Annotated in this window: 48 protein-coding genes (2 of these 48 running past the window's edge); 24 read left to right on the plus strand and 24 right to left on the minus strand. The window is 48.3% G+C overall.

Features of this window, described 5'->3' with window-relative positions; genetic code table 11:
• Positions 1 to 1,131: the 3' portion of a MutS-related protein gene (locus ACLHR0_RS18545; RefSeq protein ID WP_436488558.1), read on the plus strand. Its footprint begins 204 nt before the window's first position; only the last 1,131 of its 1,335 coding nucleotides appear in the window; its start codon lies off the left edge, out of view; its stop codon occupies positions 1,129 to 1,131.
• Positions 1,132 to 1,147: 16 nt separating this feature from the next.
• On the plus strand, positions 1,148 to 2,467 hold the full coding sequence (locus ACLHR0_RS18550) for a MutS-related protein (protein ID WP_436488560.1): 1,320 nt from the start codon (positions 1,148 to 1,150) through the stop codon (positions 2,465 to 2,467).
• Positions 2,468 to 2,482: 15 nt separating this feature from the next.
• Here the strand turns inward: ACLHR0_RS18550 and ACLHR0_RS18555 are convergent, their stop codons facing one another.
• The 4 genes from ACLHR0_RS18555 to ACLHR0_RS18570 form a co-directional block, all read right to left on the minus strand.
• Positions 2,483 to 3,850 (minus strand): hypothetical protein, encoded by a 1,368-nt coding sequence (locus ACLHR0_RS18555; RefSeq protein WP_429060768.1) that lies wholly within the window; start codon positions 3,848 to 3,850, stop codon positions 2,483 to 2,485.
• Positions 3,837 to 4,820: a caspase family protein gene (locus ACLHR0_RS18560; protein ID WP_436488563.1), complete on the minus strand. Its 984-nt coding sequence runs from the start codon at positions 4,818 to 4,820 to the stop codon at positions 3,837 to 3,839. Before ACLHR0_RS18560 ends, ACLHR0_RS18555 begins: the two co-directional genes overlap by 14 nt.
• Before the next feature lie 3 nt (positions 4,821 to 4,823).
• On the minus strand, positions 4,824 to 6,254 hold the full coding sequence (locus ACLHR0_RS18565; RefSeq protein ID WP_436488565.1) for a hypothetical protein: 1,431 nt from the start codon (positions 6,252 to 6,254) through the stop codon (positions 4,824 to 4,826).
• A gap of 211 nt (positions 6,255 to 6,465) precedes the next feature.
• Entirely contained in the window at positions 6,466 to 7,200 is a 735-nt protein-coding gene (locus ACLHR0_RS18570) for an SDR family NAD(P)-dependent oxidoreductase (protein WP_436488567.1), read from the minus strand.
• A 94-nt stretch (positions 7,201 to 7,294) separates the two neighbouring features.
• Between ACLHR0_RS18570 and ACLHR0_RS18575 the strand changes: the two genes are divergently transcribed.
• The 3 genes from ACLHR0_RS18575 (at position 7,295) to ACLHR0_RS18585 (ending at position 10,851) form a co-directional block, all read left to right on the plus strand.
• A complete protein-coding gene (locus tag ACLHR0_RS18575) occupies positions 7,295 to 9,097 on the plus strand; it encodes a serine hydrolase (RefSeq protein ID WP_436488569.1) in 1,803 nt (600 codons plus the stop codon).
• Between the two features lie 87 nt (positions 9,098 to 9,184).
• Positions 9,185 to 9,772, plus strand: a complete 588-nt coding sequence (locus tag ACLHR0_RS18580; RefSeq protein WP_436488571.1) for a hypothetical protein — start codon at positions 9,185 to 9,187, stop codon at positions 9,770 to 9,772.
• A 305-nt stretch (positions 9,773 to 10,077) separates the two neighbouring features.
• Complete coding sequence (locus tag ACLHR0_RS18585; protein ID WP_370911708.1) at positions 10,078 to 10,851, plus strand: LuxR C-terminal-related transcriptional regulator; 774 nt, start codon at positions 10,078 to 10,080, stop codon at positions 10,849 to 10,851.
• Here the strand turns inward: ACLHR0_RS18585 and ACLHR0_RS18590 are convergent.
• On the minus strand, positions 10,817 to 11,902 hold the full coding sequence (locus tag ACLHR0_RS18590) for an ATP-binding protein (protein ID WP_429046359.1): 1,086 nt from the start codon (positions 11,900 to 11,902) through the stop codon (positions 10,817 to 10,819). The genes ACLHR0_RS18585 and ACLHR0_RS18590 overlap by 35 nt on opposite strands.
• Before the next feature lie 156 nt (positions 11,903 to 12,058).
• Between ACLHR0_RS18590 and ACLHR0_RS18595 the strand changes: the two genes are divergently transcribed.
• Both ACLHR0_RS18595 and ACLHR0_RS18600 read left to right on the plus strand, forming a co-directional pair.
• Entirely contained in the window at positions 12,059 to 12,979 is a 921-nt protein-coding gene (locus tag ACLHR0_RS18595) for a glycoside hydrolase family 43 protein (protein WP_436488574.1), read from the plus strand.
• A 75-nt stretch (positions 12,980 to 13,054) separates the two neighbouring features.
• The gene (locus tag ACLHR0_RS18600; RefSeq protein ID WP_436488576.1) at positions 13,055 to 13,894 is read left to right on the plus strand and encodes an NmrA family NAD(P)-binding protein; all 840 of its coding nucleotides are present in this window, start codon (positions 13,055 to 13,057) and stop codon (positions 13,892 to 13,894) included.
• Positions 13,895 to 13,944: 50 nt separating this feature from the next.
• Here ACLHR0_RS18600 and ACLHR0_RS18605 read toward each other — a convergent pair whose 3' ends face one another.
• A complete protein-coding gene (locus ACLHR0_RS18605; RefSeq protein WP_436488578.1) occupies positions 13,945 to 14,379 on the minus strand; it encodes a hypothetical protein in 435 nt (144 codons plus the stop codon).
• 228 nt (positions 14,380 to 14,607) lie between these two features.
• Between ACLHR0_RS18605 and ACLHR0_RS18610 the strand changes: the two genes are divergently transcribed.
• Positions 14,608 to 14,790, plus strand: coding sequence for a DUF3606 domain-containing protein (locus ACLHR0_RS18610; protein ID WP_370911713.1), 183 nt, complete (start codon positions 14,608 to 14,610; stop codon positions 14,788 to 14,790).
• A gap of 11 nt (positions 14,791 to 14,801) precedes the next feature.
• Positions 14,802 to 15,203 carry a hypothetical protein gene (locus tag ACLHR0_RS18615; RefSeq protein ID WP_436488580.1) on the plus strand — a complete coding sequence of 134 codons (402 nt, stop codon included), beginning with the start codon at positions 14,802 to 14,804 and terminating at the stop codon, positions 15,201 to 15,203.
• Between the two features lie 54 nt (positions 15,204 to 15,257).
• Here ACLHR0_RS18615 and ACLHR0_RS18620 read toward each other — a convergent pair whose 3' ends face one another.
• From ACLHR0_RS18620 to ACLHR0_RS18655, 8 genes are read right to left on the minus strand one after another with little or no spacing between them, the layout of a single operon-like run.
• Positions 15,258 to 16,202, minus strand: coding sequence for a glycerophosphodiester phosphodiesterase family protein (locus ACLHR0_RS18620; protein WP_436488582.1), 945 nt, complete (start codon positions 16,200 to 16,202; stop codon positions 15,258 to 15,260).
• 2 nt (positions 16,203 to 16,204) lie between these two features.
• The gene (locus ACLHR0_RS18625; protein WP_436488584.1) at positions 16,205 to 16,801 is read right to left on the minus strand and encodes a histidine phosphatase family protein; all 597 of its coding nucleotides are present in this window, start codon (positions 16,799 to 16,801) and stop codon (positions 16,205 to 16,207) included.
• Positions 16,794 to 18,251, minus strand: coding sequence for an FGGY-family carbohydrate kinase (locus tag ACLHR0_RS18630; RefSeq protein WP_436488586.1), 1,458 nt, complete (start codon positions 18,249 to 18,251; stop codon positions 16,794 to 16,796). Before ACLHR0_RS18630 ends, ACLHR0_RS18625 begins: the two co-directional genes overlap by 8 nt.
• Positions 18,252 to 18,268: 17 nt before the next feature.
• Positions 18,269 to 19,714, minus strand: a complete 1,446-nt coding sequence (locus tag ACLHR0_RS18635; protein WP_436488588.1) for an FGGY-family carbohydrate kinase — start codon at positions 19,712 to 19,714, stop codon at positions 18,269 to 18,271.
• Positions 19,711 to 20,715 carry a 2-hydroxyacid dehydrogenase gene (locus ACLHR0_RS18640; RefSeq protein ID WP_429046372.1) on the minus strand — a complete coding sequence of 335 codons (1,005 nt, stop codon included), beginning with the start codon at positions 20,713 to 20,715 and terminating at the stop codon, positions 19,711 to 19,713. The genes ACLHR0_RS18635 and ACLHR0_RS18640 overlap by 4 nt, the downstream gene beginning before the upstream one ends.
• Before the next feature lie 5 nt (positions 20,716 to 20,720).
• Positions 20,721 to 22,007, minus strand: coding sequence for an MFS transporter (locus ACLHR0_RS18645; RefSeq protein ID WP_436488590.1), 1,287 nt, complete (start codon positions 22,005 to 22,007; stop codon positions 20,721 to 20,723).
• Positions 22,008 to 22,038: 31 nt separating this feature from the next.
• Positions 22,039 to 23,778, minus strand: coding sequence for a RagB/SusD family nutrient uptake outer membrane protein (locus ACLHR0_RS18650; protein WP_436488592.1), 1,740 nt, complete (start codon positions 23,776 to 23,778; stop codon positions 22,039 to 22,041).
• Between the two features lie 7 nt (positions 23,779 to 23,785).
• Complete coding sequence (locus tag ACLHR0_RS18655) at positions 23,786 to 27,016, minus strand: SusC/RagA family TonB-linked outer membrane protein (RefSeq protein ID WP_436488594.1); 3,231 nt, start codon at positions 27,014 to 27,016, stop codon at positions 23,786 to 23,788.
• A gap of 369 nt (positions 27,017 to 27,385) precedes the next feature.
• On the opposite strand from ACLHR0_RS18655, the gene ACLHR0_RS18660 reads away from it, so the two are divergent.
• Both ACLHR0_RS18660 and ACLHR0_RS18665 read left to right on the plus strand, forming a co-directional pair.
• Positions 27,386 to 28,150: a DeoR/GlpR family DNA-binding transcription regulator gene (locus ACLHR0_RS18660; RefSeq protein ID WP_370911723.1), complete on the plus strand. Its 765-nt coding sequence runs from the start codon at positions 27,386 to 27,388 to the stop codon at positions 28,148 to 28,150.
• A 29-nt stretch (positions 28,151 to 28,179) separates the two neighbouring features.
• Positions 28,180 to 28,707: a DinB family protein gene (locus ACLHR0_RS18665; protein ID WP_436488596.1), complete on the plus strand. Its 528-nt coding sequence runs from the start codon at positions 28,180 to 28,182 to the stop codon at positions 28,705 to 28,707.
• 24 nt (positions 28,708 to 28,731) lie between these two features.
• On the opposite strand, the gene ACLHR0_RS18670 is transcribed toward ACLHR0_RS18665, so the two are convergent.
• The 3 genes from ACLHR0_RS18670 to ACLHR0_RS18680 all read right to left on the minus strand — a co-directional run bounded on the left by ACLHR0_RS18670 (position 28,732) and on the right by ACLHR0_RS18680 (position 30,408).
• Complete coding sequence (locus tag ACLHR0_RS18670; RefSeq protein ID WP_436488597.1) at positions 28,732 to 29,100, minus strand: cupin domain-containing protein; 369 nt, start codon at positions 29,098 to 29,100, stop codon at positions 28,732 to 28,734.
• A 10-nt stretch (positions 29,101 to 29,110) separates the two neighbouring features.
• The gene (locus tag ACLHR0_RS18675) at positions 29,111 to 29,530 is read right to left on the minus strand and encodes a DoxX family membrane protein (protein ID WP_436488599.1); all 420 of its coding nucleotides are present in this window, start codon (positions 29,528 to 29,530) and stop codon (positions 29,111 to 29,113) included.
• A gap of 89 nt (positions 29,531 to 29,619) precedes the next feature.
• Positions 29,620 to 30,408 (minus strand): helix-turn-helix domain-containing protein, encoded by a 789-nt coding sequence (locus tag ACLHR0_RS18680; protein ID WP_436488601.1) that lies wholly within the window; start codon positions 30,406 to 30,408, stop codon positions 29,620 to 29,622.
• A gap of 178 nt (positions 30,409 to 30,586) precedes the next feature.
• On the opposite strand from ACLHR0_RS18680, the gene ACLHR0_RS18685 reads away from it, so the two are divergent.
• Together ACLHR0_RS18685 and ACLHR0_RS18690 are read left to right on the plus strand one after the other, a co-directional pair.
• Entirely contained in the window at positions 30,587 to 32,446 is a 1,860-nt protein-coding gene (locus tag ACLHR0_RS18685) for a hypothetical protein (RefSeq protein WP_436488602.1), read from the plus strand.
• Between the two features lie 173 nt (positions 32,447 to 32,619).
• Positions 32,620 to 33,180 (plus strand): hypothetical protein, encoded by a 561-nt coding sequence (locus tag ACLHR0_RS18690; protein ID WP_436488604.1) that lies wholly within the window; start codon positions 32,620 to 32,622, stop codon positions 33,178 to 33,180.
• Positions 33,181 to 33,186: 6 nt separating this feature from the next.
• Here the strand turns inward: ACLHR0_RS18690 and ACLHR0_RS18695 are convergent, their stop codons facing one another.
• From ACLHR0_RS18695 to ACLHR0_RS18725, 7 genes are all read right to left on the minus strand, one after another.
• The gene (locus ACLHR0_RS18695) at positions 33,187 to 33,498 is read right to left on the minus strand and encodes a hypothetical protein (RefSeq protein ID WP_370911729.1); all 312 of its coding nucleotides are present in this window, start codon (positions 33,496 to 33,498) and stop codon (positions 33,187 to 33,189) included.
• 72 nt (positions 33,499 to 33,570) lie between these two features.
• Entirely contained in the window at positions 33,571 to 34,932 is a 1,362-nt protein-coding gene (locus ACLHR0_RS18700; protein WP_436488605.1) for a DUF3526 domain-containing protein, read from the minus strand.
• 8 nt (positions 34,933 to 34,940) lie between these two features.
• The gene (locus ACLHR0_RS18705; RefSeq protein ID WP_436488607.1) at positions 34,941 to 36,383 is read right to left on the minus strand and encodes an ABC transporter permease; all 1,443 of its coding nucleotides are present in this window, start codon (positions 36,381 to 36,383) and stop codon (positions 34,941 to 34,943) included.
• A gap of 4 nt (positions 36,384 to 36,387) precedes the next feature.
• On the minus strand, positions 36,388 to 38,700 hold the full coding sequence (locus tag ACLHR0_RS18710) for a TonB-dependent siderophore receptor (protein ID WP_436488609.1): 2,313 nt from the start codon (positions 38,698 to 38,700) through the stop codon (positions 36,388 to 36,390).
• An 11-nt stretch (positions 38,701 to 38,711) separates the two neighbouring features.
• Positions 38,712 to 39,407 carry an ABC transporter ATP-binding protein gene (locus ACLHR0_RS18715; protein WP_429060742.1) on the minus strand — a complete coding sequence of 232 codons (696 nt, stop codon included), beginning with the start codon at positions 39,405 to 39,407 and terminating at the stop codon, positions 38,712 to 38,714.
• Positions 39,408 to 39,496: 89 nt separating this feature from the next.
• On the minus strand, positions 39,497 to 39,886 hold the full coding sequence (locus ACLHR0_RS18720) for a hypothetical protein (RefSeq protein ID WP_436488611.1): 390 nt from the start codon (positions 39,884 to 39,886) through the stop codon (positions 39,497 to 39,499).
• Between the two features lie 390 nt (positions 39,887 to 40,276).
• Positions 40,277 to 42,109: a glycosyl hydrolase family 18 protein gene (locus ACLHR0_RS18725; protein ID WP_436488613.1), complete on the minus strand. Its 1,833-nt coding sequence runs from the start codon at positions 42,107 to 42,109 to the stop codon at positions 40,277 to 40,279.
• Positions 42,110 to 42,567: 458 nt separating this feature from the next.
• Between ACLHR0_RS18725 and ACLHR0_RS18730 the strand changes: the two genes are divergently transcribed.
• The 11 genes from ACLHR0_RS18730 to ACLHR0_RS18780 form a co-directional block, all read left to right on the plus strand.
• A complete protein-coding gene (locus ACLHR0_RS18730; protein WP_436488615.1) occupies positions 42,568 to 43,632 on the plus strand; it encodes a LacI family DNA-binding transcriptional regulator in 1,065 nt (354 codons plus the stop codon).
• A gap of 365 nt (positions 43,633 to 43,997) precedes the next feature.
• Entirely contained in the window at positions 43,998 to 47,216 is a 3,219-nt protein-coding gene (locus tag ACLHR0_RS18735) for a SusC/RagA family TonB-linked outer membrane protein (RefSeq protein WP_436488617.1), read from the plus strand.
• Between the two features lie 44 nt (positions 47,217 to 47,260).
• The gene (locus ACLHR0_RS18740; RefSeq protein ID WP_436488619.1) at positions 47,261 to 48,835 is read left to right on the plus strand and encodes a SusD/RagB family nutrient-binding outer membrane lipoprotein; all 1,575 of its coding nucleotides are present in this window, start codon (positions 47,261 to 47,263) and stop codon (positions 48,833 to 48,835) included.
• A 32-nt stretch (positions 48,836 to 48,867) separates the two neighbouring features.
• Positions 48,868 to 50,208, plus strand: a complete 1,341-nt coding sequence (locus ACLHR0_RS18745; protein WP_436488621.1) for a glycoside hydrolase family 18 protein — start codon at positions 48,868 to 48,870, stop codon at positions 50,206 to 50,208.
• A 30-nt stretch (positions 50,209 to 50,238) separates the two neighbouring features.
• Positions 50,239 to 51,768 (plus strand): beta-N-acetylhexosaminidase, encoded by a 1,530-nt coding sequence (locus ACLHR0_RS18750; protein WP_436488623.1) that lies wholly within the window; start codon positions 50,239 to 50,241, stop codon positions 51,766 to 51,768.
• 5 nt (positions 51,769 to 51,773) lie between these two features.
• Entirely contained in the window at positions 51,774 to 53,096 is a 1,323-nt protein-coding gene (locus tag ACLHR0_RS18755) for a sugar MFS transporter (RefSeq protein WP_436488625.1), read from the plus strand.
• On the plus strand, positions 53,093 to 54,307 hold the full coding sequence (nagA, locus tag ACLHR0_RS18760; RefSeq protein ID WP_436488627.1) for an N-acetylglucosamine-6-phosphate deacetylase: 1,215 nt from the start codon (positions 53,093 to 53,095) through the stop codon (positions 54,305 to 54,307). The genes ACLHR0_RS18755 and nagA overlap by 4 nt, the downstream gene beginning before the upstream one ends.
• A gap of 6 nt (positions 54,308 to 54,313) precedes the next feature.
• Positions 54,314 to 55,084 carry a glucosamine-6-phosphate deaminase gene (locus tag ACLHR0_RS18765; protein ID WP_436488629.1) on the plus strand — a complete coding sequence of 257 codons (771 nt, stop codon included), beginning with the start codon at positions 54,314 to 54,316 and terminating at the stop codon, positions 55,082 to 55,084.
• A gap of 2 nt (positions 55,085 to 55,086) precedes the next feature.
• Positions 55,087 to 55,728 carry a carbohydrate-binding family 9-like protein gene (locus ACLHR0_RS18770; protein ID WP_429046415.1) on the plus strand — a complete coding sequence of 214 codons (642 nt, stop codon included), beginning with the start codon at positions 55,087 to 55,089 and terminating at the stop codon, positions 55,726 to 55,728.
• 29 nt (positions 55,729 to 55,757) lie between these two features.
• Entirely contained in the window at positions 55,758 to 56,564 is an 807-nt protein-coding gene (locus ACLHR0_RS18775) for a glycoside hydrolase family 16 protein (RefSeq protein WP_436488631.1), read from the plus strand.
• Between the two features lie 6 nt (positions 56,565 to 56,570).
• Positions 56,571 to 57,671, plus strand: the 5' portion of a protein-coding gene (locus ACLHR0_RS18780) for an acyltransferase family protein (protein ID WP_436488633.1). Its footprint extends 24 nt past the window's final position; 1,101 of the gene's 1,125 nt are visible here — the first part of the coding sequence; it begins with the start codon at positions 56,571 to 56,573; the stop codon falls past the right edge of the window.

A 57,671-nucleotide genomic window follows, 5' to 3' on the forward strand; every position in this document is an offset into this window, starting at 1 on the left:
ACCATGTTCCCGTTTGAGAACACCCTCTTTGATGCGGCGGAACCTTATCTCGGTAATACGGATGAACGGACCAGGCTCACTACGGAAGATCATGCGGTTACCAAAAAACTCAGCAGTTTTATTGCACCGGATGCCGACGCTGTTCAGATCCGGAAAGGAGTGGTCGCGCTTACCCGGCTGATAAAAGGACTGAACGATTTTATTTATTCACCGGCAGTAGCCGGAATGCCTTATTATAACACGGAGAAAGCCGCTATAGATGCGCTGCTGACTGATCCTGCACTGAACCCGGTGATCCTGCACGAAGGGAAAGACAAGCTGCCTGCTGCTACAATGGCTGCTTTTGACGGTATTTTCCGTTTCCGCCACCGGGACATTATTTTGAAACTGCTGCGGCATATCTATTATCTCGATGTGTATATAGCGATAGCAAAGGTGGCAAAGGAAAGGGGATTTGTGTTCCCGGCAGCCCTGCCTCCAAGCCGGTTAACGGTGACGCTGGAAGGCGTATATCATCCGCAGGTGCCCAATGCCGTTGCCAATACCATAGGGATAACACCGGAAGGCAATGTTATTTTCCTGACAGGCGCTAACATGGCCGGCAAGTCTACTTTTATGAAATCATTGAGTATTGCGCTGTTCCTGGCGCATATGGGTTTCCCGGTGCCGGCCACCCGGATGGAATTTTCAGTGTTGGATGGCATCTATACTACTATAAACCTTCCGGATAATCTGGGAATGGGCGCCAGTCATTTCTATGCGGAGGTATTGCGTGTGAAAAAGATAGCGCATGAACTTAGTCAGGGTAAAAACCTGCTGATCGTTTTTGATGAAATGTTCCGTGGCACCAACGTAAAAGACGCTTACGAAGCCACTATTGCCATTACCAAAGCCTTTGCTACCAAACGCAACAGCCTGTTCGTGATTTCCACTCATATCATTGAGGCGGGAGAGGTATTAAAGCAAGCCTGCGACAATGTTCATTTTATTTACCTGCCTACACGAATGGATGGGAACAAACCCGTGTATACGTATAAGCTGGAAAATGGTATTACAGACGACCGCCATGGTATGATCATCATAAATAATGAGGGCATCCTCGATATGCTGCGGGCAGGTATCTCAACATGAATTAAAAGACAATAACATGAGCTTCATTGCTGATAAACAAACATTAGATGACCTGAACCTGCTGGGTAAATATAAATCACATTCCGTTTACAGTATTTTTAATAAAGTGCGCACCGCGGGCGGGGAACGGTTACTGGAATCCATGTTCCAGCATCCGCTCACCGCGCCGGAAGAAATCAACCGCCGCAGCAATACATTCCGGTATTTCCAGGAAAAGCAGCTGGAGTTCCCTTTTCAGAACGGCTCCTTCCGGGCAGCGGAAAATTACCTGGGCATGGAAACCGCCGGCAACAGTGTGTCAGCGATTATTATTACTGTGAGAAAGAAGATCTGGCAGTCGTTGTTGCGGGACGACCAGTTTGACATCCTGCACAACGGGCTGCTCGCCTGCATTGCCGCATTAAACGCATTGAAAGAATTGTTGGGCCGTATGAATGATAACCAGCATCCTTTTCATGAACAGGTAAAAATGTTGCTGGGTATTTTTTCCGGCCCCCGGTTAAAGTGGCTTGCAGCAGAAAAAGGCGTAACACAGCTGCCGCTGATGAAAGTGGCCCGGTACGATTTCCTGCTGCGTAACACCCTGCGAAAGGAAATGGACATCATCCTGGAAAATATTTACCTGCTGGACGTTTACATCGCGGTAAGCCAGGTGGCAAGGGAAAAGAATTTCTCCTATGCAACGGCGTTGCCGGCAGCGGATCATTTAATGCAGGTAGAAGGGCTCCGGCATCCGGGGCTGGACCATGGCGTGCCTAATCCTTTGTCCCTTCACCGCCACCGGAACGTGATGTTCCTCACCGGCGCTAATATGGCCGGCAAGTCCACCCTTATGAAATCCTTTGGTATTGCGGTGTACCTGGCGCATATGGGATTCCCGGTTGCCGCCACTGCTATGAGGTTTGCGGTAAGGGATGGATTGTATACCTCTATCAACGTACCGGATAGTTTGAGTTTGGGGTACAGTCATTTTTATGCGGAGGTAATGCGTGTTAAAAATGTGGCAGCAGAAGTGAGTCAGAAAAAGAACCTGGTAGTCATCTTCGACGAATTGTTTAAAGGCACCAATGTAAAAGATGCGTACGATGCCACCCTGGCGGTAACAGAAGCCTTTTCGCAATACAGGAATTCTTTCTTTATTATCTCCACTCATATTATTGAGGTAGGGGAAACCTTAAAACAGCGATGTGATAACCTGCAGTTTGCTTACCTGCCAACCGTGATGGAAGGAACTGTTCCCAGGTATACTTACCAGCTGGAATCCGGCATTACTACTGATCGTCATGGTATGATGATCATAGAAAATGAAGGGATCCTGGAAATTATTATGTCTTAATAAAATAAATATCACTCATTGCGTAGGCTTCATCTTATTATAAATATCGTTGTAAGTATCAAAGTTCCGGAATACCTGGCTGGTAGGTAAATTTAATTGCTGCGCTATCGTGGAAATGCTATCCGCTCTTGTCAGCAGCTTAATGGCTTCCTTTGTCTGGTTGGTGGCAATGAGGCGGGTAACGGCCTGGATCAGCCGTTCCTGGTAGGTATTCCCTTTAACATTAATGATGTAAGGATGGGTAATAAAGCTTCTCGTAAGCTCGTCTAAACGGTTCATGAAGCCGGTGAGGTTGCTGTAAGGTGCATCTATCTGTGAAAAATTATTCCAGTAAAGATCATATTTAACGTAATCGATCACCATATCCACCAGTAGTTCCTGCTCAAAATTAATCCCGCCATTATTTTCATTAACGGCAAACCGGGTCATCACGGCGGAAAGTACCGGCAAAAGATTATTTAATTCAAAGAGTTGTTTGTTGCCCGTCAGCAGCTCAAGATCGGGGAGTGGCAGAAATGCGCAATCTGTAAAGTCCGTACTTTCCCCGGTAGCCAGTATTTGCAGGGCGCGGACCAGTGATACCAGGAAAGGATGCTCCCGGATGAGAAGGTGATCGCTGTCGGTGAGTTGCTGGAAATTTTTATAGTCTTTGAAAGCATACATGATTTTGTCCAGCACCAGGTATTCTTCTGCATCCCTGCTGAATGATTGTTTATTGGAATAGAAGAAGAAGCAATTCTCCATATCCGCTTTATTGTGATAGCGGATAAAGAACTGCGTTTGATAATGATCATATATGTAGAATGGAAAGATCCTGGGATCTTCCGTACCATTGGCTTTCAGGAAGTACAGTCCATTCTCCAGTTTTCCGGAAAAGATGAACCAGCCTTCTTCATTATTGAAGCGGGTGTTATCGGCGTTGAATTCAATCAGTGTATCATTGGTGCTGCTGAGGATGGAGTAGCTGGTAAGCAGGTTAACAGGAACCAGTTCGGGGAAAGTGTTTTTATCGTATTTGGCGCCAAAGAACAGGAAGCTGGGCCGGTGCGGCGTATCCGGGTTGGTGGATTGCAGGCTGGATGCTTCGAGGTTTTTGCATAAGTAATCATGCGTGGCTTTAAAAGATAAGATGGGCGCAACGGAGGGATAGTCAAAGTCGAAGTGAAATGTTTTATCGGCATCTACAATGAGGAGATATTCCTGGTAGTAGTCGATGAGGTTCACTTTCAGGCGGTAGATGCCTTTGTCCACAAACATATCCAGTTCAGCAGTATACCCGGCGTAAATGATCTGCAGATCCCCGTTTACGAGTATGAGGTGCAATCCTTCCACAGGTTGATTGAAAGCTACGGTAATATGGAATTTTACATCAGAATTGTTCATAACCCACAGTGTTTTCAGAAAAGTTGATGATCGTTTTTTGTTCACCACTTACATTGTCCAGTAAAACATAATTTCCTTTTTCCAGTTTGTAGTGCCATTTCTCGCCGGTAACTACATCGGCTGTACGCAGTTTGTCGGCGTTTTTATTATAGAGGGTCACATTGGAATTGCGGTTGAAGGTTATCTCGAAGTTGTAGGCTTCTTCCAGTTTTTTTACTTCGCAGATCACGATGTTATCGCCGCCATTGTCGGTGGAGGCGCTGCCGTTCTGGATTTTGTTATATTTCAGGGCATACGTGGGGAAATTGCTTTCTATATGCTGTTTCAGGTCCAGCGCGGTAATTTTGCCACTGTTGTTGATATCGGCATCGCCTTTCAGGCTTTCAATGAGAAAAGAGGTAAAGGCGCCCCTTTTCTGGTTGGAGTCGATAGACACTTCATAGCTTAGTTTCCCATAGATGGTAGAATTGCAAACCAGTACCCTGGGTACCCGTTCGCCCACTTTATTCTGCCAGTCGCCGATAGGAGGCAAACCTTTTATCATGGTGTCGTTTTCCCGGCAGCAGTCGAGGAACAACAGCACTTCATCAAAGATTCCCTTGTTGATTAGCCCGGTGAGGTAATCCAGGCTGGAGATACAGTGATTAATCATTTTGGGCCAGAACCGCATGCACAGTGCGGTGTTGTTAAAGGTATTGCCGATGCCGTGACCAGAAAAATAGAAATAGATGCGATTGGTTTCGTTCCTGTGTGCTTTCGCATTTTCTGTGATCGCTTCTATGGCACTATCAATTTCATAGCCAATCACAATCTGGTTGCTGGCATCGGATTTCAGTAGTTTGATATTATCGGGGTTAGAAACAAGTTGCATGTCGGTCAGGAATTTTGCAAATGCCTCTGCATCGGCTACCGCCCCGGAGAGTGCCCTTTTATCATAATGGTCAATACCTATTATAATTGCATATTCCATGGTTTATATGCTTTTTAGAATAGCGGTTAAAGTGAGTGTGTCGTTATCAAAATCGCCGTGTTTAAGAGAGCTGCATCGCAGGCTTTCGTCTGCATTTTCGAGATCGGTGGAGAGGATCAGTTTATTATTGCCGATATATTGATTCAGTTTTTTCAGTTCATCGAAGTCTTCATAACGGCCGGTTGCTTTCAGTTGTTCATGCAGCCCCATGATTTTTGCATCCACTTCTTCTTCAAACAGGCCAGACACCATGTATAGCAGGGAGTGGGTGTAAGCGAAAGGAATGCAATGATCCTTTTTCTCGTTGCTTTCATCCATGGTAAACATCTTAAAATGTTTAAACACGCCTTTTTCCTGCGCGGGGCTTCCTTTCTGCAGGAAGAAGTCTGTTCTGCAGGCAGGGGCCAGGAAGAAAACGTTGTTATAGGTTACGGCATTGAAATGATTGGCAGTGGCTTCCAGTAAATTGCATACGGCAATGGCGCCGGCACTGTGGCCTATGAGTTCTATATCCAGCTTTTTTCCGGCGGCCTTTCTTTTTTGCAGGTGCGTATCCAGCAAGGAGAGGAAGTGCGTACCGGCGTGCAGGTTGTTGCCGGTTACCCCGCTGTTGCTGTTGAACATATTGCCGGATTTATCTTTGATTTGTTTCCAGCCCCATCCGCCGATTTTATCGAGGTACAATTTCCTGAAGGCTTCTTCCATGATGGTGGGGTAGAAGTCGTGGTGCGTTTTTTTGAAGTAGCGTTTTAACACGGCAAAGGCTATCTGCGCTACCACTTTGGCCACAAACAGCATTCCGCCCCTGGCCACTTCATCGCCTTCGGCCTGTTCATATTTGAGTTCTTCTGATCCTTCGGCACTGACCAGCCCCTTGGCTTCTGTTTCCAGTTTGGCGTAGTAGGTGCTGTAGTTTTCGTCCTCCTCATCTATTTCAAGCGGGGTGCCGCCGCGGGCGTCCAGGGATCTGTCGAGGTCTTCAAAAGGGGCGATCTTTTGTTTTTCTACGGCAATAGTTTCATCGCTGAGGTAGGTGCCCCCGCCTTTGGCATCATCCAGACCGAGTTTCTTGGCAACCAGTTTGGTGACGAATTTCACGATTTCATCGAACACGCCTTTCCCGGTAAGTTCCTTCAGGTTTTTGAGGTTTTGCATCACTACCTCAGCGGGGCCGGTTTCCCATACAAAGGCCACGGTGTGCCTTTTTGCAGCCGCGTCGGCGAAGTGTTCTTTCATGACAGCAGCAGCTTTCAGCCCGCTTTTTTCGCTGACTAATCCCCCGTGAAAATAGATCAGCAGTTTTTCGATATCTTTTTCTTCGAGGAAGCTAAAGATCTGTTCTACATCAGCCGGGGTAGTGGAGAGGTGACCTGAATCGGCAAAGGTGCCATCAGCGCCTACGTTTACAAAGAAGATTTTTTCAAGTGCTTCCATGATCTTTTTTTGGGGTTGATTTGAATACACGGAGAGCCCCGTCTTTAATTGAGGTTATTGGGGTATTGATTTGGAGTTACTCGTCTTTTGGGGCTTCTTTTCCTGATATCTAATATCGGTCATTTTTACAGAAATTCAAATTTATTGTACCGGGAAATGCCTGTGGCGGTTAATAGCAGTCCCTGGGTGGGCGGCTTCAGGCACCGGTGCATTAAGGCAGCCGGGCTGCCAGTCTTTCCGGCATATACTTCAGCACCTGGTAAATAATTTTCCATTTGGCGCCCGGCACAATGGCAAAACGGTTACCGGCATGCACGATAGTTTTTGCAATAAAAGAAGGCTCCATCAGTAAATATTCGGGAAGGTTAAGTCCTGCTGTCATTTTACTGCGGATGTATCCTGCTATAATTACATTAACAATAATTTTCCTGGAGAACAGGTATTGCCGCAGTCCTGCAAGATATTGTGTGAAGGCAGCCTTGGTGCTGCCGTATACAAAGTTGCTCTTGCGCCCGCGTACGCCCGAAAGCGACGACAGCCCGATAATCCTTTCCAGGTGATCGTTTTCGGGATCCGAAATAATGAGATTAAGAATAGACAGGGCGCCGGCATAATGCACGTTGATCATCCGGTAACTGCCTTCCCAATCCACCAGTGCCTGTTCATTGGTAACCTGGAAGCCTGCGGCATATACCACGATGTTGGGTTTAACCGGCAGACTGGCATAGAACCCGGCGTGATCGTTAAAAGCGGTGGCGTCAAAGTAACAGATGGTCAGTTGCTCAGCGGCTGCCTTCCTGGCTTTCATAAACGATGCGATGTCGGCGGTGCTGCGTGAAGCGGCTATAACATGATAGCCTTTTTCCAGGTATAATAATATCGCTTCTTTGGCCACATCGGAATTCGCGCCAAGAACAAGGACCGTTTTGATAGCAGGAAGAGTCATAGATCATAAAAATAGTCATTGTCGGGAGATTCGTTGCAGGCGTTTGTTAAATCCGGTTATTTACTGTAATCTTATACGGTAATAAAGTAACCCGATGACAGTACCTAGAATTAACAGGTGGATCTCCTGCCTGTGTTGTTTAATTTTTGCAGCAGTGGCCACTGCTCAAACTCCCGCCAAAAATAATAAACTTGAAAAGATAGACGCCGCGCTGACGGATATCCTGCAGGATGCGCAGGGCGCCGGCTTTGCCGTGGCTGTGGTGGAAAAAGATAAGGTGATATTTTCAAAAGGCTTTGGTTACCGGGATATGACCCGAAAATTACCGGTGACAGAACATACCCGTTTTGCCATCGGCTCCTGTACCAAAGCATTTACCAGCACTTTGCTGGGCGATTTGCGGAAAGAGGGAAAGGTTGATTTTGATAAACCGGCTACCACTTACCTGCCTGCACTGGATTTTTCGGATAGCTATCTCAATACCCAGGTTACTTTACGTGATATGATGTGCCACCGTACCGGCTTTTCGCGCTACGACCTTGCATGGTATCTTTTTGAAACGGATTCGCGTGACTCGCTGCTGAAACGCATCCATTATATGAAGCCCAATGCGCCTTTGCGCGCCCGCTGGCAGTACAACAACTTTATGTTTATGGTACAGGGAATGGTGGTAGAGCGGTTAACGGGGCAATCGTGGGAACAAAACATTGCCAGCCGGGTTTTTCAACCGCTGGGCATGAGTGAATCTTCTATCGGCACTATTGCCCTCGCCGCTGCAGAAGAGCGCTCACACGGATATGAGTTCAGCAGGGAGAAAGGCATTAATGAAATGAAGTATCACCCGATAGTAGCAATGGGCCCCGCCGGAGCTATCAACAGCACGGTAACGGATATGTCGAAGTGGCTGATCACCTGGATCCATGGCGGGAAGTATAACGGGAAGGAAATCATCCCGGCAGACTATGTGAAAGAAGCCATTTCTTCCCAGATGGTCATTCCTGGCGGAGAACCGGATACCAAAACACCGTATATCCAGTTTGCCAATTACGGGCTTGGCTGGATGCTGCTTTCTTATCGTGGTCATTACCGCGTGGAACACGGCGGGAATATAGATGGATTCACGGCATTGACTACCTTTTACCCAACAGATAGTATTGGCATCGTGGTGCTGAGCAATCAGAATAATTCCGCTATCCCCACTAAGGTGACCAATCTGATCACCGACCGGCTGCTGGGCATTGCAGCCGCGACCAGTCCTAAAGCTAAACCCGGCAAAAGGGAGGAAGACCCCGCGCCTCACCGGGATTCTGCCTCCAGGCCGCATCCTCCTACACACCCGGCAGCGGCATTCGCGGGAGTGTTTAAGAATGATGCTTATGGTAACTTTGATATTGCTGTAAAGAGAGATTCCCTGTTTGCCACATTCCCCGATGTGACCTGGTACCTCAACCAGGAAGACTATAATATTTTCTCTCCTTACGATGCTGCAGATACGGCGATTGACGTAAAGTACAAGTCGAACATGAGAGTACAATTCCTGATGAATAACAGCGGGGATATCGACCGGCTGAGTTTTGCCTATGACCCGTCCGGCGACCCGGTTATATTTGAGCGCGTACTACAACAGGTGGTATTATCTGCCGCCTCGCTGGCGCCATTTGTGGGCGCTTATAAAATGGCCTCCATGCCGATCCAGATCAAACTGTCGGATAAGCAGGTACTTACCATGGTAGTGCCTGGGCAACCGGTGTATACGCTGGAAGCAATCGACAGCAGTACCTTCCGTATTCAGGGGCTGAAAGAGTACAAGGTGAAGTTTATCAGGGATGATAAAGACAAGGTGGTGGCGTTAACATCCATCCAGCCTAATGGCTCCTTCCGGGCGGAGAAGGAATAATGCGCTTTAAAACTTATGTTTGCTCACGGAGTGTTTATAACACGCCGGATTACCTATATTTTTGATAAAAAACAGATCCCTTACCGTATGAAAAGAATTTTCACCCTGCTGCTGTTAGTGGCAGCTATGACCACAACAACCCAATTAAAAGCACAGGACCTGGTAAAAGGAAAGCTTGATTTCCTGAAGGATGTTACAGAATTGGGCGTATCCTTCGACTACAATAAAGTAACCGTAGGAACAGAAGGAAAAGAGGCGAACTATCTCAAAAGAAAAAAAGCAGAAAAGGAAGCTAAAGAGCCGGGAACCGGCGACAAGTGGGAGGAGAGCTGGTTTGCCGACAGGAAAAAACATTATGAACCCGAGTTCTCAGAGCTTTTTACCAAATATTCCGATATTAAACTTACCGAGGATTCCGCCAGTAAATATTTAATGGTGGTGCGGACAAAATTTATTGAGGTGGGCTATAACGTGGCTGTTTCTTCGCAGAAGGCCGCCGTGAACCTGGAGGTTGAAATATACGACCGGGCCAACCTGAAAAAATCTATCTGTAAAATTATGATGAATGATATGAAAGGTGGAAAGGGGCAGTTCGCTACCGGTATGCGGATTGGTGATGCATATGCCAAAGCGGGGAAAGAACTGGGACGGATGGTGAGTAAAAAAGTAAAATAACAATTGATATCTCAAAATAGAAAAAACCGGTGCAGTTCTGTATTACTGCACCGGTCTGGGGAACATTGTATTTATTGAATGGGGCCGGGTTACCAACAATGACGTTAAGACACACTTGTTAAAAACTAATATTGGGGTGTTACCGAGATACCATCATTATACAAACCGTTGCCAGGTCTGCTTTTGATGGGATCTCCGGATAAAAGGCCATCAGCTATTCTTCTTGTTAATCCTTAAAGGATTGTATTACAGGGGCAAAAGTATAGCGCAGCAGCCAGTGAATCAACTGCGAAAATTCGCAGGTTATGCTATTCTTTATTATTTTTACGATCAAAAAGATGCATCCTGATAAGTTGGGGTTTGGAAGTTACTCGAAAGGATTTATAACTGATGTTCCGGCTGATCTGACCAGCCCGGAAGCTTTGCATTTTAAAAATACGATCCGCCGGTTTGCGGATGAAGCCATCTATATTTATTCGTTTAAAGAAAATAAGATGTTGTATGCTGACGGTTGGGAGGAATTGCTCGGCTATGCAGATAACGAGATCAGCATGCTCACCATTGTAAATATTACCGCACCCGAATATGCCCCTTTTTCCAATGAGCTGAACGATAAAGCCCTGATGTTCCTGCACAATAAATCTATTGGCGACGAACAATACAGCTTTACCATCGAATTGAAGAAGATCCACAAAAACGGCACGCCCATACCCCTCATCAGTAAAGTGGGCGTATTTACCACCGAACAGGGAAAGGTGACCAGCATCATTGGCCACTCCCAGAAAAATGAGAGCATTAAATTCGGAAACGTGATGCGCTATGCGGCATACGGGCCTGAAAAATCCGAGTTTGAGGAAGAGTTGAACAAGCAGTTGTTCCGGTATTATGCCATCTCAGAAAAAGAGAAAGACGCCCTTTCCCTGGTGGCGGAAGGTTATTCCTTCAAGGAAATTGCCGCCCGGTTCGGGGTATCGCAGTCAGCTATTGAGAAAAGGATTTTACCGATGTATAAACGTTTCGGGGTAAAAAGCCTGACCCATCTCATCAGCTTTGCATTTGCAAATCATATTCTGCCTTAGCCGCTTTATTTTTCCGTACATACCGCTCCAGGTTGAGGGAAAGCATTTTTTCCCGTTCCACTCCTATGCTGTGCAGCATGTTTTGCCAGGTGGCAGACAGCTTACGGTCCTGGTCGTCGTTGCCCAGCACCCAGATAACATTGGTATCCTTTAACGCGGTTCTGTTAATGTCATTGGTAGAGGAGCCATCCACGAAGCTGAGGAAGCGGTCGGACGTGATCAGGTCTTCTTTCACCGGGTTGCCCGGATTGATATCGTCTATCACCAGGATGGAGGCTTTGCGCCAGGTCCACAGCACATCGGCGGTGGAGTCATCGTCGTGTTCATAAAACATGCAGTAAAGCTTCATGGCGGAAGTATACACCGCCGAATAGTGGCGGATGGATAGTTCCGTGGCGATGGCCACGCTCAAACTCGTTTTGCCGCTGTTCTTCGGCCCAAACAGGAACAGATGCATCCCTTGTGTTTTACTATCCAGGAAACGCCTGATCAGGTCGATATCTTCGGGGGCAATCTGTTCGGTGCTCCATTGGCTCAGCCGGAACTGAAACGGATAGCCCGGCGTTTGCAGGTACATTTTGGTAAGATACCAGTAATAGGTGGGGTAGAGCAGCAACGCCGCAGTTACTATTACGATGGCCCTGGCCACCATGGTATCTTTACATAAAAGGGAGCAGAAAAACGCACCCAGCCAGAAAAACAGCAGATCCGTGATGGTATCAAAAGCCACATTGCCCCAGGCAGGCTGAAATACGTATGACTTTACGCCGCCTTTCTTGCCAAAGGTTAAAGGCCACAGGAAGTTGATGGCCTCAAATACCAGCCAAACGGCGCTGATACTCCAGGCGGCCGTAAGTGCAGCGCGCGTTTCTTCCATACGATGCCTCAGCACCAGGTATAAAATGAATGCAGGAATAAACCCCAGTGAAAAGTGACCAAACTGGTTGGCCAGCCACGTATAGGTAAGCGTAACCCCCCGGTAAGAGTCCTTACCTCCGAGGTCAGCCTTCAGCTGACGGAACATGTTGCTGTGAGTAATCGTTTTCTTCATGAGCAGTTCGGGATAGCAGCGGTTGGATAATTGAGGGTAAATATAATAAGTTGGCAGAAATAATAGACCCGCGGCCTGAAAAAAGCCTTGTTACCAGGGTACCATGACTGCGAAAAACGAATCGTTGCATGTATATTTAAGGTTGATCCGTCATTTATGAAGAAACTATTTATTCTTATTTTTTTAGCAGGACTCCTGCATAACGCCACCGCACAGGATGCGGTATACCTGTTTGCCTATTTTAAAGACAACGGGCAGGATGGACTGCACCTGGCGTATAGCCGGGATGGTTATAAGTGGCTGGCACTGCACAACGACCAGTCTGTGCTCACGCCCACCGCCGGAGTGGATAAGCTGATGCGGGACCCCTGCATTATCCGTGGCGCCGATGGCCGGTTTCATATGGTATGGACCGTGAGCTGGAAGGAAAAAAGCATCGGCTATGCTTCATCGGCCGACCTGGTGCATTGGTCCGGGCAAAGGGATATCCCCGTGATGGCGCATGAACCGGGCGCCTTAAACTGCTGGGCGCCTGAAATTACTTACGATGCCCGGCGTAAAGAATATATGATCTATTGGGCCACCACGATCCCCGGCCGGTTCACCGCCGGCGATTCTACCGGCGACGAAAAATATAACCACCGGCTGTATTATGTTACCACAAAAGATTTCCAGCATTTCAGCCCGGCGAAATTATTATACGACCAGGGCTTTAACGTGATAGATGCGAGCATTGTACCTGACCAGGGCCGGTTTATTATGTTCCTGAAAGATGAAACCAAAACACCGCCACAGAAAAATATCCGCACAGCAGTCAGCAACACTTTAACAGGGGGCTATGAGAAGCCTTCTGCGCCTATTACCGGGCCTTACTGGGCGGAAGGTCCTACGGCACTGCATACCGCCGGTAAGTGGATCGTGTATTTCGATAAGTATACCCAGCACCGTTATGGCGCAGTGGAATCTACTGATCTGAAAACGTGGATGGACGTATCCGACAAATTATCTATGCCGCAAGGCATCCGGCATGGTACGGTGCTGACCATTACCAGTAAGGAGTTTGAATTGCTGAAGTAAGAAGAAAATATCGCGGTGTCGGTTTTGTTCTATTTTCCGGGTAACCGCCATAGTAGCTTTGAGAAAAAATAGATCATGAAAACAGCAAATACTACCAAACAAACAGTACTCGTATTAGGCGGCACCGGTAAAACCGGCAGCAGGGTGGCAGCACAACTCACAGAAAAGGGATGGCCCGTACGTATCGGATCACGTTCTGCCAATCCGGCTTTCGACTGGGAAGATACATCCACCTGGGAACCTGCTTTACAGGGTATTGACGCCGTATATCTCAGCTATCACCCGGATCTGGCGATACCCGGAGCAGTGGATACGGTACGTTCATTTACCGGAACAGCGGTGAAAAACGGTGTTAAGAAAATAGTATTGTTGTCGGGCCGCGGAGAAAAAGAAGCGCAGGCATGCGAGCAGGTCATTATGAACAGCGGGATCAGCTGGACCATTCTCAGATGCGCCTGGTTTAGCCAGAATTTCAGTGAAGGCTATCTTTTAGATCCGCTGCTGGCCGGCCATGTAGCGCTTCCGGCCGGAAACGTTGCAGAGCCGTTTGTGGATGTGGATGATATTGCAGACGTAGCCATTGCGGCGCTTACCACGGAAAACCATAACGGCCAGCTATATGAACTTACCGGTCCCCGCCTGATGACCTTTGAAGAAGCGGTGAGGGAAATAGCCAAAGCCGCCGGCAGGCCAATCCAATACCAGGCAATACCCATGGAAGCATACAAAGCCATGCTCGTTGAATATAACATCCCCGATGATTTCATCTGGCTGGTCACCTATTTGTTTGCTGAAGTACTGGATGGCCGGAATGCCCATCTCACTGATGGAGTGCAACGCGCCCTGGGCCGTGCGCCGCGGGACTTCTCAGACTATGCCCGGAAAACCGCTGCCGAAGGCGTATGGAATGCATAGGAAGATGAGCAACAGCAGGGAAAAGCACGCAATGCTTTTCCCTGCCTGGGTTATAGCGTATAAACAATGAGCACGCCTATACTGAATAATACATGCGACAGGCCAACCGCCATCACATACGACATCACCGGGATGGCAGGCGGCCGCGGGTGGAGACGGATAAAAGTAAACCAGAACCCCATCGCGAAAATACCGTTCAGTAACCCAAATACGATACTCCAGGACAAGGTAGGACGTCCTATGCCGGCCTGCCACAGGTAAAAGTAAATAATGGCGAAAAACACACCTATGAGGTAATGCAGTATGATGCCGGTTAAGAGGTCTGCCGGCTTCCGGGTTAAACCCTTATCCGGTGTTGTATGATTAGTAACCATAGTAGCAAGCACTCCCACCACTTTATAATTTTTACCGGTAATGGCGGTGAGAAGATATAATGCGCCCGTCATTAATAAAGTACCAAATAGGCCCGCAGCGATCGCTTTCATAAAAACCTGGTTTGTATAGCAGCCTTTTATCAAATAATAATCCTATTAATGCGAACACGTTGCAGCCTTCTTTGAAACCGGTTTTACGATGTACGGCCGCTACATTTTGGGGAGCAGTTTCTGCAATTCCGCACCGCTTTTCTGTCCCACACCTGTTATCGGTCAGGGCATATAATTTGCGGCAACTGAAAGGAAAAGTAATTAGTTCTTCACCTAAATTTCATTGTTATGGCAGACGATAAAAAAAACGTTGGCAAGCAGGATGATATCCGGGTAGATAGCCAGGACCCTTCAGAAGTGGAATACCTGCATCAGCAGTTTCCATCTAAAACCCACCAGGAAATTAAAGACGCCATCAAAAAAGCCGGGCCGATGAGAAGCGATGTGATCAAATACCTGAATGGTCATTAATAACCCGTTGCATGGCGGATAAAATTTCCCATAAGAGCTTATTGGAACAGGCGAGGCAACTGGAGGCGGAAGACGACCTGCCAGGCGCTATTGCCTTGTATAACGAAGCGCTTTCCAATGATCCGCTGACCATTGCTGCCTATAACCGGTTAATGATCATTTTCCGGAAGCAGAAAGCGTATAAAAAAGAACTGGAAACAATTAACAAAGGGATCAAATCTTTGGAAGATAATGTGCATCAAACCAGGACTACCTGGATGAAAGCGCACCGGAAGGCGGCGAAGCTAAGCCAGGCACTGGCAAAAAGCCTGGGGCAAATAGATGCCAAAGGGAAATTAACAAATGAAGACCCGGTGATTACTGGGTGGAAGCGAAGAAAGGCAATCGTTTTAAAACGGATGAAGACCCCATAAGTTTGCCGTATAAAACAAGCGTCTTACAGTTATATTGTAAGACGCTTTCGTATTTTAAATACTTTTTTTACCGAAGAATTTCTTTTTGGCGCTATGCACCGGAACTAATGGCAGGATGGCCGCTGCGGCTTCTATGGAGCGGTCGGCTTCAATAAGACTGGCGCCATCGCGGATAATCGCCTGGTAAGCGGCACTGCGATCGGCGGAAGAAGGAAGCTTATCGTAGGTGGGCGCCGTGGATATCATACACATCACACCACGCTTGTTTAATTGCTGGTAAAGTTCCTTCAGAGCCGGTTTGTTATCCGGACCTACATACGCCATGATATGCGACCACGGAATTTTAGCGGCCTCGTATTCTTCCAACGCCTGCTGTGTTTTTACAAATGCTTCGAATACAATATCCTTATTGCGGCTGTGGTACCAGCGGGCTTCTTCCGCGGTATGTACCGTTACCATTACGTTTCCTTCGGCATGATTGTCTTTAATGATCTTTGCGGTCATCTCAAAAGGCACATCTTTTTTATCCAGGATGAGCACTGTTTTCCCCTTGCTCCACACAATTGCCTCCTGCAGGGTGGGAATGCGGAAATTGGTGATATTTCCTTCCACATCTTTTAGCTGCAACTGTTTAAGTTCCGCCAGTGTATAATCGGAAATTTTTCCTTTGCCGGTGGTGGTGCGGTCCAGTGTTGCATCGTGCATGAGCACAATGGCGCTGTCTTTTGTAAGCCGGGGATCAATTTCAAAAGTGGCGGGCGTATGCCGAAGGGTATTTTCAAAGGCTTCGATACTGTTTTCCGGGAAGCCTTTGTTTACACCGCCACGATGCCCGCTGATAAAGGGAATATCTTTCCCGGTATACTTAAAGAATGCCTGCAGATCCTGGCTGTTGCGGATGTTCAGCACATTCAGTTCAGGTGATTGAGCCTGTGTGTTAAGCTGGCAGGTAAGATACGCGCCTGTCAGCAGTAAGGTTCTGGCAATAACTTTTATCATGATCAGAATTTTGCATTGAGGTGTTGTAATGTAAAAGGTTCGTGAGCCGACAGGTTAAATACTGTAACAGAGGCATTGTCCTGCACCAGCATCCGGTAATTTTTCAGCGGCATGCCCAGCTTATACGCCAGGTACAGGCGGTTTACACCATTATGCGCTGCTACAAGAATGTTTCCATGGTCATGTTGCTGTAGCAGGTCATGGAAAAATTCATCCACACGGGCAACGATTTCGCTGCCGGTTTCGCCGGTGCCACCGGCGCGGTGCTGACCTGGGTCGTCCATCCAGTTATGCCACAGCTGCGGATCTTCGGCAATAAATTCTTCCTTTGTTTTCTTTTCCCAGTTACCAAAATCAGCTTCAATAAGACGGTTATCTTTAATAACATCCATTCCGCCGGCGATGCGCGCGGTCTGATATGCCCGCTCTAACGGGGAAGAATATACGCCGGCAAAGTTAATTCCTTTCAGTTGTTCCCGCACGGCTTCTGCCTGGCCGATGCCTTTTGCCGTAAGGGCAATGTCGGACCTGCCGCAGTAGCGGTTATTATCGGCGTTCCAGGCGGTTTGTCCGTGTCTTAACAGGTAAATATTAAGCATGTTCATAAGTTGAAATGTATCCTTTTTCTTTCAGCAGTTGTATAAATTTCAGGTAGCTGGCATCGTAGGTTTTTACGGGAGATGGCGAAGGCAGTATCTCTTCCGCTACCTGGGTCATTGCAGCTGTTGCCTCCATAACGGTGTGGTACCATGTTTTGGACGCCGCCAGGATAGCCGCACCGGCAGCGCCGCTTACGTGTTTCATTTTAATGATGGGCAGGTTGAGCACATTGCTGCGGATGGTGAGCCATGCGCGGCTGTTGCTGGCGCCGCCTGCGGTATAAATCTTTTCCACCGCTTCGCCGCTTAACTGCCGGATCATCTGGTAGGCATAGCGCTCTATATAAGCCACACCTTCCATGCCGGCGGCATAGCTTTCAACGGCAGAAAGTCCCGCGGCTTCAAACCCGCATGCCTGCGGCGCCACGAACGGAAACCTTTCTCCGTGTTGCAGCAGCGGCCAGGAGAGGTGGCCGGTGGGTATGATCCGCAACGCCTGCTCATTCAGCACCGTAAGATCACCAGGGAATTTTTGAGATACCCAGTCCGCCCCGGTATTGCTGGCGCCCCCCGGCATCCAGTATCCCTCCGGGTGCCGGTGACAATACAATGCACCGGAAGGATCATCGATATACCGGGTAGTTACTCCTTTCACCACCAGGGTGGTACCAATGGTGGTGTTCCAGTCGCCGGGGCAAACGGCGCCCGCCGCAATCTGCGAGGCACAGCCATCTGTCATACCAGCTACAATGGTCACGTCTTTCGGCAGGTGGAGGAGGGCTGCCACACCGGGTTGTATCTTTCCCAACGGAGTACCCGCAGGCACTACTTCTGGCAGCCACGATTGTTGCAGGGGCAGGTGCTCCCAGAGATAGGAAGGCCACTCCTGCGCCTGCACATCATATCCCGATTTCAGTGCGTTGGTGGCGTCGGTTATATCAAAGCGGCCGCTGAGCTGCCCGGTGATATAGTCGGCCGCATGAATGAACTTATAAAGTTGTTGGGCTGCTTCCGGATATTGTTGTACAAACCAGCACATTTTCGATAGTCCACTGGAAGTATTAAACGACGTATAGCCATGCGGGTGATACCGGAGAGCGGTCTCCCGGCAAAGCTTCCCGGTCTCCACCTGCCTGCCGTCGCTGTACATCAGGGCGTTATGCAGTGGCCGGTGCCGGCGGTCAACGGGTACGATGGTACCGGACGTAGAAGTAACGGCTATGGCCCTGATAAGTGGCCGGTGCGGCTGCACGGAGGCGTCCTGCAGGAGCTGATGCAAACACGCAAGGCAGGCATCCCACCAGCCGGTGGGCGACTGCTCCTCCCGCATCTTTTCATGCAACGGGAAATGTTCCTCCCGGCTGCCCAGCAGGTTGCCGGTGGCATCCATTAATACCACCCTGGCGCCTTGTGTACCTACGTCGATGCCTATGAAACAAGCTGTTGCCATAATCGAATTTTAAGTAGTTAGTTCATGCCCCGGAAATAATGCCGGGTTTTTTCCCATTCAGCATACAATGTGCTGTAATAGGCAGTATCAACAGGATGGATTACTTCGGTAGCATCCTCCATTACTGCATTTACCTGCAGCGCCTCATTGCAGATCAACGCGCCGCCAACGGCAGATGATTGCTGGTATTCTTTCCTGATCTGTACCTTTTTCCCCGTGAGATTGGCGATGAGTTGCCGCAGCACCCGGCTTTGCAGTCCGCCGCCACAGGCCCAGATATAATCTGGATCATGACCGGCAGTAGCAGCCAGTATCCGGTAGTTTTTAACGATGGAGCAGGCAATGTCCAGGATGGTGGCCCATACAAAAGAGCCGCGGGTGAGCAGGTGCGATACCGGCGCGGGAAAAATAAAGCCACCGCGGGTAAGGGACACTTCTTCATCAGCCAGCAACGATCCCAGGGAGGCCATGCAAAACGTATGGGTGTTTTCTTCCAGCTCTTTTTCAATCACTTCATAATCTTCATTAGGATAAAAAATTTCTTTCAGCCGCTGATAGTTTAGCCCGGTTACACCGGCATTGGCTTCAAATACAAAGCGTCCCGGTTCTATATCACGGCTTGTCCAGGTCCTTTCTTCCGCATCCAGTGTATACGTGCCCGTTATCTTCACAATAGGAGTGGTAGTGCCTGAAACAATCACCACGTCGTCTACCGCCGGCCGCGTGCTTTTGATGGCAAGTTGCGTATCGCCGCCACCGGCTACTATTTTCACGGTGGCAGGCAGCCCCAGTTCCTGTGCTACTCCAGGAAGGATATTTCCCAGTATAGTGGCGGAGTCTGCGAGCGGCGGCAGCAATGCGGCATCCAGTGCAAAAACTTCGCATAACTCAGCCGACCATTGTTTTTGCGCTACATCATACAACAATGTTTCCGATGCCTGTGAATGCTCATACCGCGCTACACCGCTGAGCATAAATTCTATCCAGTTGCTGATGCTGAGGAACGTGCTGCATTGCTGCCACAGTTCGGGCCTGCGCTCACGGATGCCCACCAGTTTCAGGGCAGAAAACAGGGAGGTAGGATAACGCCCTGTCAGCTGGTACACCCTGCTTTTATCGGCAATGGTGTTTTCCCATTCCCGGCCACGGTGGTCGATATTGGGCAACCCGGTCAGCGATTCGCCGGTGGCGGATAACAGCACAATACCTTCGCGCTGACTGGTAGCCGTAATGGCTTTTACCACCGTGCCGGGAATACCGGAGAGTACCTGCACGGCTAAACGCTTTACCTGAAGCCATAGCTGAGTAGGCTCAAAATACAGGGCATCCGGGTACAACGGATCTTTGATGTAATGTATGTCTTCCCGGGCAACGCTTAATACCTGTCCCTGCGGGGAAGTTGCTGCCACCCTTACGTTTCCGGTGCCTATGTCCACAATGATGTAGGTGTTCTGTGTTGTCATTGGAAATGAACTTTAAGTATGTCTTTGTTGGCTAATTCGGCTATGTGCCTGTTGGCATGTGCATACCACTGCAGCAAGGCCCTGTTCATAATTTCAACGTGGTGATCTTCCACTTCAAAGGTGGCGCCCGCAATGTGCGGGGTGGCAATTACCTGTGGAAGGTCAATGATCCTGTAATCCAGTTCGTCCGGTGGTTCATGATCGAAAACATCTAAGATAGCCCCCCGGATCGATTTTTTTTCCAGTACTTCCAGCAGGTCTTCCCGTTGCACGACCGAAGCCCTGGCGGTATTGATAAATATGGCCTCCTTTTTCATCATTTTCAGGAGCCGGCCGTTGATCATCCCTTTTGTTTCTGCGGTAACCGGCAGGTGGATGGATACGATATCGCTGGTAGCAAATAAATCTTCCAGGCTTGTTTTCCGGTAATCACTGTTGTATTCGGCCACATACGGATCGAAGAACTGGATGGGGCAGGGATATTCTTTTACCAGCTTTGCAATCAGCTGGCCGATAGCGCCAAAGCCAACCATGCCAATAGTTTTGCCTGCCAGCTCATTGCCTTTGAAGTGCAGGTAGGAGTCGTGCGCACCTGCCTGCCAGTTGCGGCCTTTCAGCCAGTTGATGCCGGGGATGGTATTACGCAACAGCATGATTACATTGGAAATAAACAGTTCTGCTACGGCCTGCGCATTACGGGCAGGTGTGAAGAATACCGGAATTCCCATTTCAGTGGCTTTGCTCACTGCCACGTTGGACGGTGTGCCGCGGCATACGCCGATAAACTGCAGCTGGGGATTGGCGGCTATTACTTTTGCAGTAACGTGATCGTGCTCTGTTATCAGCGCTTCGGCCTGCGTGTCTGAAAGCATGGCCAGCAGCTCGTCTTCATTGTATGCCCTTCCATGAGGCTTCCACGACCGGTAAATAATTTCTCCGAACTGCCGCTGCAATGTTTCCAGCCCCTGCTCATGATAAGGGGCAGTGATTAAGATTTTCATGTGTATTATAATTGTATGGTTTCCGTTGTATTGCTGTAATGATGAGATGTTTTTGCATTGTCCGGCAGGGTGATAAACCGGGTGATGACGGCGCTTACCAGGTAAAGGGCCGCCAGGATCCAGATAACGCCTGCATCGCCTGCGCTGCCGATAAATAATCCTACAATTGCAGGGCCCACAAAAACAGGTAAGCCGGCGCCGAGGTTCAGAATAGCCATTGCCGCACCTTTGTCTTTTTTCACCAGGGAAGGTACTAACGCCGACAGGGGTACGTAGCCCGCCAGGCAGGCGCCCCAAAGTATGCCGGCCGTCATGACCATCCAGAAATTGCCTTCCCATATCTGTGGTGCGTAATAAAACAGCAGGGTAGTGGCTGCACATCCTACGCCGCCGAACCACATGATAGTATTACGCCATCCCATGCGATCGCCCACAAAGCCAAAGATGAGGTTGAAGATGATATTGGCGGTGAAGATGGTTCCCCAGATCTGCAGCCATTGCGTGGTTTCGTAGCCATGTTTCGCCATATACATCGGCAGGAATACCGGGAAGGCAAATTGCGCCGTGGTATTAATGATGCGCACAATACCACCCAATAATACTTTGGGTTCTTCTTTCACAATGGTGAGCCCCTTGATCAGTTCTTTTACCTGCGAGCCGCCGGCAGTTTCTTTCTTAATACTTCCTTTATTCAGTACCAGTGCAAACAGTGCGCCCAGCAGCGCCCAGAAAACTGAGGTCCATAAAGTATTGAGGTGCCCGAAGCGGGTAATGGCCCAGCTGGAATAGTACGCGCCGAGTACATTGAGTCCGCCGGTGAATACAAACCAGAACCAGCCTACAGCGCGACCCAGTTGCTGCCGCGGACTGCTGTAGGCGATCCATACCAGGAAGGAGTAGGCGAACAAAGGATAACCAAATCCACGCAATGCGTAAAAGAGCAACATCAGCGGGTAGTTGAGCCCCGGCATGCCGTATCCGACGAACCCGATGGTGCCGAGAATGTAGAGGATCAAACCCGTGAACATGGTGCGCTTTACGCCGTAGCCTTCTGCCAGTACGCCGGAAAACCAGGCGGAGATGGCGATGGTGATGCCATAGGCCGTAAACAGGGTGGCCGACTGCTGCACCGACATGCCATGTGATACCAGGTATGGGCTTAGCCATCCCTGTTCAATACCATCACCCATCATGAATATCATGATGCCGATGTAGCCAAAGAGCAGCTGCCGGGGCAGTCCGGCCTTTTCGAAAAATGTTTTGTTTACTGTGGAATTGTTACCTGATAACATACGGTTGCTTGTTTAAGGTTTTTCGTTTTATTTAATTTGCCCACTCCGGGTCCTGGATTAAGTTGCCGTTTAAGATGATTTCGTTGTATGGAATGGGATAGAAGTATTTGCGGTCTTCGTATTTGCGCACAAGGTTATCAAACAGCTGCAGATTGCCGTTGGTACCGTTGCTGAGCTTGAACTGTACTTTGTCTATCAGGAAATAATATACGCCCGGTACTTTTGTCGCCGGGATTTTCTCTACAAAACAAACATCCATTTTCCCATCTTCATTCAGATCCATCAGTGTGTTGAGGAAGGGTACATACATGCCATCATAGGGCATGGTGAGCAGGTTGCCGAGATGCCAGCGCTTCAGATCATCGTAGCGGAATCCTTCCAATGCCAGCTCAATGCCTCTCTCCCGGCGTATTTCCAGCAGTGCCGGATCATTTATACCAGGAAAATAATGTTGCTGAAGATATGGATCTGCTGTAACCGGCGGCGTGGTAACGGTGATGCCCGCACGCTGCCGCAGCGGAGCAATGGTGAGGTTCCAGTCTTCCGTAGTAAAGTTGCCACGCTCTGCTTTTGCTTCCGCATAGTTCAGCAATACTTCTGCATACCGGATCAGTGGCAGGGAGTTAAAGTTTTCTGCCAGACCATCGGTCGCTTTCGCATCCACCGCCAGTTTGATAGGCATATAACCCGTATAGGTATACGTAAAGTCGGGCGGCGTTACTACACCATCGCGGGAATAGTTACCCATGCGGATGCTTTGTTTCAGGCGGAGGTCGCGGTTCTTTACTTCCTGTGCAAAAGGGATTTTATTAAAATCCGCTTGTGCGGTGAAAGGCGTACCATCCGTATTTAAATAGGTGTTGATAAAAGTTTTGATGAAGCTGTACCGGCCGCCGTAAGTGGCGCTGGTCCAGTACCAGTTGGCATCGTTGAATACACGGAGACTTTTATTATTAACGGCCGCCAGCAGTACTTCTGTGCTGTTGGGTGTTTCATTGATAAACAGGTTGCGGTAATTTTGATCGGTGGAGCCGGTAGTCAGCAGTTTATACTGGTTTCCTTTGATCACCTGGTTGGCGGCGTCAATGGCTTTGTCGAGCCAGTCGTTCGCCGTGCCGGCAAGCTTCAGTTTCGGGTGATATTTGCGGATGGTGCCTTCAAAAAGACATACCCTTGATTTAAAGGCAAGGGCTACCCATCTTGTTACCTGTGATGCGCCGTTATCTTTGGTATTACGGATATGGCTACACGCATAGTCGAGATCGGCCAGTACGTTGTCCATTACAAGCGTGCGCGGATCGCGGCCTTTGTAAAGATCCGGATCGTCCGCAGCGAGGCTTTTATCGTACCAGGGCACATCGCCGAATTGTTTTACTTTATTGAAATAAAACCAGGCGCGGAAAAAGCGGGCGAGACCTATGTAATGTTCTTTGGCTTCGTCTGTAATTTTTGCGTTGCCGGCGTGTTCCAGGAAGTAGTTGATTTTGCGCAGTGCGCTCCAGCTCCAGCCAGTGGCTTCGGTGGGGCCAAAGGCGCCGTAGATGTAGTTGGACAGGGTTCTGCCCACCAGGTAATCGCTCAGGGCATCTCCCCTTACAATATCACTGCCATCGGGCAAATCCAGGTAAAAGGAGTTGGCGTATAACTGCAGGTCCTTTTCGGTATTAAAAGCATTTTCAGGCGACAGCTTATCAAATGGTTTCAGGTTCAGATCACGGTTACATGCACTCATGATCATCAATCCGGCAACCAGGAAGAGAATATTTTTCATGATCATTTTATTTGAATGTTACATTGATCCCTATAGTGTAGGTTTTCAGCATAGGATAACTCATCCCGTTTCCGGAGCCATCGTTCAGCTCAGGATCTGAGCCTTCAATAACTTCCGGGTCCATTGTTTTCACGTACTTGTACATCGGGCTCCAGGTCCACAGGTTCTGGCCGGTTACGTAAATGCGCGCATTGGCCATACCGGCTTTGTTCACCAGTGATGCGGGGAGGTTATATCCCAGTGTAATATTTTTGAGACGCAGGTAAGCTGCGTTCTGTAAGTATTTGGATTGTGTTACCTGTAGTTCGGCGCGGGAGTTTAGCGCGGTGTAGCCACGCATGCGCGGGAAGTAGGCGTCGGGCTTTTCTTCCGACCATACATTGTTCACCACATCCACCGGCTGCCAGCTGTAAGGGCGGTTATAAGCGCCCCAGAACAGGGAGTTGTCGGCTCCCGGCCAGAAGTCTCTTTTACCAATACCTTGCAGGAAAAAGGAGAAGAAGATATTATTCCATTCCATGTTGCCGGTGAAGCCATACATGTAACGCGGGGAGCTGTTGCCGATAACCGTTTTATCGCCCGGATCAGCGAGTGAGCCGGCGCCTTCATTGATCTTTTTATCGTTGTTAAGATCTTTAAATTTGATATCGCCTGGTAATATTTTGTTGGCGGCGGATACGCGGATAAAGCTCTGGTCGATGCCACGGGTATCTATTTCATTTTGATCTTTAAAGTAACCGTCGTTTACAAATCCCCAGATATCGCCGATCTGCATGCCTTCATAGTAGGTGTTGATGAGGCCGAGTGGATTATTGAAGCGGGTGATCACACTTTTATTATCAGACAGTACCAGTCGGGCATCGTAGCTGAATGGTTTGCTGCCATTGGTTTTATTCTTCCACCCGATAGATATTTCCCAGCCTTTTGTTTCCAGGTCGGCATAGTTGCCTTTGGGTTCGGTGGCGCCGAATACACCGGGGAGCGGCAATCCGTCGGTGAACATATCTTTCGTTTTGCGGGTGTACCAGTCGGCCGTGAGCGTGAGCCGGTTGTTGAGCAATGCGAGATCAGTACCAACATTCAGCGTGGTCGCCTTTTCCCAGGTAAGTCCGTTGGGAATTACATTGGGTTGCTGCGTATAGTCGGGCCGGATACCGTTCAGAATACGGGCCATTTGCGTTACGCTCATGGTTTCGAGAAACTTGTAAGGAGCGATATTGCCGTTGCCGAGGGTGCCATATGATGCCCGCAGCTTCATGTCGGATACCACTTTATAAGGGATGTTCCAGAACTTTTCCTTGGAGATCCTCCATCCTGCGGAAGCGGATGGGAAGAAACCCCATTGCTGCGTTTGCGGGAATTTGGAGGTGCCGTCGTACCGGCCGTTTACTTCCAGGAGGTAGCGTTCATCGAAGTTATAGTTGATGCGGAAGAAGCCGCCGAGTGTGCGCCATTCGTTACCGCCGCCTCTCATGGTGAAGTTGAGTCCGTTGGTAAGGGAGAAGTCGGGCAGTTCATTGTTGATGATGCCATCCCGCTGGATGTACCTGCTTTTCAGCAGGGAGTTTTCATAGTTATAGCCGGCCATTACCTTGAAGTAATGTTTACGGTAGGTATGTTCATAATCGGCATAGACGTTGGCGGCGAGATAGTTTGTTTTATCGTCGTTTTCGTTGATCTTACTTTCGCCGCGTTCCAGTGCCACGCCTGGCTTTTTGCTGTAGGGCACGGGCGTGTATATACGCGTTTCCACATCGTTGAGCCGCCAGAAGGTGAGATCGCCGTTTACATGTACTTTATTTTTAAAGAAGGTAGCGGTAAAGCGGGAGGTGTTACGGATCTGCGCGCGACTCAGTTCTGACTGGTTATTACCGGAGATAAAGCTGCCAAAGACGATGGAAGCGTTTTCGGTGAGTGTGCCATCCGGGTTGCGGAGCATGGCGATGGGGAAGGCTTCATCGGAAATTCTTCTCCACACGGGTGTGTTACTGGGATGGTTTAATATGGGGTAGAAATAATTTGTTTGAGTGAAGTTGAGATCATTTTCCACTTTGAGCCACGGTAACGCCTGTACGGAGCCGCGTGCCCGGAGGTTATAGGTTTTGAAGTTGTCCGGGTTGTAACGGAAGATCCCATCCTGTGCCATGTACCGGCCGGAGAGATAGTAGCTCACGTTTTTGCTGCTGCCGGAAAGACTGAGATTATGTTCCATGGATGGATTGTTATCTGCATAGAGTTCTTTCAGCCAGTCGGTGTTGCCGTAGTAAACATATTCGCCGGTAGTGGGATTGATATCTGTTTTAGGCAGGGACGGATCGTCGTTTCTGCGTTTCAGTTCATCGAGGTAATCTAACGAGAACGGGAACACGGAGTTTGCTTTTTGCGGGTGCGAGGCATAGTCGTTCCACGAGGTAAATGCGTCGTCGAAGTTTTTGGCCCATTCGTAACCGTTAGTTACCATTTTGGGTTTGATGGTTCGTTCGTTAATGGAGTAGCTGCCGGCGTAGTTGAGGGTGGTTTTATCTTTCGCCGGGCTTTTGGTGGTGATAAGGATAACGCCGAACGATCCCCGTGACCCGTATATAGCTGCAGCAGCTGCGTCTTTCAGCACGGTGACGCTTTCTATATCGTTGGGGTTGAGGAGCGAAGGTTCTCCTGGTACGCCATCAATGAGTATGAGGGCGCTGCCGCCGGCGCCGATGGAGGTGGTGCCGCGTACATTATAGGTAGCGCTGCGGGTAGGCTTGCCATCGGTCATACGGATATTGAGATTGGGAATTACGCCCTGTAAACCACGGGTAACGCTGGTGAGCGGCCGGTTTTGAAATACCTCGCTGCCTACCTGGTCCACCGCACCGGTGAGGTTTACTTTCTTTTGTGTTCCATAACCTACTACTACCAGGTCCTGCAATTGTTTGGCGGAGGAGGTGAGCTGGAGGTCGATGGTGTTGCGGTTGCCAACGGGGAGTTCCTGCGGGGTGTAACCCACAAAAGAGAACTGGAGAATAGATTCGTTACCGGGTACGGCCAGCTGGTAGCGCCCTTCTGTGTTGGTGGTAACGCCGGTAGTACTGCTTTTCACTCTTACATTCACACCGATCAGTATTTCTCCTTTGTCGTTGGTAACCTGCCCCTGTACTTTCCGGGACGTTTGGCCGGATAATGCACACGGCCATGCAAGCAGCAGGAAACAGAGCATGTACATTTTGTACATAGCTGTGCAGCTTAAGTGATTCATAACTGGATTGTTTTGTTTTGGTTGACCCTTTTTTCTATAACATGAAATTGTTTGTTGATATCCGTTACCCGTTGATTCGTCTGACCTTTTCCGGACTGATGGTGGAATTCATGAACGTTGGAACATACGGTTGCGCAATCGATGTTACCTTTAAATTAAACAAAATTTAATTAAATTAAAGTAAATGTAAGTAAACTATTTAATCTTTTTAAATATTTTTTAAGTGTAGGGAAACGGGATGGTTTCCAGGCTAACAGGGAGTTTTAACTATAATGGTGGCTGTTGTATAGAAAAGGACAGTAGAGTCTTGATTAATAATTTTATATTTGATGAAAGAAATTTAAACATAAAGAAGAAATTCAACTTTCCATGAATATTACAGACAGACATCAGCTTATCCTGCAGAAATTGCAGGAAAACGGGAAAGTGGATATCCAGGAACTGAGTGATGCCTTGCAGGTATCAGGAGTAACCATCCGGAAAGACCTCAAACTACTGGAAGAGAAAAAGTTATTATACCGTACCAAAGGAGGCGGATCAACGCAGAATCCTTATACGGTGGAGCGGCCGATCAACGAGAAAGAGTTTATCAAAACGGAAGAGAAGAAAAAGATAGCCAAAGCAGCGGAAGCGCTTATCGGGATGAATGATTCCATCATTATTGGCTCCGGCACCACCGCCTTTGAGCTGACCCGTTACCTGCATCCGTCGAAACATATCACGGTAATTACCCCTGCGCTGAAAGTGGCGCTGGAACTATGTAACCGCCCCTTTGTAGATGTGTTGCAGATTGGCGGCCTCATTCATCAAACCTCTTCTTCGGCTGCGGGTTCCTTTGCAGAGCGGCTGCTGGATGATATTTCCTGCGGGGTATTATTTATCGGGGTAGATGGGATTGATATGGAATTTGGTCTTTCTATTACAAACCTGGCGGAGGCGAGCCTCAATATGAAAATGATTAACCTGGCGCAAACTGTGGTCATCATGGCCGACAGCTCCAAATTTAACCGCCGTGGCATAGGTCGCATCTGCAGCCTTGAACAGGTGGATTATATTATTACCGATAACCTGGTATCTGCAGACACCGTGAAAACGCTGAAGGAGCACGGCGTGAAAGTAATTATAGCAGAATAACTTGTTAACACCACTACATATCAATCCGTATGGAAACAAATCACACCACTACTTTACTCCGGCATTTCAATGAAACCATTGAAATATGGATTACTTACCTCAACGACTACACGTTAGAGATGCTTTGCCGCAAACCCCGGGAAGACGCCTGGTCGCTGGGACAGGTGTACCTGCACATTATTGCCGATACCACCTTTTTTTATGAGCAGATGAAAGCTGCACTGGTGGACAATGCCAACCATGAAAAAGCAATGCATAAACATGCCAAAGCCATATTTGCAAAGAACGACTTCCCGGATATGTTGGTCGAAAACCCGTCCAACGACCCTTATTCAAGACAACCACAAAATAAAGAGGAGCTGTTGCAGGGCCTGTTGCGCGTAAAACAAGCCGTGAATACCTTATACGCTGCAAATCCCTCACCGGCAGGCGGAAAAACCGAACATCCGGGTTTGCTTTTTTTTAGTTCATTGGAATGGCTTCAGTTTGCAGAGATGCATATGAGACATCATCTCCGGCAAAAAAAGCGGATTGATGAACAACTGTTCCCCGGATAAAACAAACGGGGAACAAAACAGCTATCATTCACCTGAACCGGGAAGAAGCTCTACTTCTTCAGGGATCACGAAGAACAGGACACAGCCGGTTTTGCTGGTAACGGAGTGCCGGAAGCCTGGCGGTGTGTACAGGTAGTCGCCTGCCAGCAGTGTTGCATGTTCGAGCACCGCATCTCCACTCAGCACAAAGATCTCTTCACCAGCGGGATGGTTATGATAAGGATAATGCGCACCGGGTTCAAATTTGAGCAGGATGGTTTTTGAGCGCCCGGCGGCTTCGTCGTACCGGAGCGACTTCACGAATATTCCTTTGTAGTGAACATTTTTTTCCACGAGAGGCTGCCATTCAGCCTGGTTACTTTTAGTGATGTAGTGATGGATGTCTGTATTCATGATCTTGTTTTTATTTGGTGAAGTATTGATCCATGCTCCATTTGCTTGGAGGCATTGTTGCTAAAAGGAAAGCGGCTGCGCTGAAGGTGAAAACGGAATAGTCCAGGGGTTCTTTCAGCCCAAAGGAATAGGTCATGGTGAGCGCAAACAGCAGGGTGAGTATCATGGCGCTGATGGCTGCCAGCGATGTTTTGAACCCCAGCAACAGTAAAATACCCAATAATGTTTCCAGGATGGTACTGGCTACTGCGAGGGCAGGGACCAGTTTTTGCGGTGCAAATGAATTTACCTGTGCTGTATACTGCAGGAATTTTCCCCACCCGGATGACTGTTGCCCCCATAACCCCAGCCTGCTTGCTACCGCGGATAAGAAGCCTGTTGCCAGTGCAAGGCGGAGTAGCAGGGAAGCGATGTGCTGATAAGATTTCATGTACCAGTTGTTTAATTGTTAACCTGATACAAAGGTGCGGTTTATAGGGACCCCAGGGAATAGAGAATCCTGCAAAAAGCATGTAATATTTAAAGCGAGAATTGTTCTTTATACAGTTTTGGGGAGATTTCTGTTTGTTTTTTGAAGAAGTTGGAAAAGTAGAAGGGATCGTTGAAGCCGAGCTTATAAGCGACTTCTTTTACGGACAGGTCGCCATAGGTAAGCAGCCGTTTTGCTTCAGAGGTAACGAGGCCATAAATCACGTTCTGGGCTGTTTTGCCGGCATGGAGTTTTGCCAGTTCATTGAGCTTTGCTTCGGTAGTGCCAAGCAGTTTGGCAAATTGCGCGAGGGGATAGTTATGCTCAAAGTTATCCCTTACTGCTTCCAGGAATCTCAGGAAGAGGGCTTCCGGTTTCCAGATTTCATCGCCACGTTTCACCTTTGCCCGGTTGATAGATACCAGTATCAGCGCCACGCGGCTATGCACAGAAATAAGGTATTGGTAAGGCTGCTCCTGTAATTCTTCCCGGATGAGGGTGAGTTGTGTTTCGACGATCTCTTTATCCACGGGGATTACTTCATTCATGGCGAAGTGGCAGAAAAGCCCGTTGTGAAAAATCAGTTCAATGTCCTTATCATCTTTGCAGAAAAAGTCCAGTGTAAATTCCAGTACAAATCCTTTGGTATTTTGAAGCGGCTGAATGCAGTGTATCTGTCCGGAGGTGATAGTGATCACATCGCCCGGATTCAGGTCAAATGCGGTATGATCTACCTGTACATGGAGCTTTCCTGATGTACAGTATACCAATACATACTTCATGATGCGCCTTGGCTTGTCGGGGAGCGGGCTATGGTCCAGGTCTTTTATTTCAATCATCCTGCGTTTGGGTGGTTGTGATACCGAAGATAGGGTTTTAAACGGTAACAGGAATCTGTGTATTTCTTTTTTAAAAAGCTTCTGGTGGTAAATATTTTTATACGCATTTACAATGCGTATGGGAAGTGGATTTTTATAAAGACAATTTCTTTATTGAAAACCCACAAATAAATTAGAAATGACGTTTCAAAATGTAAATGAATTGAAGGCAACTGCCGGCACAACGAATGGGGAACTTAGCCATCTGTTAGGATATCTTGAACCGGCCGATGGAGGAGAAGGGGTATTTTATTGGGATAGCACTTCTTCACTAGCTGCCAACCTGGGTACTATATTTGAGGTGACGGGCAGTCCAGGCAGATGGATCAGGAATATTGATGGCAATATCATAAATGTCCTGTGGTTTGGCGCTTTAGGAAATCCTGCTGTTGATTCAACCAATGCACTGAAGGATGCCGTCAAGGTAGTAAATGCCTACTCCGTCACTTCGCCTGATCCGGGTACCAGCTATTATGGGAATAAGCCTACATTGTATTTTCCCAGGGGCGACCGGTATACCTGTAGCGCTACCCTGAATATCGGCGCAGGTGTGAATGTGGAAATGGAGGCGCCGGTGAGTTTTGTTGACCCCACTGATTCACTGCCAGGCATGGTAATAGGAAGTGACGGTGCAAGTAATGCATCCGTCAAACTCAGCATCCGGATCGTGAAAGAAACCATATCGGGCTGGACGAATGAAAGCTGTATCGGCGTAAAGCTTATTAACCTTTTATCATCAAGATTAAACCTGGAATTTGTAAGTTCCTTTACCATTAACGCGCAGCTCATGGGTAGTGTGCAATGCGCCTACAACCGGGTGGGGATAGGGACATTGAAAGATGGCAAAATACAGCTGGATCTCCAGGCGTCGGGAACAGACGGGTTTTGTAATGAAAATGTTTTTACCGGCGGCCGGTTTGCCGTAAACTCACTAAGCGGCCTGGCGAACAAAGCAAGATATGGTGTCAGGATTGGCATGTCGGGAACAACAGCGCATATTCCCAACAACAATGTATTTTACAAACCCAGTTTTGAGTTGAGCGCATCATACATAACTGATCCAACCGTTACGGAATGCCGTGCCGTACTAATCAACCGGGGAATTAATAACCGGATATGGGATGCAAGAAACGAGAACAGTGGGAAGTGCTCCCTGAAGATCACTGGCGAGGATAGTGTGCAGAACAGTGTTTATATCGGGTACACCGACTTATCTGCCAATGAGGTAAACAATGCCGCTATCCAGATAGAGGATGGAAGTAAGGCCCGTAACAACCGGGTGGCTAACTATCCGAACTATTATAATGACGCTGTCAATAACAGCAATTGCTGGCAATCACTTTTCCTGCCCCTGCATATCAACAGGTATAACGCTACCAGTTACTTTTTCAGGGGATTGCACTGCGCCGATAAAGCCAGCAGCGCTGTGTTACCATCAAGGCTCATTGCAGGGGTAACCAGCAGTTACGTGGAGATATCCGGGAACACCGGCATAGGCGTTTTTATCAATACATCGTCTGCGAAAAAGTTTATTGTAAGAAAGAATGTGGATACAGGCTTCGGAGGAAGGGTATCGGTGGTTTGCTACGACAGTGCAGGCAATATATTGACGCCTGTAATCGGCGCCAACCTCTTTTCACCACATTTGACAATAGTTAATACAGGGCAATTTGGAGGGTGTTACCTGAACAACTCAGATGTTGAATACCCAACCAGCTTTAATGTAGCGGATAATGTAGCGTTTGTAAGAGTAATATTAACATCCGGGACAGCGAACCTGAGAATAAGATCATTTTCCGTGGCTACACTTGACTTTAAACAGGTAACAGCTTATACCGGCCTGGAGGCAGCGGGCATAGATCATCATTTATCTTATGCAGCAGTGGTGCCAACAGAAGTGAAACCCAAAGGAACCATCATTTATAACGACTGGAGTATAACAACCGGTCATCTTTGCTGGAGAAATGCAGACGGAGGTACTACCTGGACGGAGCTATAAGCAGGTAGCGGTATTTCAACGCCCGTATGCAGCGGGCGTTGAAATACCGGCTCTATTCCGGGCAGGCGGGAAAGGCAGTTGTTTGCAGCGTAAAAAAGTGAGGCATTGTTTTTTATCACACTATTTTAGGGCTACTAAATAATTATTATTAATTTTCAGTATAAAACATTACGATGCGCCATCTATTCAAACTATGCCTGTTACTCGCCGTTTATTTGCCAGCCATGGCTCAGAAACCCGCCAATGAACTACATTTTACCAGCAGTCAGCAGCAGCTGATCACGGTGTATAAAGGAACTATTTTTGTGAACGGCAATAAAGCTTTTGTGCTTCATGAAGATATTATCAACTACAAAAGTAAACGCAACCGCCTGGTGGAAAACGGTAAATCCGTTTTTCTCTTCCTGGAGGTAAACGGCAGCCCGAACAAGAACAGGCTGTATGTGTTTAATATCGACCACTCCCTGGCAGATTCCCTGTTGAGTGCAGTGAGCTCGGATGTGAAAGACTGGGACCGCGATGGTGACCTCGAATTCGGCGGCAGTGATGTTACAAAGGTTTACCCCGCTGCCGATTCAATGTATTACGTTCCCTCGAAGTTCTATGAAATAAAACGTGGTAAAATTACTTATGACGCCGAGCTTACGGAAACCACCGACAAAAAAGTCAATGGTATTTTCCTGGCCTCGCCTTCGACCAGTACGGTAATACCTAAACCGAAGAAACGGTACTAGCCGGAATTAGATTTCGGGGTCGTTATTTTTCTCCCGTTGCTCGGCTTTCCAGATAAGGAGGTCGATTCCCGACAACCCGGAAGGGTGGGAGGAAGCGTCTTCCTTATCTGTTTTTTCTTTCTTTACAACCGGCGCTACCGGTGTCAGCGTTTTGAAATCATTTGCAAAATCAGTAGTTGCGGGCCGGTTATTTTCCCAGAACTTCGACAGGAAGTTTAATGCTTGCTGGGGTGTATCTATCTTCTCTTCTTCCTTCAGCAATTCCAGCAGCTTTAAATCGAATCTCACCGGTACCGGTTTGTTTTTTTCTTTTGCCATAGTGCTAAAGGTACTACCTTACCCGCACACCAGGAAAAGATATCCGCCTGGCGGCAGCACCTAATCACTTCCTCAATAGATCTTCTTGCCGAAATTATAGATGGCCGCACCGGACAACAGTGAAATGAGCACTGCCAGTGAAAGCACACCTGGCCAGATGGCGCCGGTGCCGTTTTCATTATAGCGCTTTAACTTAAACTGGCTCCAATCAATACTTTTAACCGGTTGGTCCTGGAAAATGGCCGGATAAAAATACAGGCGTAGCTGTTCATGATAATTCCTGATGGCCTGCTGGAAATCCAGGTGCTGCTGAAGATCGGATCCGGCGATTCCATTAAGCGTAAGCTGGGTTTGAATACCAGGAAGAATAAGCGCCACTGCAGTTGTAAAATCGTTCCTTTGTGCCAGCTTTTGTTTCATAGACCTGGCGCCCGGTGCGGCCTGGTCATCGCCGTTTTGCTGCATGGCGAAATACCAATACCAGCTGAACGCCAGTTCTTCCGGGAACGGGTATTTTTTAAACTGCGGATAATGCCGGTAAAATGAGGTGAGAGCAACGCGCTTATCCATATCCCATTTTTCGTGGTATCCTTCCCGTTGCATCACCACGGTTTCTAACGCTTCCGGAATGGGATATTTCCGGGTAAGCCAAACATTTACCAAAGCAGGTGCGAGTATGTTCAGCACTACCCAGCATGAAATGAGCGTCACCGCATTAACGCTGGAGGACTTTCCCCGGGAGATGACCCAAAAGGAGAGAGCAAACCAGAACAGCAGGTACAGGCTTAATACCACGATTACCGCCAGCAAACGGAGATCTGCTGCAAGCCGGAGGTAAACAATCGCCGCAGCTATTAATACCAACGCTGTCAGGTAAACGGTACTCATCCTCACCAGGAACTTCCGCCATAGTATTTTTAGAGGAACAGCCGATTGGGAACGCAGCAGCCCCCAAATACCGGACTCCTGTTCTCCTGAAAGTAAATTATAGCTGAATGCAATGATGATGAGAGGAAATATGAAGATAAATACAAAAGCAAGATCCATATTGCCGAGTAACAGCGTGGAAGGATTGTTAAGATCGGTATCATAGAGCTGTCCTTCCAGGCCCAGGGTGGTAACCCCGATGAGATAAGGATTGATGTCGCGCTGGCCATTGGAAAATGCCGCCCAGTTGCGTGGCATGTTGGCCATCGAAAATTTGGTATGATATAACATTAATCCCAGTTCTTTACCGAAGTATTTAATATTCCTGGCGGTATTTTCTGCCTGTAGTTTTTCGGCTTTGACAATCACTTCCTGCTGCCTGTCTATAAAATTCTTTCCAAAATATAACCCGGCCAACCCGCTGATAAGAAGGATCAGTATCCCTGTCAATACCGTTTTATTCCTGAAAAAGATCTTGTATTCCAATTGATATATATGCTGATTCATATTTGCTGTTATAAAGTTTTAACCCATTTTGCTGACAGCAGCAGGCATCCCAACAAGGCCGCCAGCCAGCAGAGTAAGGAAATGATGGTGCTGATGTGATGTGACATTACCTGGTCAACCGGTTTAAACACATACTTAAAATCGGCCTGTTCTGCCCAGTGCGCCCGGCTGATGGTTAAAGGTTTATCTTTTTCTCCCGGTGTGGTGTTGCTGATTTTATCTTTCTGCAATTTGTTCATACGCTGGGCGAGCCCGTAGCGGTAAACTTCTGCCTGATCCTGGAAATCAGCAAACGTGTTGAAGTCGGAGGCGGTCAGCGCCATGGAAAGGTTCTTTATAGCCAGGAACGGGTTCAGGTAGCCGGCAGCCACCTGGAAGCTGTTCTGCTGCTCAAATGTTGTCGTCAGCGCTTTCTGATGATGGGTATAAATGCCGGCGGAAATTCTTTCTCCTTCGGCCATCACATAGCCGCCGTAGTTAAAGGGCAATTGTTTCACATCACTTACGCCATACTGTTTTAAAACATCTGCCCTGAATTTCGCATAGTGCGGATCGTCCGGGTTATGGCTGTCGCCTTGCTGGTGCAGGTCTGATTCAACGGCAGCCGCAAATTCAATTTTCGATGGAGAGGGGTACACTTTAACGCCGATCGCCTGGGTAATCCGCGGCATCACAATAGTGAAAAACACCCAACAGGCCAGCAGCGTAGTAAGCGCGGCCCTCGATGTTTTGTGCACCGCGGATACCACTACGGCAATGCCGGTGCAGATGATAAAGTATACCGCGTAAGCCAGTACCAGTAATAAAAGACGGATGCTTGCATCGGCCGTTACCTGCCAGTGACTTAGCATTGCCCACAGGAAAATGGTGAGCAAAATAACCGGGATGAAAAGTGTAAAGCTGACGGCAATAATCCCTGCAATTTTTCCCGTTAGCAATGCCGGCCAGCTAACCCCCTGGCAAAGCAGTATTTTTAAAGTACCGTTTTCGCGCTCCGCGGAAATACTGTTATATCCCAGGAAAAAGATCAGCAATGGAACAAGCAGTTGTAACACCATGGCTACACTCATTTCCCCGAAACGGAGCATGCCATTGGAGAAGCCAGCTTCGCTGAAGTTGACGGTATTTTGTTTGTGCGCCTCCAGGAAAATGGATACGCCCGCAAAGCTTTCAATGCCAAAATCAAAGAAGCTCAGTTCATGTTTATCACGGAACGCGAGATAGCCGTAGTGGGCCATCCGGTGCGGGTGCTTATCTGGTTTTGCCAGCCATTGCTGGCGGACGATTTGTTTATATTTCAGCCGCTGGCCATTCTGGATGTTGAAGTTCTGCCACCCGATGTACATGGCCAGGCACAATGCCAGTCCGAGGATCAATGTGAGGCCCAGCGTGGCTTTATTCCGGAATGATGCTTTCCAGGTGCTGCCTGCAATCAAAAAAATTGTTCTCATGCGATCAGAATTTATAGGTAGCGTTGAACATCAGGTTTCTGGGAGAGCCGGGGAACAGGCGGAGATAATTCTGCGCGCCTATCCAATAGGTTTTGTTCAGGATATTGCCCACATTCAATGCCAGTTGTATCCTTGTTTTAGCCGGACTGTAATACAAAGCGGCATCCAGTAATGTATACGCCGGCAGTGTGAAATCGCGGATATACCAGGGTAGTTTGTTACCACTGTATTGAATGCCGGCGCCAAAGCCAATTCCTTGCAGCAGCGGGTGATCGTCCAGGTCGTACCGGGTCCATAGGCTGCCGCTGTGTTTTGGCGTGTTTTGTACGCGTTCGCCTATGAGTTTGGGGTTTAAGTCTTGCAGGATGATGGCATCCACGAAGCTATAGCCTGCATTAAATTGCCAGTTGGGCATGATGAACCCGGAGGCTTCGAGTTCTATTCCGCGGCTGCGTTGTGCGCCGCGTTCCACCAGCCGGTTCACATCTTCCGGATCGTTGGCATTCATCAGCAAATTCTTCTGGTTGATTTCAAAAAAGGAAATGTTCACCATCAGCAGATCATTCAGCCATTCAGACTTTGCCCCGATTTCTTTAAGATCGCTTTCCAGCGGTTTATAGTTGACGCCTGCCGGCGGAGGTACAATTACCAGCGTGGAGGTATTGCCCTGTGGCTGGTAACCGCGGAGATAAGTACTGTACAAATTAATATTCGGAGAGATGGCATAGATAAGGCCTATCCTTGGCAGCAGTTGCTGTTGGGAGATCTTTTTTTCACCGGGAAGTTTATAGTTGCTGAAATCTTCATACCATTCCTGCCGCAGGCCCAGCGTGAGGGTGAGCTGTTGATAATTCACCTGGTCCTGGATGTATACGCCGTTAACGAGATAATAGGCAGGCGGGATCTCTGTTTTATTGAAAATATAATCGCCCAGGTTCCGAAGTGTATAAACGGGACTGGCGAGGTTGAAGAAGTCGACATTAGGAACCGGTGCATTTACGCCGTTAATTGTTTTAAAGAGATAGGCATCTTTCTTTGCCGGATCGTACCGTGCAGCAATGGTTCCGTCTTTCAGCCGGTGGCCCTGGGCGGAATTTTCGCCGCCGCCACGGTACTTCTGTGTGTTAATACGATCGTATCCCGTCACGATCTTGTGATGTACAGTGCCGGTGCTGGCGTTGATACTGAAGTAAGCGCTCAGGTTATCCGTATTCCATTTCTGTTGCCGTTGTACAGCGCGCATAGCAGCGAGGGTAGGGATAGGGAGATTGTTTTCATCCACGCCAAAAGCGTTGGTGGTGCGGTGTTCGAGCAGGTCTTCATTCCAGGTTTGCTTCATATAGGCAACGTTGAAAACCACTTTTGATGTAAAGGCATGGGAGCCGCTGATCATCAGCATCAGGTCCTGTGTATTGAAGTAATCGTTGCTGGCGCCCATATTAAAACTGATGGGGGTGCTGTTGAGGTTTGTTTGCCCGGCGATAGCCCCGAATATTGCCTGTCCGCGATCCAGCCTGGAGTTGCTGTTGTTCATCACCAGCTCCGCATTCAGACTGGTACTTTGATTAGGCACATAGGAAAAGGATGGTGAAACCAGGTAGGCCTTTTTGTATTGCAGGTCGCGGAAGCTCTTGCTGTTTTCGTATCCTATATTCAGGCGGTACAGCAATGTTTTTTCCTTATTCAGCGGGCCGGTGAAATCGAGGGCAGCTCTTATGCTGCTGAAGCTGCCGGTGGAGATGCTGACCTGCTTCCTGTTTTCCGTGAGTGGTTTTTTGGTCACCATATTGATGCTGCCTCCGGGGTCTACACTGGAGAAAGTAGCGCTGGCCGGTCCTTTGATCACTTCAATGCGTTCCAGGTTATTGGTCAGCGGTTGATTAAAAAAGTACTGGCGTGTACGCATGCCATTGATAATAGCGCCTTCTTCGTTCTGGCTGATGCCGCGTATGGCAAACTGGTTGTAGTAGCTGCTTTGGGAAACGCCTGTTACATTTTTCACGGCGTCGGCCAGCGTGGATGCCTGCCGGTCGGAGATCAGTTCTTTAGATACCGAAGAAATAGCCTGCGGGATATCTTTGTTGGCAGACGCGATCTTTGTGGCAGAGAAGGAGTAGTCGCCATAATATTTTTGTGCGTTGGTACCGGTGATTTCCACTGTTTGCAGTTCTACCTTTTTCCTGGAGGAATCGGTGACCGCATGCAGCCGGGTGGTGTCGCCGGCCTTTGTCTGGGCTGTTGCCGCCGTTGATAAATATATAAAGCCTGCTGCCAAAAACAGGTTTTTGGCCATTGGCTGAGAATAAAGAAATTTCATGAAGTGTGTAACTAGATGGTTTGTAAGTATAGTTCCTGTAGATCGCGGGCATTGATATCGCCGGCATTTAAGGTATGCACCAGCTGACCTTTGCGCATGATCCCAATACGGGCGCCTACATTAACGGCGTTGAATATATCATGGGTGGCCATTAGCACGGATTTGCCCTGCCTGCCGAGTTCCCTCACCAGCCCCGTGAATTCATCGGTGGCTTTAGGATCCAGTCCGCTGGTGGGTTCATCCATCAGGATCACGTCTGCATTTTTTGCCAGCGCGATGGCAATGCCTACCTTTTGCCGCATGCCTTTACTGAATCCGGAGAGATGTTTATGATGCGCTTCCTGTTGTAAGCCGCAATCGGAGAGGAAGGTGGTGAGCCTGTTTTTATCATACTTAAAACCGGCCAGCCGGCTGAAGTAGTCCAGGTTTTCGGTGGCTGTTAAGCTGCCGTACAGCATTACCACTTCGGGGATATACGCCAGGTGTTTGCGTGTTTCGGCGTCACCGGGACGCACTTCCTGCTGGTGGATCATTACCTTCCCTGATGTGGGCGCTGTAAAGCCCAGGAACAGGTTGATGGTAGTGGTTTTGCCGGCGCCGTTCTGGCCAAGCAGACAAAAAATTTCACCTGGCTTAACTTCCAGGTTGAGATTGTCCAGCGCAACGTGCGACTGGTAATGTTTTGATAAAGATATTGCCTGAAGCATAAAAAAGAATATAAGCAGCGATACACCCCCCGGATAGCGGGGGCGGAGAAATCAGGAACCGGATGTTACATCCGGTAGCAGTAAATGATTTAACAGAAAGCGGGAGGTCCTTTATTTGTACAGGAGAGCAGATAGCCTGAATAGGCCTGTACGCGGAAAAGTGAAACGGTTGTTTTTGTAACCGGGGAAATGAATACCAGGGGAGGTAGTTGTGTTGGCAGGAAATGATGCGACTGGTGTTTTATCAGATCGCACAGCTTACACTTTACATGGATAGTATGGAACTGCTGATCACCGGTAGGGGTATGTTTTTTCAGGATCAGTTCTGTTCCGGCCGTGCAATGATGATGATGGAAAGCCTCTATCAGCGGGGCACTCAGGAATATAAGCAATAGGAATATGGCCCCAATCCTGGAGAGTAGCTGAAGGCGGTATTTTTGTTGCGTATTCAAAATATGCAACGAAGTTACAATTTTCATTAAAACGGCGAAAGGTTTATTTTTTTAAGAGCGTAACAGAGCGGGCGTATAATTAAGTGATGGTGTATTTGAAGATGGCCTGAGCAAGAGATAGCGCATACTTTGCAATTGCCTTTGACATGCTTTGGGGATACTTGGGAGATGCCTTTGCTATGGAGTTGACGTGGGGTTGATGTGGAGGTGACGTGGACTTGATCGGTAAGGTATTGAGGATCAAGATTTTGCAGAGGGTTTTGCCGTTGTGTTTAGACAAACAGCAAAGAGAAAAATATTGGATGTCAATGTTTTATACATGTTTCAAAGATAAACCTGATCAGCGAAAATATCAAAAAAAAGAGGTTGTACTTTTGGTACAACCTCCTGCAAATAAAATTCTTTTCTTCTCTTTTATCAGTTCTTAAGATCAAAGCTGATAAAAATATTACTCAGCGTTGCGAGCAACGAATTAGCGCTTGTTGGCGGTGTAGTACCTGGTGTGCCGGTGTTTCCTGACGCGTTAAAAGAGAAGCTATTGATGGTGCTGAGGGTGGCCAGTTCGCCGGTAGCCGGAAAGTTTGTTAATGAAGCGGCGCCTTGTATCAGCACATCATTTACCCACAGGTTATAGGTTTGTGCTGGTAATGCATAGGTGGAAGCGCCTTTTGTATAATTCTCTCCTGCACTGCTGTTATTGCAGTATAATTCAATTTTATAATTTCCTGTTTTATTGAATACCGTATTGTTGATGGTAGTATAGCCGTAAGTAGCATTGCGGTAGGAGAGGGTGGCAAAGTTGCCGCCGTAAAAGTCGAGGCGGATAGCAGCGAAAACGCCGGGTGTGCTAACAGAAGTCAGCTGGTTGGTGTTATTAAAGGTACTGCTGCTGGTGGTGCTGTAGCCAAATGGAATGATCAGCTGGCCGTTTGTTAATGCAGCATTGAGGTTGAGATTAAAAGTAAGGGCAGCCAGCGGTTTCGCCTCATCGATATTATACCAGGAAAGTTTTGCCGGGGTATTGGTAGAACTTGCGGCGACTTTTAAACTGGGAGGACTGGCGCCGGGCTGCAATTGAAAGTATCCTCCGCAGGTGGCCGGCAGAAATACCCGTCCGTAGCCATACGGTGGAGCGGGGAGGAAGCCGGGTGTTCCTTTTACCGAAACAGACGCTTTAGCGGCGGTAGAATCAGCGAAGGTAGCGGAAGCAGGGGCGCTCAGATCAAATTTCCAGGTGATGTAGGGATGCTCCCAACCTGTGCTGCTGTTTATTTTGTCGTGAATTGCATTCAGCAGGGAGAGTGATCCGGTGGCGTCCTGGAGCACCTGCCAGAACATGATGCCGCCGGCTTCCTGCTGGGCATACGCCGTTTTATTCTGAATGGTGGGTATGCCGTTGTAGTTAACTATGGCGCCGTCTGGCCGCCGCACGGTGTCTTTGTTTTCAGCACCGGGGTATTGTGCGGTGATCTCGCTGTACTTCATGGATTGTAAATTACCGGACAGGGTGTATAGCCCGTAAAAAGGCACGCCCACTACTATTTTAGCGGCCGCTAATCCTCTTTGTCCTTTCCAGTATTCCACGTGCTGTTTGGCGTAGCTGTAAGGCGAATGTTCGTCGCCCGCTTTGTCGTATGCCATCACGTTGATAAAGTCAAAGGCAGCGAGACAGGAATCTGTTACACGGTCGCGTGTCCACCAGGCAACAGCTGCGGTCAGTAATTTTCCGTTGGGTTTGAGTTGAGTAGACAGGCCGGTAATAAATGCTTCGTAGTTTTCATCGATGTTATCTCCTTCAAGGTCTACATCGATGCCATCTACATGGTATTGTGATACGAGGTTTACCACTTTGGTGATGAAAGCTGCCCTGTTGGCGGAGGTGAGCAGGTTGGCATACTGACTCTGATTGGAGCCGCCACCGAGCGACAACAACACTTTAACGTTATTGAGATGCGCTTTTGATACAATGGTATCCAGCCCGGTGCCTTGTGATGCAGGGAAGTTACCATTTACATCCGGGTTAAAGAAAGCGATATTGAGGTGGGTAACTTTGGAGAAGTCAAAGGCATTGATATGATCTGCGAGTGTAGAAGTATATTTAGGCAGATAGGCGACTATCTTAAACCCGGTTTCTTCCAGTTGCAATGCGGACATATGCGCCGTTTTGCCGGCGTTAAGCATATACCGGATTTTTGTGCAGCCGGAAATAAGCAATACAAGAAGGGCGGATACGACTAGTTTTTGTTTCATTTTTTTTGGTTTAAATGAACGGTAAATAATAAGCGGAAATATTTGAATAGTTGTTCCTGTCCCGGTGCAGCAATACCGGGAAAGAGCGATCTGGTTGATGTTTTACATTAGCATGCCATCATTGTTATGCCACTAAAGAAGTGATATAATGATGCAGCAGGGAAGCTGTTTTTTAAAACATGCTTCAGTAATGATGGGAGATGTATTTTTTGGGCGAACGGTTTTTTACCTATATTTCGTGTACGTACACAAAAATAGTGTTTATTTCTTCATATCCAAGTTTTGCGATAAAAAATATCAGGATATTGTTGTGGCGGGCAACGCTTATATATGAATAGATGAAAACAGGATTAAATTAGTATTTTTGATGTATTACCGGCTGGTATAGCAGGTTTTGCTGCAACAGGCATAACTTCGCAGCTGTAAGCCGAATAATTGAATGTTCAATAAACCAGTTAATGAAAGATACAAAAGAAGCAGCATTGGTAGGCGTGAAGGAAATTGCCAGGAGGGCGAATGTTTCCATAGGCACGGTTGACAGGGTATTGAATAACCGTACCGGTGTGGCGGAGAAAACGAGGGAAAAGGTACTGGAGATTATTAAGGACCTGGATTACCAGCCCAACATTATGGCAAGGCGGCTGGCATCCAAGAGGCTTCTTCACCTGGCGGTGCTGATCCCGGCGGCTTCCGGTGAAACAGGATACTGGAATGCGCCGCTGAATGGAATCAGGCAGGCGGCTGCCGCGATCAGGGACTTCGGGGTAACTGTGGAAATATACTTCTTTGATCAGAACGATAAAACTACGTTTACTGCCAGGGCCAATGAAATTTTAAAGAAAGAATACCAGGGCATTCTGCTGGCGCCTATGTTTGAAGAGGAATCGCTGGGCTTCACAAAAAAATGCCGGGCCAAGAAGATCCCTTTTGTATTTATTAACTCAGATATTGAAACAGCCGGAAGTCTTAGTTACATTGGTCCGGACCTTTACCAGAGCGGTTACCTGGCGGCGCATCTCATCAGCTACCTGGTGAGGGAAGGGCAGCAGGTGCTGATTGTGAATATCTCCAGGGAAATGGACCTGCATCACCATTTGTTGAGAAAGGAAGAAGGTTTCCGTGCATACTATAAGGCACATCCTGCGGATATACAGATCAGGAAAACCGATATCCGGCAAACCGATTACAAGTCCGTGAAAAGCAAGTTGCACAAGGCGCTGGGCAAAACGCCGGTGGATATAATTTTTGTTACCAATTCGAGGGTGGCTACCGTAGGCCGTTACCTGGAGGAAGCCGGTCTGGCGCACATCAAACTGATAGGCTATGATTTCCTCGCAGAAAATATCGACTATCTCAAAAAGTCGGTGATCGATTTCCTGATCTGCCAGAAACCACAGGAGCAGGGGAATAAGGGCATCATGGCCTTATATGATCATCTTACACATGCCGCTGTCATTGAACGGCAGCAGTATATGCCCATTGATATCATTACCAGGGAAAACTATCTCAATTACAGGAACTAACCCTGTTTTTACTTCTCCAGAAAAAAAATATTTTACGATAGATAGCATTTTCTGAATTTTATTTCTATATTCGTGTACGTTAACGAAATGACGGATTTTGTAATTCCTTTATCGCTTCGTTAACGTACATGGAATTGTGCTTTTGGGGCGATTCCTCTTTTTTACCTTTTTTTCGTGTACGTTAACGGTCTTATTTTCAGCCATCGTTTTTTAACAGCCTGTATCATTTCATCGTTGTTGCCAGGGAGTATTCAGTCAACCAAAATGCGCTACGCTTTATTCCGGATAAAGTGAAGCCGGGCGGGTATTTATTGATCACTGCTGTGTACCTATCGAATTAGGCCAGAACCAAAATCACTACCACCATGAATGCAATTGTCAAGTTTAAACATCTGTACTTATGTATAACGATGTTGGCGGCTTCCCGGCACTATGCCGCTGCGCAGGCGCCTGCTGTTATAAAAGGCATCATCACCGATGAAAAGGGCGCTGTGATTCCCGGCGCCAGTATCTTCAACAAAAACAGTAAGGAAACCGCCATCTCAGCGGGCGATGGGGCCTATTCCATTAAAGCCGCCGGCGGCGACAGCATCATCATCCAGATGATTGGTTACGAGCGTGCCGGTTTTCTCACCAGAACACAACGCCTCATGAATGTGAAGCTGCTGTCGCGCTCAGAAACATTGAAAGATGTGGTGGTTACCGCACTCGGCATCCGCCGGGAAGAACGGGAACTGGGCTACGCATTTTCCGAAGTAAAGGGAGAGGATATCAATAAAGCAAAAGAAACCAATGTGATCAACTCCCTGGCAGGAAAAGTGCCCGGCCTGATCATCAACAGCACCGCGGGAGGTCCGTCCGGTTCGTCCAGGGTTATCATCCGCGGAAATACCAGTATCACCGGCAACAACCAGCCACTGTATGTTATCGACGGTATCCCGATGGATAACTCCAATTATGGCCAGGTAGGCGATACCAAGTTCGCAGAAGGCGTGGACATGGGCGATGCCATCTCCGCTATTAATCCGGATGATATCGATAAGATCAGTGTATTGAAAGGCCCCTCCGCCGCTGCATTATACGGCAGCAGCGCTGCCAACGGGGTGATACTCATCACTACCAAAAGAGGCGCGAAGTCGAAAGAACTGGGCGTGGAACTGAGCAGTACCGCTACTATTGAAAACCAGCTTACAAAAGTTGATGGCAACCAATACCTGTACGGGCAAGGCCGCTCCGGGCAACTGCCACTGGATCAATCGCAGGCGCAAAGCACTATGTTCACCAACTTTGGTCCCCGGTTGGATCCCAGTATCCATTCCATTGGATTCGACGGCGTAACCAGGCCCTATGCCCTTGCAAAAGATAATTTCGGCAGCTTCTTCAGAACCGGATCTTCTTTGAATAATACGTTGTCGCTCACCAATGCCACCGACAGGTCCAATTTCCGCTTCTCTGTTTCAGACCTGCGGTATAAAGACATCCTGCCGAACAGTGATATCCGCCGTAATAATTTTACTTTCAGCGGCCGGTCTAAATTCGGAACTAAACTCGATGTGGATGTAAGAGCCACCTATCTGAATGAAAGGGTTAACAACAGGGCAGGACTGGGAGATGCACCCACCAACATCGGGCAAAACTTTAACGGCCTGGCTAACAACATCGATCAATCTGTTTTTTCCGATACCTATAAATCCGCACAGGGCGAGTACGTGGAATGGGGTGGTGGCGCTTACCGCCTGAATCCTTACTGGATACTCTATGAAATGTCGAATGTTACGCTGAAAGACAGGCTCACCGGTGCTTTCAACGCCACCTATACGGTTAACAACTGGCTTAGTTTCCTCGCAAGAGCTTCCACCGATATCACTTTCCTGAACTACCGGAAATACAGTCCGCGTACCACACCGCTGGCGCTTTCGGGTATGATGAATGTACTGGACCAGAAGTATTCCACTACCCAGGCCGATTTCATGGCTACCATCACTAAAAAGATCACACCCGATCTCAATTTTTCTGCACGCCTGGGCGCCAGCTTTAACCAGCGTATCAGGAAAGGCACTACCGCTACCTATTCCAATATGACGGTCACAGATGTGATCAGCATCAACAGCTACCAGGATAAAAGCATTGAAGAAAATAACCTGCGCAGGGAGATCAGATCGGCGTATGGACTGTTCACCTTTGGCTATAAGAATTACCTGTACCTCGACGCTACGGTGAGAACAGATGCTTCGTCGACCCTGCCTGAAAATAACAACGTATATACTTATCCCTCTGTATCTGCCAGTTTCATTTTTACCGATGCGTTTAAAATGAAGAGCGATGTATTATCGTTCGGTAAACTCAGGGCCTCCTGGGCGGAAGTAGGAAACGACACCGACCCTTATATGCTGGATGTGTATTACAGTCTTTACCCACTCGCATTCAATGGGGTGCAGCCGGCTAACCTGGCCACGAAAATATTACCAAACATTAACCTGAAACCCACCAGGACGCGCTCATTTGAGGCGGGCACTAACCTGAAGTTCTTTAATGGCCGGCTTAATTTCGACGCCACCTATTATACTTCCCATTCCAGGGACCAGATCAATATTGTGCCGGCGCCTATCTCTTCCGGGTTCCCAAAGCAGATCATCAATGCCGGTATGATCACCAATAAGGGAATAGAATTGTTACTGTCCGGCACACCGGTATCTAAAAAGAACTTCTCCTGGGATCTTACATTAAATTTTGCCCGCAATGTTAATAAAGTTGAATCGCTGGCAGACGATGTACCGTTTATTGCTTTATCAGAAGCAAGATGGCTTGGCCTGCTGGTAGCCGCTATGCCCGGTCAGCAATACGGCGCTATCCTTGGATACGACTACCAGCGCGATCCGGACGGAAACATTATCCTTAACCCATCTTCCCTGAATCCCATGCCTACGGCCGACAGAAGAGTATTGGGCAAGGGCGTGTTCGACTGGACCGGTGGTGTGATGAGCAGGTTTACCTATAAAAATTTCAGTCTTAATGCGGCATTCGATATCAAATACGGCGCTGATATTTTCTCGATGACCGACCTGTTCTCCGTGGTAAGGGGCAGCAGCGTGAAAACCTTGCCCGGCCGCGAAGAATGGATCCTGTCCGAACAGGAAAGGCTCGCCGCGAAAAAGACGCCGGCCGAATGGCAGGCGGCAGGAAACGTAAAAGGATATGTGCCTGAAGGTGTAGTGCAAACCGGCACGGACGCCGGGGGCAAACCGGTGTACACTAAAAACACGCGGGCAGTGGATCCTTCTGTTTACTGGGGCGGCTTTTACTCCGATGGTAATGGTATTGCGGTACCGTTTATTTACAAGGCCACCTATGTGAAGGTGCGGGAAATCACGTTGTCTTACCGCGTGCCGGGAACCTTCAACAGGAGGTTGGGCATCAAAGATGCTTCGGTTGGTTTAGTAGCGAGAAATCCTTTTATCATCTATAAAGATATTCCCAACGTAGATCCGGATTCAAATTATAACAACGGTAACGGTCAGGGGCTGGAATATGGATCACTTCCATCAAGACGGGGCTGGGGAATTAACCTGAATGTCAAGTTCTAATCAATCAAAACATGACAGACATGCACACTAAAAGCAATCATTCAATGAGATATATACTACTGGCGCTGTTGCTGCTGATATCCGCCTGCAGCAAGTTCGGTGATCTGAATACCGATCCCACCAAGTCCAGCAAAATAAACCCCGAGAACCAGCTGATCTTTGCGCAATTGTGGTTCTCCGGAGACCTTTCCACGCAGGAACGTACCAACAGCATTGTGCTGATGCCGATGATGCAACAGCTGGGAGCCGCTTATTATGCAAGGGTGGGAGGCATGTATATCAAAGACATTACGCGGATGTGGGTAATGTGGGAAAACAGTTATCAGAATGATGTGGTGAATATAGTAGATGCCGTGGAACGCACCAACGGGGTAGCATCAAAAACTAATCTGAATGCGATCTGCCGGATCATGAAAGTATATACTTTCGCCAGGTTAACAGATCTCTATGGAGATATCCCCTATTCCCAGGCAGGCAGCGCATTTTACACCCAGGTGAAACGCCCGGTGTATGATCTGCAGCAGGACATTTATAATAATTTTCTTGAAGAACTGAAAGCGGCATCTGCACAACTGGATCCGGCTAAGGACAAAGTATCCAATGAAATTTTTTACAAGGGGGATATTGTTGCCTGGAAGAAATTTGCCAATTCGCTGCGGATCAGGCTGGCCCTGCGCCTGGTGAAGCGTGATGCCGAAAAGGCAAAGAAAGAAGTGCAGGAAGCCTTTAATGCCGATGGCGGCGTGATGATGAGCAACGCTGATAACTGCATGACGAAGCACATGGATATCCAGAATAATTATTCAGACCTGCGGGGTAATTCTGTGTCAGCCGCCATCAATCAGCAGAGTGCCATGCCGAAGCTGGTGACGACTTTCCTGGATCAGCTGAAAAATACCAACGACCCGCGGGTGAATTACATTCCGCGTTGTTACAAGCAGAACGTGCCGCTGAAGCCCTTTGAAAGGGAAGATATTACCGCGCAGGTAAAAGCCAGTGTGCTGGGGCTGGTGGGATCGAAGCCCGGGAAATATGTGTATGACGACTGGGTAGGTCCGGTTACCGTAAAACTCGCCAATGGCGCCAATTATAACGCAGTGAACGGTGATTTGAAATGTGAGATGAATACTTGTTTTATGCGCAATAACGCTCCCTTCCTGCATTTGACCTATGCAGAAGTGGAGTTGTTATTGGCAGATGCGTCCGTGCGCCTGGGGCTCACACTGGGAGCGGATGCGGCTACGCATTATCAGAAGGGGGTAGAGGCAGCCATGAAACAGCTGAGCCTTTACCCCGGCGGGCCGGTGATCCCCGATGCGGAAATAGCGGATTTCTTAACGAATAACCCGCTGCAGCCGGGCACGGAATTGAAGCAGATCAATAACCAGTTGTGGATCGCTTTGATGCTGAACGGGCCAGAACTGTTTGCCAACTGGCGCAGGACCGGCTATCCCGAACTGGTAGCTACTCCCAACAATGAATCCACCTCCCTGACGATACCGCGGCGGTTTCAGTATCCGTTATCAGAAAAAGAGCAGAACACCGTGAATGTGCAGGCTGCCATTGAGCGGATAAACGAAGATGACTGGCTGAAGAGAGTATGGTGGGACAAAGAATAAACATCCAAACACAGGAATAAAAATATTAACTGATGAAACGATCCATTTATTTATTGCTGGCGGTTTGCTGCTATTGTATAGCAGGATGTAAAAAAGAAGAAGCGGATGAACAGTCCGATGGACGGCCATTTACACCGCGCGTATTCAATGAAGCGGCCCTGTTCCCGGAAAGCCGCGATAGTGTGAGGGTGTTGATGATGGGAGAGCAACTGCCCTTCACCGGCATGCAATTTTCTCCCGGCGGCAAAGTGGCTATTTCCTGGAAGGTGAATGATAAAGAAGTGTCCACTGCCGATACCTTTGCCTTCAAGGCCACCACCGGCGGTGCTTTCCGTATAAAGCTCGATGTGTCTTATGAAGGCATGACCACCAGCCGGTACCGCGACGTTTTTGTAGTGCCGGACACCTATCAGAAAAAGGCGGCTGCCGGCGTTGTGCTGGCCTACCTGAATGATACGGCCGGTTATAAGTATATCGACTGGAACACGATCACGCACCTGGCTTATAAAGTAGCCACTCTATCGGCTGCAGGCGTGATGGATATCTCAAAAGGGGAGCCTTACCGGAAAGCCGAAGAGCTGACAGGCAGGGCGCATCTCAACGGCGTGCCGGTGCTGCTGAGTGTAAGCGGCGCATTGTCGGGCGACGGATGGAGCGTAAGCCAGAGTAATAATTTTGGCGCCGTGATCACCGATGCGGCAAAAAGAGCGGCACTGGTGAAGGCCATTGCAAGTTATATTGCCGCAAAGAAAATGGATGGCGTAGATATTATGATGACCGACATCAACGCTTCTTCCGCTATTATTAATGCCAACATTGCGGCAACGGGTTTGTTATTGAATGAGCTGCGGGCAGCACTGGGTGCAGGCGCTATTATTTCAGTAACGGTGCCTACCAATCAATACCACGACCGTTACCCGGATCTCTCCGCCGCCACCTGGCTGAATGTGCATGCCTTTGAAGATGGCGTGCATGTAGGGCCGGGTAAAATTCCGGGCCAGCCTTCAGGATATGATTATTTTGTGACGGGGGCGTTGCTGTGGAAAGCGAAATACCCTGCTTCAAAACTGGTAATCGGCATACCGGCGTTCGGGCTGAGGTATAACCAGCTCGATGCAAACGGGAATAACCTGGGCTGGTCGTCGTACAACTATATTCCTTATAAAGATATCCTGGCAGCAGTGCCCTCAGCATCAGACAAGGAGTACGCGGATATCTCCAAAGGGGTGTATTTTAATGGCCTGCCATTGGTAACGCAGAAAGCCACTTACCTGAAACAGAACGGCTTCCTGGGCGCTTATATCTGGACAGGCGATTATGACGTACAAGGCGCGAATTCTTTAACAGGTGCTGTATTCAACTTACTGAAATGAACACACGTAAATAATAAAAACCAGTAGTATATGATGGCAAAGCGGGTATTAACAGCAGTGTTTATATTGGTCATGTATCTTTCGGTGAATGGCCAGGCGGATACTTTCCGTGTGAAAGGTTTTCATCTCGACCTGCGCATACAGGTGATGAAAATGCCGGCGTTGAAAGCATTTGCACGGCAGCTGAGCGGGCATGGCATCAACACGCTGGTGATGGAGTGGGAGGCCACTTATCCTTATCAGCAACACGCTGTTATTTCCAACCGCTACGCCTATACGCGAACGGAGATTGTTGATTTTGTAAAGTATTGTAACGGGTTGGGGATAGATGTGATTCCCCTCCAGCAAAGCTTTGGGCATGTTGAATATATTCTACGGCACTGGCGCTACCGGGAGCTCCGGGAAGACCAGAAAGATTACTCCCAGGTAAATCCTACCAAAGAAGCGGCGTGCAAAACCCTTTTTAGCGAATTGTATAAGGATCTTATCTCCACACATACCTCCCGGTATATTCATATTGGTGGGGATGAAACTTACCTGCTTGGTCACTCAGAAGCGTCGAAACAAAAAGTGGCGAAAGTGGGCAAAGGGCGTTTGTATGGCGATTACATCAAAATGCTGTGCGAGGTAGTGGTGAGCCTGGGCAAAATACCGGTCGTATGGGCAGATATTGCGTTGAAATACCCGGATGCATTACAGGGGTTGCCGAAGCAAACTGTTTTTATTGACTGGAACTATGGCTGGGCCCTCAATCGTTTTGGCGATCATGAAAAGCTTATGCACAGCGGGTTTGAAATATGGGGTTCCCCGGCTATCCGGAGTGGGCCGGATAATTATTTCCTGACCGACTGGGAGAAGCATTTTAATAATATCCGTGACTTTATCCCGCAGGCGCGGAAGTTAGGTTACCGTGGTATGGTCATGACTTCCTGGTCCACCTCCGGGTTGTATTCCCCGGTGTTTGAATCGGGCAGCGATATCACAGATCTCTATGCGATCCGCCGGGTGTATCCCATTGCGGGGTTTGATATGCTGATAGCCGCGTATTTTGAAAGTTTGCGTACCACCCGCCCGCTGGAAGTAACGAAATTCATTACCCGGTATTGCAAAGATACCTATGGCTTTAATGAAACGCAGGCCCTTGCCTGCTGGAACGCGCTGAAGAAAGCGCCTTATGAGGTGTCGCAGGGCGCGGTGGTAAAGCCGGGTGTTTCGCTCGCCGCTTTGCTGGACAGTGCGCGGGAAACAGCCAGGGTTTTATATTCCCTTCAACCGTCTGCTAATAAAGCCAGCTTTGGTCATTTCCTGTTAATGAGTGATATCAGGATCTATTACCTGTCTTGTTTAATGATAGAAGCAAAAATGAATAGTGTGAATTATACCCGGGATCAGGCGGCCGGTTTGCTGCAACAGCTGGATGCACTGAAGCCGGAGGAGCTGAACAAACGCTTTTCGCTGATGAATGAGGAAATAATGTTTCCGGCGGAAATTGAAACAGAGAACACGTTGCGTAATGAAAGATGGAATCAGTTAAGAAATAAGCTGGAGGCCAACAAATGACACATATGAATATACAGGGCGTATTGTACAAACGGAGGGAAGACACGATATCTATTGTGATCATCGGGTTGATGTTTTTTATTTTTGGGATGGTCACCTGGATCAATGCTATCCTGATCCCTTATTTTAAGATAGGCTGTGAGCTGAATAATTTTCAATCCTACCTGGTAGCTTTTGCTTTTTATATTGCCTACCTGGTGATGTCGTTGCCGGCCGGTTACCTGCTGAAGAAAACCGGCTTCCGCAAGGGGATGATGATTGGTTTCTGGATCATGGCTTCCGGTACACTGCTTTTTGTACCCGCAGGTTTTACGAGGGCTTATCCTGTTTTCCTGGCGGGACTTTTTACAATTGGTCTGGGGCTGGCCGTTTTGCAAACTGCCGCCAACCCGTACATCACTATACTGGGCGATAAAGAGCGCGCCGCGCAGCGGTTCAGCATCATGGGCATATGCAACAAAGCTGCGGGGATACTGGCGCCGCTTTTATTTGCGGTGGCCATCATCCGGCCTGGTGATCAAACGCTTTTCAAGGCGCTCCCCGCGATGCAGGGACCGGAAAAAGAATTGATACTGGACCAGCTGATCCAACGGGTGATTGTTCCTTATGCAGTGGTATCTGTTGTTTTATTTTTGTTGGGATTATTGATAAGATTTTCTCCTTTACCGGAAATTGATACTGATACCGGGCATGGCGACACGGCTGCTTTACATGAAAACCGGAAAAGTGTATTGGAATTTCCGCACCTGGTTTTGGGAGCAGTGGCCATTTTTTTTCATGTAGGTTCGCAGGTGATTGCGGTAGACAGTATCATTAACTACGCCTCCGGTATGGGGATGCCATTCCTTGAAGCAAAGGTATTTCCGTCGTATACTTTAGCGGCTACCATCACCGGTTATATACTGGGTATATTATTGATACCGCGGTTTCTTTCGCAGCTGGTGGCGTTACGTATCTGCACTGTATTGGGACTGTTGTTCAGCTGTATGATTCCTTTTATACAGGGAAACGTAACGCTGCTGGGACACCACACGGATATTTCTGTATGGTGCATTGTGCTGCTGGGATTTGCCAATTCCATGATATGGGCGGGAATATGGCCGCTGGCACTCGACAGCCTGGGGAGTTTTATAAAAACGGGCGCCTCCTTACTGGTAATGGGGTTATGCGGCAATGCCATTTTGCCGCTGCTGTATGGATACTGGGCCGATAGGTATGGTTTGCGGTTGGCTTACCTGGTGTTGTTGCCCTGCTATAGCTACCTGATCTTTTACGCATTTTATGCATTTGGCTTGAGAAGCTGGAACCGGAAAACTATTAATAAATGATAAACTATCTGAAGATATATAACGGAACGGTGCTTACACCGCAACGCACTATTCCCGGTGGTTGCGTGATTATCGCTGATGGCGTTATTGCTGAGGTAAGCGATCAGCAGATAGACGTGCCCGGCGCCATAGAGATAGATGCCCGCGGGCAATACATTGCGCCTGGCTTTATAGACATGCATGTGCATGGCGGCGGCGGCCACGACTTTATGGATAATACCATCGAAGCCTTCCATCAGATTGCCATTACGCATGCGCGCTTTGGCACCACCGCCATGATGCCCACTACGCTGAGTTGCGGCAAGCAGGATTTGCTGGATACGCTGGCTATTTACGAACAGGCGGATAAGGGGAATGATAAAGGCGCGGCCTTCGTTGGCCTGCATATCGAAGGACCTTATTTTTCCATGCAGCAGAGAGGAGCGCAGGATCCGCGCTATATCCGTAACCCGGACCCGGCTGAATACATGGAAATACTTTCCCGTTCCCCGGCCATCAAAAGATGGAGCGCCGCTCCTGAGTTGCCTGGAGCGCCCGAGTTTGGAAGATACTTAACCAGCAGGAATATCCTGGCGGCACTGGCGCATACCGATGCTATTTATGAAGAAGTGGTAAAAGGCTATGAAGCGGGCTTTACACATGCCACGCATTTTTATTCCTGTATGTCCGGCGTGTCCCGGCGCAACGCATACCGCTATGCGGGGGTGATAGAAAGCGCTTATTTGATTGATGGCATGACCGTAGAGATTATTGCCGATGGCGTTCATTTGCCCGCACCGTTGCTGAAACTGGTGTATAAAATTAAAGGGCCCGAACACACGGCGTTGATCACCGATGCCATGCGCGCAGCGGCTATGCCGGAAGGCCCCTCGGTGTTGGGCAGCCTTAAAGATGGGTTGAACGTGCTGGTGGAAGATGGCGTGGCCAAGCTGCCCGATCGCAGCGCTTTTGCCGGAAGCGTGGCTACCGCCGACCGGTTAGTACGGAACATGGTGGAACTGGCCACCATTCCCCTGCGGGATGCCGTAAGGATGATGAGTGAAACACCTGCATCTATTCTCCGCATACAGGACCGGAAAGGAACCCTGGAAAAAGGGAAGGACGCGGATGTTGTCATCTTCGACGACAAGATAAATATTCACACCACTATCGTGAACGGGAAAATAGTGTACACGTCGAAAGAAATTTCTCCGGGTATCTTATCTAAATAAAAAAACATGATAAAGGAATTTAAAGCGGGAAAATTAACCGTGAGGATTTATCCCAACCGGCAGGAAATGGGCAGGGCAGCTGCGGAGATGGCGGCGGTTACCCTCCGGCATTTATTGGAAAATAAAAAAGAAGTGAATATCATTTTTGCGGCAGCCCCTTCCCAGAACGAGTTCCTGGAAGCGCTGCAGCAGGAGAAAAGCATTGAATGGAACCGCGTAAATGCTTTTCATATGGATGAATATATTGGCCTGCCGGCAGATGCGCCACAGGGATTTGGCAACTTCCTGAAGCACCGGATCTTTGATGCGTTGCCCTTTCATTCCGTTCATTATATCGATGGCAGCGGAACAGCAGCTGCCTGTGAGCAATATGCCGGCCTGCTGCAAACACATGCAGCAGATATCGTATGCATGGGCATAGGGGAGAATGGCCACCTTGCCTTCAATGATCCGCCGGTGGCCGATTTTGAAGATCCGCTGCCAGTGAAAACAGTAGCGCTGGATGAAGTGTGCAGACAGCAACAGGTGAATGATGGTTGTTTCGCCACATTGGAAGAAGTACCCACGCATGCCGTTACCTTGACCATTCCCACGTTGCTGGCGGCGCCCCATATCTTTTGCGTGGTGCCCGGTTCCCGGAAAGCAGCGGCGGTATACGATACTGTTCACCGGGACATACAGCAGCAATATCCTGCTACCATCCTGCGCACCCATCCAGGTGTGGTGCTTTTCCTGGATGCTGACAGCGGTGCGCAGCTAAGCCATCAAAAGGTATAAGGATGCGGAAACTGGAGGTACCCTTTATTCCGTTGTATGGCAGGCCGGCACCGGCGGAAGTGAGCCGGTTGCTGGACAGGCTGCAGGTGATCCCGATCAGCTGTAACCCCTGGCCGCAGTATGCGCATGCGGTAACCGCAGCGTTTTCCATTGCGCATAGCGAAGAGGCTATTTTGCTCAAGTATTATGTAAAAGAGAGCCATTTGCTGGCAGCGGCTTCCACTAACGGGGATATTCATAAAGACAGCTGCGTGGAATTTTTTGTTGCCTGCGACGATGGCGGCAATTATTATAACCTGGAGTTTAACTGTATAGGCTGGTGTAAAGCAGGATTTGGATCCAGCCGTGAAAACAGGGCTCCGCTGCCCGTTACGGCTACAGACCTGATCACCACGGCTACCCATATCACATCGGCAGTGGAGCATGGGAGGAGATCATTTGTTTGGGAACTGACGGTGATTATACCTGCAGTAGTATTCAGCTATCACAATATCACTACCCTAACCGCCATGAAGGTGAAAGGCAATTTTTACAAATGCGGGGATGAAATGCCGGCGCCGCATTTTTTAACCTGGAATGACGTAAAAGCCGCTATGCCGGATTTCCACCGGCGGGAAGATTTTGCGGATATCTGTTTTCTCTGATATTCATTAACCTATAAAAAGTACAAAATATGAAAAGCACTTTTGCATGGCTGCTGGCAGCCATCCCTGTTTGTTTTGCAAATTGTACCTCCTCCAAGCTGGATGGGCCGGTTCAAACAAAAACAAGTATTCAGAACAGCAAAGCCAATACGGTGGCCGTGAACGCGCTGAACCAAACCACTATCCAGTTTTCGGGTTATACCTGGATCGTAAAGGAACCGGCTGGTCAGCAGGGACCACATAATAACTACTGGAGTGGTGATAACGTTTGGGTAGACAGCAACGGACGGCTACACCTGGTGCTCAAAAAACACAATGATACCGGCCGGTGGGAGTGTGCAGAGGTAAGAAGCACACAGCTGTTTGGATATGGCACTTACCAATGGAAGATTGAAGGAGCCGTAAATGCACTGGATAAGAATATTGTATTGGGCCTTTTCAACTATTCCGGCAACAGCCGTTTTGATGAAATGGATATCGAGTTTTCACGATGGGGATATCCCAATGCGCCGATATTAAACTATACCGTTTGGCCGGCTACCGGCGATACGGGTATCAGCAATGTAACCTATGCAAAGGATTTTGTGATGAGCGGCACCTATACCACGCACCGTTTCCGGCGGGATGCCACCTCCATTCATTTTCAGAGTTTGCACGGCTTTCAGAATGGAAACGTGAACCAGTTTGAAACAAAAACGTGGACTGCACCCACTTCTATCAGCACGCTGCAAATGCCGGTACACATGAACCTCTGGCTTTTTAAAGCGGTGCCGCCTTCTAATGGCAAAGCAGTGGAAATCATTATACACGAATTCAAATTTACCCCTTTATCTTAGTGGCGTATGAAATCTGTACCGGAAAGATACCCTGCGTTGGATGTGCTGAGAGGCATGACCGTTGCTTTCATGATAGTGGTGAATACACCCGGCAGCTGGAATGCGATCTATGCACCTTTTAAACACTCCGACTGGCACGGATTTACGGTTACCGACCTGGTGTTTCCGTCGTTCCTGTTTGTGGTGGGAAACGCTCTTAGCTTCAGTATGAGGAAGATGAAAAGTCTTTCTCATACTGCATTTATGGGTAAGGTATTCAAACGTACAGCGATCATTTTTGTGATTGGGATATTACTCGGCGTTTTTCCTTTTGTGCAGGTGGAAGAGGGACATTATCTGTGGAAGGACCTGGCTGATACCCGGATCTGGGGCGTTTTACAACGTATCGCGGTTTGTTACTGTATCGCAGCTTTTATGATCCGTTACAGCAGCCACCGCATGCTTGTTGTTATGAGCGTGCTGATATTATTGTTGTATTGGTATGTGTTGTATTATTTTGGGACGCAACCAGGACCTTACAGCCTCGAAGGAAATGCTGTTGGTAGATTGGACGCGCTTTATTTGTCTCCCCGGAACATGTACCGGCATTATGGATTTCCATTTGATCCGCTGGGGTTATTGAGTACGTTCCCGGCTGTTATTAATGTGGTGGCAGGTTTTCTTACGGGTAGTTTTATCCAGGAGAACGGGAAGCGCATAAGCGGTATCGTGAAGTTGCTGTTGGCCGGGATATTGCTGGTGGTAGCCGGCGCGTTATGGGACAGGTGGTTGCCGATTAACAAGCCGCTGTGGACCAGCTCCTATGTTGTGTATGCCACTGGCTTTGATTTGCTGATCCTCGCCGCATTGATCATCATCATTGATGTATGGTCGTTCCGGAAATGGACTTATTTCTTTGAAGTGTTTGGTAAAAATCCCTTGTTCATTTACATCGTTGCCTGGGTGGTGATTGTATTGCTGGGAATGATACGCATAAACGGGGGATCCGTGAGAGGTATTATTTACAGGGGTGCTTTTACCAGTTGGCTATCTGACAAAAATGCTTCCCTGTTGTTTGCTGTTTTTTATATGCTGCTGATGTGGCTTGTTGGATATGTGATGGACCGG

Origin of the sequence: Chitinophaga sp. ARDCPP14, from assembly GCF_051362515.1 — a bacterium.
Lineage (GTDB): Bacteria > Bacteroidota > Bacteroidia > Chitinophagales > Chitinophagaceae > Chitinophaga.

What these genes read in the sequence shown, in the direction of transcription:
- ACLHR0_RS18550 (WP_436488560.1), top strand. Translation starts at nt 1,148, where the DNA reads ATGAGCTTCATTGCTGATAAACAAACATTAGATGACCTGAACCTGCTG.
- ACLHR0_RS18555 (WP_429060768.1), bottom strand. Translation starts at nt 3,850, where the DNA reads ATGAACAATTCTGATGTAAAATTCCATATTACCGTAGCTTTCAATCAA.
- ACLHR0_RS18560 (WP_436488563.1), bottom strand. Translation starts at nt 4,820, where the DNA reads ATGGAATATGCAATTATAATAGGTATTGACCATTATGATAAAAGGGCA.
- ACLHR0_RS18565 (WP_436488565.1), bottom strand. Translation starts at nt 6,254, where the DNA reads ATGGAAGCACTTGAAAAAATCTTCTTTGTAAACGTAGGCGCTGATGGC.
- ACLHR0_RS18570 (WP_436488567.1), bottom strand. Translation starts at nt 7,200, where the DNA reads ATGACTCTTCCTGCTATCAAAACGGTCCTTGTTCTTGGCGCGAATTCC.
- ACLHR0_RS18575 (WP_436488569.1), top strand. Translation starts at nt 7,295, where the DNA reads ATGACAGTACCTAGAATTAACAGGTGGATCTCCTGCCTGTGTTGTTTA.
- ACLHR0_RS18580 (WP_436488571.1), top strand. Translation starts at nt 9,185, where the DNA reads ATGAAAAGAATTTTCACCCTGCTGCTGTTAGTGGCAGCTATGACCACA.
- ACLHR0_RS18585 (WP_370911708.1), top strand. Translation starts at nt 10,078, where the DNA reads ATGCTATTCTTTATTATTTTTACGATCAAAAAGATGCATCCTGATAAG.
- ACLHR0_RS18590 (WP_429046359.1), bottom strand. Translation starts at nt 11,902, where the DNA reads ATGAAGAAAACGATTACTCACAGCAACATGTTCCGTCAGCTGAAGGCT.
- ACLHR0_RS18595 (WP_436488574.1), top strand. Translation starts at nt 12,059, where the DNA reads ATGAAGAAACTATTTATTCTTATTTTTTTAGCAGGACTCCTGCATAAC.
- ACLHR0_RS18600 (WP_436488576.1), top strand. Translation starts at nt 13,055, where the DNA reads ATGAAAACAGCAAATACTACCAAACAAACAGTACTCGTATTAGGCGGC.
- ACLHR0_RS18605 (WP_436488578.1), bottom strand. Translation starts at nt 14,379, where the DNA reads ATGAAAGCGATCGCTGCGGGCCTATTTGGTACTTTATTAATGACGGGC.
- ACLHR0_RS18610 (WP_370911713.1), top strand. Translation starts at nt 14,608, where the DNA reads ATGGCAGACGATAAAAAAAACGTTGGCAAGCAGGATGATATCCGGGTA.
- ACLHR0_RS18615 (WP_436488580.1), top strand. Translation starts at nt 14,802, where the DNA reads ATGGCGGATAAAATTTCCCATAAGAGCTTATTGGAACAGGCGAGGCAA.
- ACLHR0_RS18620 (WP_436488582.1), bottom strand. Translation starts at nt 16,202, where the DNA reads ATGATAAAAGTTATTGCCAGAACCTTACTGCTGACAGGCGCGTATCTT.
- ACLHR0_RS18625 (WP_436488584.1), bottom strand. Translation starts at nt 16,801, where the DNA reads ATGCTTAATATTTACCTGTTAAGACACGGACAAACCGCCTGGAACGCC.
- ACLHR0_RS18630 (WP_436488586.1), bottom strand. Translation starts at nt 18,251, where the DNA reads ATGGCAACAGCTTGTTTCATAGGCATCGACGTAGGTACACAAGGCGCC.
- ACLHR0_RS18635 (WP_436488588.1), bottom strand. Translation starts at nt 19,714, where the DNA reads ATGACAACACAGAACACCTACATCATTGTGGACATAGGCACCGGAAAC.
- ACLHR0_RS18640 (WP_429046372.1), bottom strand. Translation starts at nt 20,715, where the DNA reads ATGAAAATCTTAATCACTGCCCCTTATCATGAGCAGGGGCTGGAAACA.
- ACLHR0_RS18645 (WP_436488590.1), bottom strand. Translation starts at nt 22,007, where the DNA reads ATGTTATCAGGTAACAATTCCACAGTAAACAAAACATTTTTCGAAAAG.
- ACLHR0_RS18650 (WP_436488592.1), bottom strand. Translation starts at nt 23,778, where the DNA reads ATGAAAAATATTCTCTTCCTGGTTGCCGGATTGATGATCATGAGTGCA.
- ACLHR0_RS18655 (WP_436488594.1), bottom strand. Translation starts at nt 27,016, where the DNA reads ATGAATCACTTAAGCTGCACAGCTATGTACAAAATGTACATGCTCTGT.
- ACLHR0_RS18660 (WP_370911723.1), top strand. Translation starts at nt 27,386, where the DNA reads ATGAATATTACAGACAGACATCAGCTTATCCTGCAGAAATTGCAGGAA.
- ACLHR0_RS18665 (WP_436488596.1), top strand. Translation starts at nt 28,180, where the DNA reads ATGGAAACAAATCACACCACTACTTTACTCCGGCATTTCAATGAAACC.
- ACLHR0_RS18670 (WP_436488597.1), bottom strand. Translation starts at nt 29,100, where the DNA reads ATGAATACAGACATCCATCACTACATCACTAAAAGTAACCAGGCTGAA.
- ACLHR0_RS18675 (WP_436488599.1), bottom strand. Translation starts at nt 29,530, where the DNA reads ATGAAATCTTATCAGCACATCGCTTCCCTGCTACTCCGCCTTGCACTG.
- ACLHR0_RS18680 (WP_436488601.1), bottom strand. Translation starts at nt 30,408, where the DNA reads ATGATTGAAATAAAAGACCTGGACCATAGCCCGCTCCCCGACAAGCCA.
- ACLHR0_RS18685 (WP_436488602.1), top strand. Translation starts at nt 30,587, where the DNA reads ATGACGTTTCAAAATGTAAATGAATTGAAGGCAACTGCCGGCACAACG.
- ACLHR0_RS18690 (WP_436488604.1), top strand. Translation starts at nt 32,620, where the DNA reads ATGCGCCATCTATTCAAACTATGCCTGTTACTCGCCGTTTATTTGCCA.
- ACLHR0_RS18695 (WP_370911729.1), bottom strand. Translation starts at nt 33,498, where the DNA reads ATGGCAAAAGAAAAAAACAAACCGGTACCGGTGAGATTCGATTTAAAG.
- ACLHR0_RS18700 (WP_436488605.1), bottom strand. Translation starts at nt 34,932, where the DNA reads ATGAATCAGCATATATATCAATTGGAATACAAGATCTTTTTCAGGAAT.
- ACLHR0_RS18705 (WP_436488607.1), bottom strand. Translation starts at nt 36,383, where the DNA reads ATGAGAACAATTTTTTTGATTGCAGGCAGCACCTGGAAAGCATCATTC.
- ACLHR0_RS18710 (WP_436488609.1), bottom strand. Translation starts at nt 38,700, where the DNA reads ATGAAATTTCTTTATTCTCAGCCAATGGCCAAAAACCTGTTTTTGGCA.
- ACLHR0_RS18715 (WP_429060742.1), bottom strand. Translation starts at nt 39,407, where the DNA reads ATGCTTCAGGCAATATCTTTATCAAAACATTACCAGTCGCACGTTGCG.
- ACLHR0_RS18720 (WP_436488611.1), bottom strand. Translation starts at nt 39,886, where the DNA reads ATGAAAATTGTAACTTCGTTGCATATTTTGAATACGCAACAAAAATAC.
- ACLHR0_RS18725 (WP_436488613.1), bottom strand. Translation starts at nt 42,109, where the DNA reads ATGAAACAAAAACTAGTCGTATCCGCCCTTCTTGTATTGCTTATTTCC.
- ACLHR0_RS18730 (WP_436488615.1), top strand. Translation starts at nt 42,568, where the DNA reads ATGAAAGATACAAAAGAAGCAGCATTGGTAGGCGTGAAGGAAATTGCC.
- ACLHR0_RS18735 (WP_436488617.1), top strand. Translation starts at nt 43,998, where the DNA reads ATGAATGCAATTGTCAAGTTTAAACATCTGTACTTATGTATAACGATG.
- ACLHR0_RS18740 (WP_436488619.1), top strand. Translation starts at nt 47,261, where the DNA reads ATGAGATATATACTACTGGCGCTGTTGCTGCTGATATCCGCCTGCAGC.
- ACLHR0_RS18745 (WP_436488621.1), top strand. Translation starts at nt 48,868, where the DNA reads ATGAAACGATCCATTTATTTATTGCTGGCGGTTTGCTGCTATTGTATA.
- ACLHR0_RS18750 (WP_436488623.1), top strand. Translation starts at nt 50,239, where the DNA reads ATGATGGCAAAGCGGGTATTAACAGCAGTGTTTATATTGGTCATGTAT.
- ACLHR0_RS18755 (WP_436488625.1), top strand. Translation starts at nt 51,774, where the DNA reads ATGAATATACAGGGCGTATTGTACAAACGGAGGGAAGACACGATATCT.
- nagA (WP_436488627.1), top strand. Translation starts at nt 53,093, where the DNA reads ATGATAAACTATCTGAAGATATATAACGGAACGGTGCTTACACCGCAA.
- ACLHR0_RS18765 (WP_436488629.1), top strand. Translation starts at nt 54,314, where the DNA reads ATGATAAAGGAATTTAAAGCGGGAAAATTAACCGTGAGGATTTATCCC.
- ACLHR0_RS18770 (WP_429046415.1), top strand. Translation starts at nt 55,087, where the DNA reads ATGCGGAAACTGGAGGTACCCTTTATTCCGTTGTATGGCAGGCCGGCA.
- ACLHR0_RS18775 (WP_436488631.1), top strand. Translation starts at nt 55,758, where the DNA reads ATGAAAAGCACTTTTGCATGGCTGCTGGCAGCCATCCCTGTTTGTTTT.